General features: G+C 70.9%; 54 protein-coding genes and 1 tRNA gene (2 of these 55 running past the window's edge). 22 read left to right on the top strand and 33 right to left on the bottom strand.

Annotated elements, in window-relative coordinates; all coding sequences use genetic code 11:
* Positions 1 to 107 carry the 3' portion of a site-specific integrase gene (locus JIN95_RS14515; RefSeq protein WP_200531927.1) on the top strand. 1,036 nt of this gene lie to the left of the window's left edge, so the window shows 107 of its 1,143 coding nt (coding positions 1,037-1,143); its start codon lies beyond the left edge, outside the window; its stop codon occupies positions 105 to 107.
* 129 nt (positions 108 to 236) lie between these two features.
* On the opposite strand, the gene JIN95_RS14510 is transcribed toward JIN95_RS14515, so the two are convergent.
* Positions 237 to 872, bottom strand: a complete 636-nt coding sequence (locus JIN95_RS14510) for a DsbA family protein (protein ID WP_200531926.1) — start codon at positions 870 to 872, stop codon at positions 237 to 239.
* Positions 873 to 1,057: 185 nt separating this feature from the next.
* Between JIN95_RS14510 and JIN95_RS14505 the strand changes: the two genes are divergently transcribed.
* Entirely contained in the window at positions 1,058 to 2,575 is a 1,518-nt protein-coding gene (locus JIN95_RS14505; RefSeq protein WP_200531925.1) for a replication factor C large subunit, read from the top strand.
* 60 nt (positions 2,576 to 2,635) lie between these two features.
* On the opposite strand, the gene JIN95_RS14500 is transcribed toward JIN95_RS14505, so the two are convergent.
* Positions 2,636 to 3,841: a HAMP domain-containing sensor histidine kinase gene (locus JIN95_RS14500; RefSeq protein WP_200532164.1), complete on the bottom strand. Its 1,206-nt coding sequence runs from the start codon at positions 3,839 to 3,841 to the stop codon at positions 2,636 to 2,638.
* A 246-nt stretch (positions 3,842 to 4,087) separates the two neighbouring features.
* Between JIN95_RS14500 and JIN95_RS14495 the strand changes: the two genes are divergently transcribed.
* Complete coding sequence (locus JIN95_RS14495) at positions 4,088 to 5,167, top strand: zinc-dependent alcohol dehydrogenase family protein (RefSeq protein WP_200531924.1); 1,080 nt, start codon at positions 4,088 to 4,090, stop codon at positions 5,165 to 5,167.
* A gap of 24 nt (positions 5,168 to 5,191) precedes the next feature.
* Here JIN95_RS14495 and JIN95_RS14490 read toward each other — a convergent pair whose 3' ends face one another.
* The 6 genes from JIN95_RS14490 to JIN95_RS14465 all read right to left on the bottom strand — a co-directional run bounded on the left by JIN95_RS14490 (position 5,192) and on the right by JIN95_RS14465 (position 10,055).
* Positions 5,192 to 6,118 (bottom strand): amino acid ABC transporter permease, encoded by a 927-nt coding sequence (locus JIN95_RS14490; RefSeq protein WP_200531923.1) that lies wholly within the window; start codon positions 6,116 to 6,118, stop codon positions 5,192 to 5,194.
* A complete protein-coding gene (locus JIN95_RS14485; protein WP_095637235.1) occupies positions 6,118 to 6,864 on the bottom strand; it encodes an amino acid ABC transporter ATP-binding protein in 747 nt (248 codons plus the stop codon). The genes JIN95_RS14490 and JIN95_RS14485 overlap by 1 nt, the downstream gene beginning before the upstream one ends.
* Positions 6,861 to 7,697, bottom strand: coding sequence for an amino acid ABC transporter permease (locus JIN95_RS14480; RefSeq protein ID WP_095637236.1), 837 nt, complete (start codon positions 7,695 to 7,697; stop codon positions 6,861 to 6,863). Before JIN95_RS14480 ends, JIN95_RS14485 begins: the two co-directional genes overlap by 4 nt.
* Before the next feature lies 1 nt (position 7,698).
* Positions 7,699 to 8,496: a basic amino acid ABC transporter substrate-binding protein gene (locus tag JIN95_RS14475; protein WP_095637237.1), complete on the bottom strand. Its 798-nt coding sequence runs from the start codon at positions 8,494 to 8,496 to the stop codon at positions 7,699 to 7,701.
* Positions 8,497 to 8,603: 107 nt separating this feature from the next.
* Positions 8,604 to 9,497 (bottom strand): COX15/CtaA family protein, encoded by an 894-nt coding sequence (locus JIN95_RS14470; RefSeq protein WP_255521289.1) that lies wholly within the window; start codon positions 9,495 to 9,497, stop codon positions 8,604 to 8,606.
* Positions 9,498 to 9,599: 102 nt separating this feature from the next.
* A complete protein-coding gene (locus JIN95_RS14465) occupies positions 9,600 to 10,055 on the bottom strand; it encodes a DUF5814 domain-containing protein (protein ID WP_200531922.1) in 456 nt (151 codons plus the stop codon).
* A 159-nt stretch (positions 10,056 to 10,214) separates the two neighbouring features.
* On the opposite strand from JIN95_RS14465, the gene JIN95_RS14460 reads away from it, so the two are divergent.
* Positions 10,215 to 10,287, top strand: a tRNA-His gene (locus JIN95_RS14460).
* Positions 10,288 to 10,435: 148 nt separating this feature from the next.
* Here JIN95_RS14460 and JIN95_RS14455 read toward each other — a convergent pair.
* Entirely contained in the window at positions 10,436 to 11,170 is a 735-nt protein-coding gene (locus JIN95_RS14455; protein ID WP_200531921.1) for an MBL fold metallo-hydrolase, read from the bottom strand.
* A gap of 67 nt (positions 11,171 to 11,237) precedes the next feature.
* Positions 11,238 to 12,218, bottom strand: a complete 981-nt coding sequence (locus JIN95_RS14450) for a calcium/sodium antiporter (RefSeq protein WP_095637241.1) — start codon at positions 12,216 to 12,218, stop codon at positions 11,238 to 11,240.
* Positions 12,219 to 12,361: 143 nt separating this feature from the next.
* On the opposite strand from JIN95_RS14450, the gene JIN95_RS14445 reads away from it, so the two are divergent.
* The gene (locus JIN95_RS14445; RefSeq protein WP_095637242.1) at positions 12,362 to 13,003 is read left to right on the top strand and encodes a hypothetical protein; all 642 of its coding nucleotides are present in this window, start codon (positions 12,362 to 12,364) and stop codon (positions 13,001 to 13,003) included.
* A 335-nt stretch (positions 13,004 to 13,338) separates the two neighbouring features.
* Here JIN95_RS14445 and JIN95_RS14440 read toward each other — a convergent pair whose 3' ends face one another.
* A complete protein-coding gene (locus JIN95_RS14440) occupies positions 13,339 to 15,018 on the bottom strand; it encodes a Na+/H+ antiporter NhaC family protein (RefSeq protein WP_095637243.1) in 1,680 nt (559 codons plus the stop codon).
* 145 nt (positions 15,019 to 15,163) lie between these two features.
* Here JIN95_RS14440 and asd point away from each other — a divergent pair, with 145 nt between their 5' ends.
* Together asd and JIN95_RS14430 are read left to right on the top strand one after the other, a co-directional pair.
* The gene (asd, locus tag JIN95_RS14435) at positions 15,164 to 16,210 is read left to right on the top strand and encodes an aspartate-semialdehyde dehydrogenase (RefSeq protein ID WP_095637244.1); all 1,047 of its coding nucleotides are present in this window, start codon (positions 15,164 to 15,166) and stop codon (positions 16,208 to 16,210) included.
* 68 nt (positions 16,211 to 16,278) lie between these two features.
* Positions 16,279 to 16,905 carry a class I SAM-dependent methyltransferase gene (locus JIN95_RS14430; protein ID WP_200531920.1) on the top strand — a complete coding sequence of 209 codons (627 nt, stop codon included), beginning with the start codon at positions 16,279 to 16,281 and terminating at the stop codon, positions 16,903 to 16,905.
* Between the two features lie 21 nt (positions 16,906 to 16,926).
* On the opposite strand, the gene JIN95_RS14425 is transcribed toward JIN95_RS14430, so the two are convergent.
* Positions 16,927 to 18,915 (bottom strand): 3-hydroxyacyl-CoA dehydrogenase/enoyl-CoA hydratase family protein, encoded by a 1,989-nt coding sequence (locus JIN95_RS14425; RefSeq protein ID WP_200531919.1) that lies wholly within the window; start codon positions 18,913 to 18,915, stop codon positions 16,927 to 16,929.
* 127 nt (positions 18,916 to 19,042) lie between these two features.
* Between JIN95_RS14425 and JIN95_RS14420 the strand changes: the two genes are divergently transcribed.
* Entirely contained in the window at positions 19,043 to 19,639 is a 597-nt protein-coding gene (locus tag JIN95_RS14420) for a DNA-3-methyladenine glycosylase 2 family protein (protein WP_200531918.1), read from the top strand.
* 16 nt (positions 19,640 to 19,655) lie between these two features.
* On the opposite strand, the gene JIN95_RS14415 is transcribed toward JIN95_RS14420, so the two are convergent.
* The 7 genes from JIN95_RS14415 to JIN95_RS14385 form a co-directional block, all read right to left on the bottom strand.
* Positions 19,656 to 20,012: a nuclear transport factor 2 family protein gene (locus tag JIN95_RS14415; RefSeq protein WP_095637248.1), complete on the bottom strand. Its 357-nt coding sequence runs from the start codon at positions 20,010 to 20,012 to the stop codon at positions 19,656 to 19,658.
* Positions 20,009 to 21,214 (bottom strand): potassium channel family protein, encoded by a 1,206-nt coding sequence (locus JIN95_RS14410; protein ID WP_200531917.1) that lies wholly within the window; start codon positions 21,212 to 21,214, stop codon positions 20,009 to 20,011. The genes JIN95_RS14415 and JIN95_RS14410 overlap by 4 nt, the downstream gene beginning before the upstream one ends.
* A gap of 69 nt (positions 21,215 to 21,283) precedes the next feature.
* A complete protein-coding gene (locus JIN95_RS14405; RefSeq protein ID WP_200531916.1) occupies positions 21,284 to 21,826 on the bottom strand; it encodes a hypothetical protein in 543 nt (180 codons plus the stop codon).
* A gap of 13 nt (positions 21,827 to 21,839) precedes the next feature.
* The gene (mch, locus tag JIN95_RS14400) at positions 21,840 to 22,778 is read right to left on the bottom strand and encodes a methenyltetrahydromethanopterin cyclohydrolase (RefSeq protein WP_200531915.1); all 939 of its coding nucleotides are present in this window, start codon (positions 22,776 to 22,778) and stop codon (positions 21,840 to 21,842) included.
* A 68-nt stretch (positions 22,779 to 22,846) separates the two neighbouring features.
* On the bottom strand, positions 22,847 to 23,179 hold the full coding sequence (locus JIN95_RS14395) for a hypothetical protein (RefSeq protein ID WP_200531914.1): 333 nt from the start codon (positions 23,177 to 23,179) through the stop codon (positions 22,847 to 22,849).
* Positions 23,180 to 23,245: 66 nt separating this feature from the next.
* Positions 23,246 to 23,701, bottom strand: coding sequence for a hypothetical protein (locus JIN95_RS14390; RefSeq protein ID WP_200531913.1), 456 nt, complete (start codon positions 23,699 to 23,701; stop codon positions 23,246 to 23,248).
* A 642-nt stretch (positions 23,702 to 24,343) separates the two neighbouring features.
* A complete protein-coding gene (locus tag JIN95_RS14385) occupies positions 24,344 to 24,811 on the bottom strand; it encodes a peroxiredoxin (RefSeq protein WP_200531912.1) in 468 nt (155 codons plus the stop codon).
* A gap of 79 nt (positions 24,812 to 24,890) precedes the next feature.
* Between JIN95_RS14385 and JIN95_RS14380 the strand changes: the two genes are divergently transcribed.
* From JIN95_RS14380 to JIN95_RS14370, 3 genes are all read left to right on the top strand, one after another.
* Positions 24,891 to 27,254 carry a histidine kinase N-terminal 7TM domain-containing protein gene (locus JIN95_RS14380; protein ID WP_200531911.1) on the top strand — a complete coding sequence of 788 codons (2,364 nt, stop codon included), beginning with the start codon at positions 24,891 to 24,893 and terminating at the stop codon, positions 27,252 to 27,254.
* Positions 27,255 to 27,330: 76 nt separating this feature from the next.
* Positions 27,331 to 28,239 carry a type II methionyl aminopeptidase gene (map, locus tag JIN95_RS14375; RefSeq protein WP_095637256.1) on the top strand — a complete coding sequence of 303 codons (909 nt, stop codon included), beginning with the start codon at positions 27,331 to 27,333 and terminating at the stop codon, positions 28,237 to 28,239.
* On the top strand, positions 28,239 to 28,805 hold the full coding sequence (locus JIN95_RS14370; protein ID WP_200531910.1) for an HIT domain-containing protein: 567 nt from the start codon (positions 28,239 to 28,241) through the stop codon (positions 28,803 to 28,805). Before map ends, JIN95_RS14370 begins: the two co-directional genes overlap by 1 nt.
* A 21-nt stretch (positions 28,806 to 28,826) precedes the next feature.
* Here JIN95_RS14370 and JIN95_RS14365 read toward each other — a convergent pair whose 3' ends face one another.
* From JIN95_RS14365 to JIN95_RS14350, 4 genes are read right to left on the bottom strand one after another with little or no spacing between them, the layout of a single operon-like run.
* Positions 28,827 to 29,261, bottom strand: coding sequence for a hypothetical protein (locus tag JIN95_RS14365; protein WP_095637258.1), 435 nt, complete (start codon positions 29,259 to 29,261; stop codon positions 28,827 to 28,829).
* 50 nt (positions 29,262 to 29,311) lie between these two features.
* A complete protein-coding gene (locus tag JIN95_RS14360) occupies positions 29,312 to 30,064 on the bottom strand; it encodes a phosphate ABC transporter ATP-binding protein (protein ID WP_200531909.1) in 753 nt (250 codons plus the stop codon).
* Positions 30,064 to 30,786 carry an ABC transporter permease gene (locus JIN95_RS14355; protein WP_095637260.1) on the bottom strand — a complete coding sequence of 241 codons (723 nt, stop codon included), beginning with the start codon at positions 30,784 to 30,786 and terminating at the stop codon, positions 30,064 to 30,066. Before JIN95_RS14355 ends, JIN95_RS14360 begins: the two co-directional genes overlap by 1 nt.
* On the bottom strand, positions 30,783 to 31,727 hold the full coding sequence (locus JIN95_RS14350; protein WP_095637261.1) for a substrate-binding domain-containing protein: 945 nt from the start codon (positions 31,725 to 31,727) through the stop codon (positions 30,783 to 30,785). Before JIN95_RS14350 ends, JIN95_RS14355 begins: the two co-directional genes overlap by 4 nt.
* 173 nt (positions 31,728 to 31,900) lie before the next feature.
* Between JIN95_RS14350 and JIN95_RS14345 the strand changes: the two genes are divergently transcribed.
* The gene (locus JIN95_RS14345) at positions 31,901 to 32,689 is read left to right on the top strand and encodes a TOBE domain-containing protein (RefSeq protein WP_200531908.1); all 789 of its coding nucleotides are present in this window, start codon (positions 31,901 to 31,903) and stop codon (positions 32,687 to 32,689) included.
* A gap of 73 nt (positions 32,690 to 32,762) precedes the next feature.
* On the opposite strand, the gene infB is transcribed toward JIN95_RS14345, so the two are convergent.
* Positions 32,763 to 34,556 carry a translation initiation factor IF-2 gene (gene infB, locus JIN95_RS14340; protein ID WP_200531907.1) on the bottom strand — a complete coding sequence of 598 codons (1,794 nt, stop codon included), beginning with the start codon at positions 34,554 to 34,556 and terminating at the stop codon, positions 32,763 to 32,765.
* A gap of 207 nt (positions 34,557 to 34,763) precedes the next feature.
* Between infB and JIN95_RS14335 the strand changes: the two genes are divergently transcribed.
* The 3 genes from JIN95_RS14335 (at position 34,764) to JIN95_RS14325 (ending at position 36,354) form a co-directional block, all read left to right on the top strand.
* A complete protein-coding gene (locus tag JIN95_RS14335; protein ID WP_095637264.1) occupies positions 34,764 to 35,009 on the top strand; it encodes a PRC-barrel domain-containing protein in 246 nt (81 codons plus the stop codon).
* Entirely contained in the window at positions 35,009 to 35,467 is a 459-nt protein-coding gene (locus JIN95_RS14330; RefSeq protein WP_095637265.1) for an NOB1 family endonuclease, read from the top strand. The genes JIN95_RS14335 and JIN95_RS14330 overlap by 1 nt, the downstream gene beginning before the upstream one ends.
* A 335-nt stretch (positions 35,468 to 35,802) precedes the next feature.
* Positions 35,803 to 36,354, top strand: coding sequence for a phage tail protein (locus tag JIN95_RS14325; RefSeq protein ID WP_200531906.1), 552 nt, complete (start codon positions 35,803 to 35,805; stop codon positions 36,352 to 36,354).
* A 51-nt stretch (positions 36,355 to 36,405) separates the two neighbouring features.
* Here the strand turns inward: JIN95_RS14325 and uppS are convergent, their stop codons facing one another.
* Positions 36,406 to 37,389, bottom strand: a complete 984-nt coding sequence (gene uppS, locus JIN95_RS14320) for a polyprenyl diphosphate synthase (RefSeq protein WP_095637267.1) — start codon at positions 37,387 to 37,389, stop codon at positions 36,406 to 36,408.
* Positions 37,390 to 37,453: 64 nt separating this feature from the next.
* Between uppS and lwrS the strand changes: the two genes are divergently transcribed.
* From lwrS to JIN95_RS14300, 4 genes are all read left to right on the top strand, one after another.
* Positions 37,454 to 37,837 carry an LWR-salt protein gene (lwrS, locus tag JIN95_RS14315; protein ID WP_095637268.1) on the top strand — a complete coding sequence of 128 codons (384 nt, stop codon included), beginning with the start codon at positions 37,454 to 37,456 and terminating at the stop codon, positions 37,835 to 37,837.
* 62 nt (positions 37,838 to 37,899) lie between these two features.
* Positions 37,900 to 38,550, top strand: a complete 651-nt coding sequence (locus tag JIN95_RS14310; RefSeq protein WP_200531905.1) for an HAD family hydrolase — start codon at positions 37,900 to 37,902, stop codon at positions 38,548 to 38,550.
* A 58-nt stretch (positions 38,551 to 38,608) separates the two neighbouring features.
* Entirely contained in the window at positions 38,609 to 38,995 is a 387-nt protein-coding gene (locus tag JIN95_RS14305; protein ID WP_200531904.1) for a PadR family transcriptional regulator, read from the top strand.
* 25 nt (positions 38,996 to 39,020) lie between these two features.
* Entirely contained in the window at positions 39,021 to 39,488 is a 468-nt protein-coding gene (locus JIN95_RS14300) for a CopG family ribbon-helix-helix protein (RefSeq protein ID WP_200531903.1), read from the top strand.
* Between the two features lie 28 nt (positions 39,489 to 39,516).
* Here the strand turns inward: JIN95_RS14300 and JIN95_RS14295 are convergent, their stop codons facing one another.
* Positions 39,517 to 40,587 (bottom strand): rhomboid family intramembrane serine protease, encoded by a 1,071-nt coding sequence (locus tag JIN95_RS14295; RefSeq protein ID WP_200531902.1) that lies wholly within the window; start codon positions 40,585 to 40,587, stop codon positions 39,517 to 39,519.
* A 9-nt stretch (positions 40,588 to 40,596) separates the two neighbouring features.
* Positions 40,597 to 42,891 carry an AAA family ATPase gene (locus JIN95_RS14290; protein ID WP_200531901.1) on the bottom strand — a complete coding sequence of 765 codons (2,295 nt, stop codon included), beginning with the start codon at positions 42,889 to 42,891 and terminating at the stop codon, positions 40,597 to 40,599.
* 118 nt (positions 42,892 to 43,009) lie between these two features.
* Between JIN95_RS14290 and endA the strand changes: the two genes are divergently transcribed.
* Both endA and JIN95_RS14280 read left to right on the top strand, forming a co-directional pair.
* On the top strand, positions 43,010 to 44,239 hold the full coding sequence (gene endA / locus JIN95_RS14285) for a tRNA-intron lyase (RefSeq protein WP_200531900.1): 1,230 nt from the start codon (positions 43,010 to 43,012) through the stop codon (positions 44,237 to 44,239).
* A 55-nt stretch (positions 44,240 to 44,294) separates the two neighbouring features.
* Positions 44,295 to 44,897 carry a hypothetical protein gene (locus JIN95_RS14280; protein ID WP_200531899.1) on the top strand — a complete coding sequence of 201 codons (603 nt, stop codon included), beginning with the start codon at positions 44,295 to 44,297 and terminating at the stop codon, positions 44,895 to 44,897.
* 36 nt (positions 44,898 to 44,933) lie between these two features.
* Here JIN95_RS14280 and serS read toward each other — a convergent pair whose 3' ends face one another.
* From serS to JIN95_RS14260, 4 genes are all read right to left on the bottom strand, one after another.
* Entirely contained in the window at positions 44,934 to 46,304 is a 1,371-nt protein-coding gene (serS, locus tag JIN95_RS14275; protein ID WP_200531898.1) for a serine--tRNA ligase, read from the bottom strand.
* A gap of 73 nt (positions 46,305 to 46,377) precedes the next feature.
* Entirely contained in the window at positions 46,378 to 46,617 is a 240-nt protein-coding gene (locus JIN95_RS14270; protein ID WP_200531897.1) for a hypothetical protein, read from the bottom strand.
* Positions 46,618 to 46,705: 88 nt separating this feature from the next.
* Positions 46,706 to 47,233, bottom strand: coding sequence for a hypothetical protein (locus tag JIN95_RS14265; RefSeq protein ID WP_200531896.1), 528 nt, complete (start codon positions 47,231 to 47,233; stop codon positions 46,706 to 46,708).
* A 115-nt stretch (positions 47,234 to 47,348) separates the two neighbouring features.
* Positions 47,349 to 48,713, bottom strand: a complete 1,365-nt coding sequence (locus tag JIN95_RS14260; protein WP_234699214.1) for a PQQ-binding-like beta-propeller repeat protein — start codon at positions 48,711 to 48,713, stop codon at positions 47,349 to 47,351.
* 212 nt (positions 48,714 to 48,925) lie between these two features.
* On the opposite strand from JIN95_RS14260, the gene JIN95_RS14255 reads away from it, so the two are divergent.
* The gene (locus tag JIN95_RS14255; RefSeq protein ID WP_200531895.1) at positions 48,926 to 50,272 is read left to right on the top strand and encodes a dihydroorotase; all 1,347 of its coding nucleotides are present in this window, start codon (positions 48,926 to 48,928) and stop codon (positions 50,270 to 50,272) included.
* Positions 50,273 to 50,975: 703 nt separating this feature from the next.
* On the opposite strand, the gene JIN95_RS14250 is transcribed toward JIN95_RS14255, so the two are convergent.
* Positions 50,976 to 53,093 (bottom strand): hypothetical protein, encoded by a 2,118-nt coding sequence (locus tag JIN95_RS14250; RefSeq protein WP_200531894.1) that lies wholly within the window; start codon positions 53,091 to 53,093, stop codon positions 50,976 to 50,978.
* A gap of 245 nt (positions 53,094 to 53,338) precedes the next feature.
* Positions 53,339 to 53,365, bottom strand: partial view of a Vms1/Ankzf1 family peptidyl-tRNA hydrolase gene (locus JIN95_RS14245; protein ID WP_200531893.1) — the 3' end only. Its footprint extends 912 nt past the window's final position; only the last 27 of its 939 coding nucleotides appear in the window; its start codon lies beyond the right edge, outside the window — the gene reads right to left on this strand; it ends in the stop codon at positions 53,339 to 53,341.

Raw genomic sequence — 53,365 nt, 5'->3', positions numbered from 1 at the left:
TGAAGATGGCGACCTCTGTGGAGCTCGTGAACAGCGTCTACGACCAACCTGAGAAGCTGAAGCGGATGGCGATCCGCCGGCAGCACCTCGATACTCTGTACGAATGATGAATCACACCACTACGGCGAGCGTCGGATGCATCGCAACTCAGAACAAGTTTGTGTCCTCAGCGGTCCCACTTCGACTTTTCACACCGTCAGCGGCGCCGATCCTCCTTCGCGAACGACTTCGGAACTTCAGACCCCCTCGACGAGCTGTCGCAGTTGGTCGGGCGACAGCGCGCCGCGCGCCGTCCGGCCCTCGTAGTCGAACGTCGGGACGCCGCCGACCCTCGCGTCCCGCGCTTCGGCGAACGCGCTCCGCAGCCGCGCGCGGCGGTCCTCGTCGCGGATCGCGCTCCGTATCTCGTTGCCCTCGATCCCGACCCCCTCGGCGAGATCGGCGAGCACGTCTGCGTCCCCGATCTCCCGCCCGTCGACCCAGAGCGCCTCGAATATGGCCTCGTCGAAGTCGAGCCACCGGTCCGGACGCGCCTCGCTCACGTACAGCGAGGCGACCTGAGCGTCGAACGAGTCCACGCGCTCGGGGAGGTCGTCGAGGTCGAGCATCGCCTCGGCGCCGTACTCGTCGCGCAGACGATCTACGTCCCGGCGGACCCGCTCGAAGTACTCCTCGTCTTTCCCGTCGTCGATCGAGTGGATGATCTCGCCGTCGGGGCCCCGCTTGTGACCGCGGAGGTCGTAGGGACGCCAGTCGATCGCGAGCTCGCGGTCCCGCGTCTCCTGGTACGCCGCGAGCGACCGGCGACCGAGGTAACAGAACGGGCAGACGTAATCCGAGTAGATCGCGACGGCGTCGTCGGAGTCGTCCATCACCGTCCGATACGGCCGCCGACCTGATAAGCGTCCGAGTGACCTGGGCGGTACCGCGAGCGGTGCGTCGGCCGGGGGAAGCGGCCGAGCCGGTAGCGGACCGGGAGCGGTCGAGAGGGGCGACCGGCTCCGGTCGCTCCTGGCGCTCCGCAACCACTAAACGCGGCTCGCTCCTTGCACCGGTAATGGCCGACTGGACGGAGAAGTACCGCCCGAGCACGCTCTCGGAGGTCCGCGGCAACGACAAGGCCCGCGACGCGTTCGCGGAGTGGGCGCGGTCGTGGGACGACCACCGCGAGGCCGTCGTCCTCCACGGGAGCCCGGGCGTCGGGAAGACGAGCGCGGCCCACGCGCTCGCGAACGACATGGGGTGGGAGACGGTCGAGCTGAACGCCTCCGACCAGCGCACCGCAGACGTCATCGAGCGCTTTGCGGGACGGGCCGCGCGCAACGCCACCCTCGGCGGGAGCGCGGCGGGCGGCGGCGCGGCCGGGGGCGACACGGCCTCCCGCCAGCTCGTCATCCTGGACGAGGCCGACAACATCCACGGCAACTACGACCGCGGCGGGGCCTCGGCGATCACGAAGCTGGTCAAGGAGTCGGGCCAGCCCATCGTCCTCATCGCCAACGACTACTACGACATGGCGCGTGGGCTCCGGAACGCGACACAGGAGATCGAGTTCCGCGACGTCTCCGCGCGCTCCATCGTCCCCGTCCTCCGCGACGTGTGTCGGAAGGAGGGGATCGAGTTCGAGTCCGACGCCTTAGAGCGGATCGCGGAGCGCAACCGCGGCGACCTCCGCGGCGCGATCAACGACCTGCAGGCCGCCACCGAGGGCCGGGACGCGATTGCGGTCGAGGACGTGGTCACCGGCGACCGCGACAAGGCGCTCGGCCTGTTCCCGTTCCTCGACGCGGTCCTCAAAGAGGAGTCGGCGGAGGAGGCGCTCCAGTCGGCGTACGCGGTCGACGAGACGCCCGACGACCTCACGAAGTGGATCGAGAACAACGTCCTCGACGTGTACGAGCCGATGGAGGCGGTCCGCGCGTACGACTTCCTCGCGAACGCCGACGTGTGGCTGGGGCGCGTCCGCGCCACGCAGAACTACTCGTACTGGCGCTACGCCACCGACAACGCTGCCGCGGGCGTCGCCGCCGCGCGCGACGGGGAGAAGGGCGGGTGGACCCGCTACGGCCGCCCGCAGTTCTGGTCGTCCTCGGACGCCACCGCGGACGAGGTGGTCGGGCAGATCGCGGCCGCGAGCGGGTGCAGCGTCGCGACCGCGCGCCGCGAGGTGCTCCCGTTCCTGCAGGCGGTCACCCACCACTGTAAGCCCCGGGAGCTGACGGTCGCGATGGCGGCGGCCTACGACCTCGACGAGGCGGGCGTCGCCTTCGTCACCGGCTCCGGCGAGTCGACGAACAAGGTGGAATCGATCGTCGAGGACGCGCAGGCGCTCCGCGAGGAGCGGATGGAGGACCACGCCGAGGGCGCCTTCGCCGGCGGTCGCCGCGGGCCGGACGAGTCCGGTCCGTCGGACGGCGGGGTCGACGGATCCGGCGGGGCCAGCGAGAACGGCGACGACGGCGCCGCTGCCGACCAGGCGGCGCTCGATGACGACGGGACCGCTGAGGACGGCGCCGCCGGCGAGGACGCCGCCGACGATGACGACGGGCAGGCGGGGCTGAGCGACTTCGTCTGAGCGAACGACGAACGGACGGGATCGGGCGGTGGGGTCGGGCGGTGGCGGTCGATTACGGTGTCACTCGCTCTGCGGCGTCTCCGAGCCGCTCCGAGAGCCGACCTCGGCGGATTCCGAGGCGGGGCTCTCGTTCGGTTCGGGATCGACGGCGCCGGTCCCCTCGGGGTCGGTGAGGTCGACGCCGGTGAACTCGAACCGGGCGCCGCCCGCCCGGCTCTCCGCCACCGACACCTCCCAGCCGTGGGCCTCCGCGATGCGGTCGACGATGGAGAGCCCGAACCCGGTCCCGTCGGTGTCGGTCGAGTGGCCCGGATCGAACACGGCGTCGCGGTCCGACGGGTCGATCCCCGCGCCGTCGTCGGCGACGTAGAAGCCGTCCGGCAGCCGACCCACGAACACCCGGAGCGACGGGTCGGTCTCGGACTCGTCGGTCTCGCCAGCGTCGCCTTCGAACGCGTCAGGCTCGGAGTCGGGTCCTCGCCCGCCGCCGAAGGCGTCCGGATCGATCCCGTCGCTCGCTCGCTCGGCGCTCCCGTCGCCGATATCGATCGAGATGTCGTCACCCGCCCCGTGTTCGATCGCGTTGCGGAAGAGGTTCTCCAGCGCCTGCCGGAGTCGCCCGCGGTCGCACTCGATCCACGGGAGCGGGTCGGCCACGACGAGATCGACGGCCTCCGGCGCGCCGATCGTCCGCCACGCCTGATCCACGACGGTCCGGAGGTCGATCGTCGCGGTCTCCTCGACCGTTCGCCCCTCGCGGGCGAGCGCGAGGAGGTCCCCGATGAGGTCGTCCATGTAGTCGAGGGCGTCCTGAGCGCGGTCCAGCCGCTCGTCGGCCTCCTCGCCGTCGAACTCCCGAGCTAGTTCGATGTTCCCCACCGCGACCGAGAGCGGATTCCGCAGGTCGTGCGACACGACGCTGGCGAACTCCTCTAACCGCTCGCGCTGCTGTTCGAGCTGTTTGCGGCGCTGGACCCGGTCGTCGGCGGGGAAGAGGTAGCCGACGACGTCGCCGTCCTCGTCGCGCGCTCCGCGCTCGTGGATCCACTCGCATTCGTCCCCGACCGACAGTCGATACGTCACGTCGACCGGGCCCTCGTCGAGCGCGTCGCGGAGCCGGCTCCTGTCCTCCGACTCGACGACCCGGAGCCAGTCGGACCGCGGCAGCGCCTCCGGGTTCAGCCGCGACTCGCCGGCGGCCTCGACGACGAGCTGCGTCGGATCGCCGTCCGGTCGCCGATACGCGACCCCCGGCCGACTTCCCATCGGCTGCGTCACACGTGATACACCCAACTGTTGGATAATAAACCTTTCTCGTGTATCAGCTTTGTTACTGGAGACGACGGCATCCAATCAACATTATCTGGCACTCAAACCCGTTAAAAGAGGGTCTTGCGGACAAAAACAAATCTCCTCGATAGTTCGGACACGTCTCTTATCACGGACAAAACACGTGTCTGACAGCCTGATCGCGGAAGTCGGTTTTAATCGCCTCCGGATCGTGGGGCCGGTATGCGCGCCGCGATCCTCCGCGAGTACGGCGAACCGCTGGACGTCCGCGAGGTCCCCGACCCGGAGCCCGGCCCGGACGGCGCCGTGGTTCGCGTCGCGGCCTGCGGCGTCTGTCGGAGCGACTGGCACGCGTGGGCCGGCCACGGCGAGTGGGCCGACGACCGCGTCCCCCGCGGACAGGTGCTCGGCCACGAGCCCGCCGGCGAGGTGGTCGCGGTTGGCGACGCGGTCGAGCGCTTCGCGCCGGGCGACCGCGTCGTCGTCCCCTTCTCGCTCGGCGACGGCACCTGTCCGCGCTGCCGGCGCGGACACGGGAACGTCTGCGACGACGGACGGGCGCTCGGCTTCGAGCCCGACGCCCCCGGCGCGTTCGCCGAGCGCGTCGCCGTCTCGGACGCCGACTACAACCTCGTCGAGCGCCCGCCGTGGCTCGGGGCCACCGCGGCGGCCGCGCTCGGCTGCCGGTACATGACGGCGTACCACGCCCTCGCGGAGCGGGCCGAACTCGGCGGCGGCGAGTGGCTGGCCGTCCACGGCTGCGGCGGCGTCGGGCTCTCCGCGGTCCAACTGGGCGACGCGCTCGGCGCCCGGACCGTCGCGGTCGACGTCGACGACGAGGCCCTCTCGTTCGCCCGCGATCTGGGCGCCGACGAGACCGTGAACCCGACCGATCTCGGCGACGGCGAGACCGCGGTGCCGGACCGGATTCGCGACCTGACCGACGGCGGGGCGACCGTCTCGGTCGACGCGCTCGGGATCGCCGAGACGTGCCGGAACTCGGTCCGGTCCGTGCGCCCCCGGGGGACGCACGTGCAGGTCGGGCTGACCACCGAGGCCGAGCGCGGCGAGGTGTCGCTCCCGACCGACTGGATGACCCGCTGGGAGGTGTCGTTCGTCGGCTCGCGCGGGATGCCCCCGACGAGCTACGACGACCTGTTCGCCCTGATCGAAGCGACCGACGTGGACCCCGCCGCGCTGGTGAGCGACGATCTGGCGCTCTCGGCGGTCTCCGACCGGCTCGCCGCGATGGACGAGTACGACGCGCGCGGCGTTGAGGTCGTCACCGACTTCGCGAACTGACGGTCCGCGGGACGGGGCCGCGTCTCACTCCTCGCTCCCGGAGCCGATCCCGGGGATGGCGACCCGGTCTTCGACGCGCTCCATCAGCTTCGACGCGGTGAGGACCAAGGCGAGGTACGTCACGCCGGTCACGACGAAGATGAGGGTGTACCGGAACGTCTCGGAGGCGATCTGGTCGGCCCGGTAGTAGAGCTCGGGGACCGTGATGAAGCCCGCCAGCGACGAGTACTTGATCAGGTAGACGAACTCGTTGGTCCACGACGGGATCGCGTACCGGAGCCCCTGCGGGAGCACGACGTAGTAGATCGTCTCCAGCTTCGACAGGCCGATCGCGCGGCCCGCGGTGATCTGCCCCTCCTCGACGCTCTCTAAGGCGCCGCGGATGTACTCCGCCTGGTAGGCCGCCCCGTTGAGCGTGAACCCGAGGATCGCCACCCAGACCACGTCCCGCGCGAACACGCCCGAGAGCGCGCCGGGGACGTAGCTCGCGAGGTTGAGCCCGTAGTAGAGCACGAACAGCTGCGCGAGGAGGGGCGTCCCCCGCAACAGCTCCGTGTACCCCAGCGAGAGCCACGCGGAGAACCGGCCGTACACGCGGGCCACCGCCAGCGGGACGGCGAGGACGAAGCCGACCGCGAGGCTCACGGCGGTGATCACGACCGTGAGCCACGTCCCCCGGGCCAGCTCCGGCGTGAGCTCGACGACGAACGCGGCGTCGGACGCGTACGCGGCGAGGCCCGGGATCGCCGCCAGCGTCGCCTCGACGGCGCCCGCCGGAACGAGCGGCTGTCCGACCGGCACGAGGACGCCCCCGAGCCATCGGTTGACCCAGCTCACGACGAGCCAGCCCCAGAACAGCGCCCCGGCGGCGACGAGGAGGAGCCGGCCGACCGAGCGGTCGGAGTCGGCCACGCGTTCCCGGACCGTCGCGGGTCTCGTCGCGCTCGCCATCAGTCGTGACTCGCGATCCGTTCGAGGAACCGGCCGGTCCGTTCCTCCTCGGGGTGATCGAACAGCTGTTCCGGCGGTCCCCGCTCGACCACGCGGCCGTCGTCCAAGAACACGATCTCGTCGGCGACCTCGCGGGCGAAGCTCATCTCGTGGGTGACCACGAGCATCGTCATCCCCTCGTCGACGAGCCCGTGCATCACCTCCAACACCTCGCCGATGAGCTCGGGGTCGAGCGCGCTCGTCGGCTCGTCGAACAGCATGAGCTTCGGCTCCATCGCCAGCGCGCGGGCGATGCCGACCCGCTGCTGTTGGCCCCCGGACAGCTCCGCGGGGTACGAGTCGAACTGCTCGCCGAGCCCGACGCGCTCCAGCTGCGCCTCGGCGCGCTCGCGGGCCGCCGTCTCCGAGAGGCCGAGCACGCGCCGCGGGCCGAGCGCGACGTTGCCCACCGCGGTGAGGTGCGCGAACAGGTTGAACCCCTGGAACACCATCCCGACCTCGCGGCGGAGCTCGTCGACGTCGAGGTCCGGCGAGAGCACCTCCTCGCCGTCCAGCAGGATCGACCCCTCCTGCGCCTCCGCGAGCCGGTTGACGCAGCGCAGCATGGTCGATTTCCCGGAGCCGGAGGGACCGATCAGGACGGTCACGTCGCCCCGGTCCATCTCGAAGGAGACCTCTTCGAGGACCTTCTCCTCGCCGTACCACTTCGAGACGTCCGACACGCGGAGGAACTCGTCGTCACTCACGCCGACTCCCCCTCCGGGATCGCGTAGTAGTCGCCGAGGTAGTCGAGCGCGCGGTTCGTCGTGAACGTGAGGACGAAGTAGATTGCACTGATGAAGAGGACCACTTCGAGCACCGCGGTCGTCTGCTCCGAGAACAGGTCGTACCCCCGTGTGAGCAGCTCAGCGAGCCCGATAGCGAACACGATGCTGGTGTCTTTCAAGACGATCGTGAACTCGTTTTGGAACCCCGGGATCGACCGGCGCAGGGCCTGCGGAACGACGACGTACCGGACCGCCTCGAACCGCGAGAGCCCGATCGAGCGTCCCGCCTCGAGCTGTCCCTCGTCGACGCTCGAAAGGGTCGCCCGGAAGATCTGCGACTGGTACGCGGCGCTGCGCAGGCCGAGCCCTAAGATTCCGGCGGTCATCGCCGAGGAGATCGTGGCGACGCCGAGGTTGATCTGCGGGACGCCGACGACGAAGTACATCACGATGAGGATCACGACGATCGGGGTCCCGCGGAGCACGATCCCGACCGTGCTGACTGCCCGTTTGAGGTAGCCGTCGCCGTACACCTCGACCGCGCCGGCCGGGAACCCGACGACGAACCCGAGCAGGATCGACGCGACCGTGAGCCCGATCGTCAACAGGGCGCCGACGCCGAGGTAGTCGGCGTTCCGGAACACGAACTCCCAGTCCACGGCCTCGCCGACGAACGACCAGTCGGCGGACTGCCCGACGGGCGCGAGCGTCGCGAGCCCGTCGCCGGCCGAGATCGGGAGGCCGCCGCACGCCGGGAGTTCGACCGCGGCGCTGGCGGCCGCGGCGAGCGCGAGCGTCGCCGGATCCGACATCCTACTCCTGACCGAACCAGGTGCTCGTGATCTCGCTGTACGTCCCGTCGTCGCGGACGGTCGCGAGCCCGTCGTTCAGCGCCGACTGGAACTCCGACTCGCCCTGCCGGATGCCGAAGCCGAACTGCTCGCCGGTCTCCTCGATGAACGCGACCTCCACGTCGCGGTTGGCCGCGAACGTCTCCGCGACGGGCAGGTCGATGACGACGGCGTCGACGTTCTCGTTCTCGAGGTCCTCGACGGCGAACACGTAGCTGTCGTACGAGGAGTAGTCGTCCTCGGAGATGATCTCGGGGTCGATGAGGTTCGACGACACCTGGTCCGCGCCGGTGGTCCCGGACTGCGCGCCCACGCGGACGCCTTCGAAGTCCTCCCACGACGACGGCTGGAAGTCGCCGCCCTCGCGCACGAGGATCGCCTGGTCGGACTCCCAGTAGGGGTCGGAGAAGGCGATCGTCTCTTGGCGGTCCTCGGTGATCGTCATCGCGGCGGCGATCACGTCGATCTCCTCGTTCTGGGTGAGCGCGGGGATGAGCGAGTCGAACTCGAAGGTGGCCCACTCGCCCAGCTCGTAGTCGGTCTCCGCGACGACGGCCTCCAGCAGGTCGATGTCGAAGCCGACCAGCTCGCCGTCCTGCTGCATCTCGAACGGCGGGAAGCCGGGCGCGGTGCCCGGGGTGATCGTGGTGCTGTCGTCGCCGAGGCAACCGGCGACGCCGGTCAGTCCGACGGCGCTTGCGCCACCGGTCAGCTTCAGGTACGTCCGACGGCTCACGTCCGTCTCCGTGCGGTATGACATACCGGTGGGTGAACGGGAACTGATTTCAACCTTTCCTCCTCGGGCGGGTCGTCCGCCCGACGGAGCCTCAGACGGGTCGACCGGCCCTCAGACGGATTGGCCGGCACTCAGTCGCCGCGCACCGGGCCCGCCGTCGTCCCCTCCGACCCGACGCCCCTGACCGCCCACGCGGCGCCGAGCGCGAGGGCAGCGGCGACGCCGAGCGCGACGAGGTTGAGCCGCTGCCAGAACGCGGTGTACAACACCAGGTCGCGGCCCAGAAGCAGGGTGGCGACCAGCGCGGCCATCGAGCCGGCCGCGAGCAGGCGGACCGTCGCCGCGGTCGACCGATCGAGCCCCGGGTAGCCGGTGCGGACGGCCTCCGTGGCGTACGCGACGGCGGCGACGAGGCCGAGGTGGCCGGCGAGCCCGGTCACGTAGAACCCCGCCTGCGCGCCCGGCGCGTAGGTGACGAACGGGACCGCCCGCGAGAACACCGCGCTGGCGACGATCCCCACGGCGGCGACGCCGACCGCGGCCCGGAGCAGTCTCGGGGAGCCGCGTCCGCCGCCCCAGATCGTCGCCAGCCCGAGCAGGGTGAAGATCCCCAGCGCGACGATCAGGTGGGCCGCGTGCGTCGACACCGTGTACCCCCCGGGAACGAGCCCGCCGAGGGTGACCGTGAGGGCGCCGACCGTGATCTGCAGCGGGAGGATCGCGACCGCGAGCGTCGCCGCCAGCCGGGTCCGGCGGTCGAGTCCGCCGACCCACGTCCACCCGGCGACGCCGACGATGAGGAAGCCGGTGACCATCGCCCACACGCGGTGGAACCACTCGATGAAGTCCGGGTTGATCGTCAGCGCCGGGATGAGCTGGTCGGAGCAGAGCGGCCACTGGGCCTGACACGCCAGCCCGGACCCGGTCGCCGCGGTGTAGACCCCGAGCGAGAACAACACCAGCGTCATCCCGGTCGTCGCCGCCGCGTATCGCCTGAACGTCAGCCACGCGGGCCGAAGACTCATTGGTCGAGTTCGGACGCGAGCGCACTTAGACCGTTCGGCCGCTCCGGGGGTGTGGGAACGCTGCCGACGGTCCTTAGGAGGACGTGCCACCGTCCGGCCGATTCAGCCGGACAGCTCCCGCTTCGCTCTCCGCGCCCGGTCCGACATCTCTTCGTTCCCCTCGACGTCGGCGAGGGTCTCGACCGCCTCCAGCTGCCGCACCGAGTCGTCGAGGAACGAGAGCACGTCGCCGGTGTAGGCGTACACCATGTAGTCGTCGCTCATCACGTCGACGATCGCCTGCGGGCCGAGCCCCTCGGCGCGCAGTTCGAGGACGTACCGCATGAACTTCTCCTCCGGGCAGCCGCAGTAGGGGTTCGCCTGACAGTCGCAGTCGAGGAAGTCCTCCGCGAAGTCCAAGATCCGGTCCCGCGTCGTCTCGTCCAGCTTCGAGAGCCCGTCGCCGGTGAACAGCATGTCGAGCGTCGCGCCGGCGAAGGCCCCCTTCGGGATGTTCGTCTCCAGCTGGGAGGCGAGCTGCCGGTGGTTCTTCACGTAGATCTTGTCGGTGAACGCCACGGTTGCCCGCCGATACGCCGGCTGGGAGTAAAAACGGCGTGGTCGTCACGGCGGTCGCCGGGCCGACCAGCTGTGACGATCACCGGACGACACCGCGTCACACGCCCGTCCGGGAGTCGTAACGGTTATTTATCAAAGCGGGATAGATATCGACGCGTGTCCGGGTTAGGGTAGTGGACTATCCTTCAGCCTTGTGGAGGCTGAGACGCGGGTTCAATTCTCGCACCCGGACCTTCTACGGCGAGCAACACCGCGAGCCGCGGGGATCCGCGGCGAATTGAACCGGGGAGGTCGCGCGCAGCGAAGCGAGCACGTCCGACCGTGGTTCAATTCTCGCACCCGGACCTTTTGCGGACCGCCGCCTTCGAACAGCGACGGAGCTACAGCTCGATCTCCGCTCCGTCCTCCGGCACCAGTACGTCCTCTGTCTCCGACCGCAGCTCCTCGCGCGAGAGCAGACAGTGGTTGATCGCCTCCATGTGGACCGCGGCGACCGCGGCGTCGGTGGCCTCGCGGACGGCGGCGACGTCTTCGACCCCCATGGTGATCGGTTCTCCCTCGTTGAACCGCGCCGCGCCGCCGTTCAGGACGACCGCGTCGGGCTCGTACCGGGTCAGCGTCTCCGCGACCGGCTCGTACCAGACCGTGTCGCCGGCGAGGTACAGCGTCTCGTCGCCCTCGAGGACGAACCCGGAGACCGGCCCCATCCGCTCGGCCAGGTCCCCGTGCCCGTGACGGCCGGGGGTTCGGTGGAGCGTGACGCCGGCGAACGACGCCGCGTCCTCGACGGGGCGCACGTCGGTGAACCCCTCCTCGACGAACGCGTCCGCCTCGGCGGGCTGACAGAACAGCGGGACGTCCAGGTCCAGTTCGTCCCTCGCCGCGTCGTCGAAGTGGTCGGGGTGGCGGTGGGTGACGATCACCGCGTCGTGGGAGCGGTCGACGTCGGGCATCGGAACGAGGGGGTTCGCGCGGTCGTTCGGCGTGTTGTCGATCGGCGGTAACGCGCCCTGCGACGCGAACAGCGGATCGACGAGGAAGGTCGTCTCACCGACGGTCGCGAGGACCGTGGCGTTCCGGACGAGGGTGACGCTGACAGTGGAGTTCGTCGGCATGTAACGACGGCTTCGCCGAGCGGCGGGTTGTCACTTGCGACGGGGGTGATTTGGCTCCGCCGCCGCATCACCCGAAGATCCGCAGGAGACCGAGCGCCCACCGGGTCAGCTCGGAGCAGACGAAGAGGGCGCCCTCGGTGCGGGAGAGCCGCCGCCCCGACCACAGCGCACCGACCATGACGACCGTGAGAACCGTCAGCCAGAGGAGCGTCTCGATCGCCGCGCCGCCGACCGCGAGCGGACGGACGAGCGACGCGATCCCCAGGATCCCGAGCAGGTTGAACACGTTGCTCCCGACGACGTTGCCCACGGACATCCCGACGTGACCCTGTCGCATCGCGACGAGCGACACCGCGAGTTCCGGCGTCGAGGTCCCCGCGGCGACGATCGTCCCGCCGATCGCCCAGTCGGAGACGCCGGCGCCCCGCGCGAGCGCCGACGCCGACTCGACCATGAAGTGGCCGCTGACCAAGACGAGCGCCAGTCCGCCGACGAGCAGGAGCCCGTCGCGGGCCCGGTGTGAGAACCCTGTCGGGAGCGCGCCGGTGACCCGAGAGTCGGTGTACTCGGTCTCGATCGAGTGCGTCGTGCGCTCGTCCCGGACGACGTAGGCCGTGTACGCGGCGAACAGTCCCGCCAGCAGCGCGCCCTCGACGCCGGTCACGGTCCGGTCGAAGAGGACCGCGAATCCCGCCACCGTCGAGAGGACCAGCGCGACGCCGTCGCGGTGGACCAGCGAGCGCTCGACCGGGATGACCCGAAGCAGCGACACCGCGCCGAGGATGAACGCGAGGTTGTAGGCGTTCGAGCCGACGACGTTGCCGACGCCGATCTCGCCGAGCCCCGCCAGCGCGGCGTCGACCGTCACGACGAGCTCGGGCGTCGAGGTCCCCATCGCGACGATCGTCAGCCCGATCGTCAGCTCGCTGACGCCGAACCGGCGGGCGATCCGGACCGTCGAGTCGACGAGGGCGCGGGCGCCGATCCACAGACCGATGACGGTGACCGCGATGATCGCGAACTGGACGGCTGACCCTCCGAGCGCCATGTGGGTAGTCGTTCTTGCATGCGGTGTTAAAACCGATCCCCGGGGACGGGGCGGGGTCCACTCCACGCCGGACCCGTAACGCACCGTGTACTTTTGTGTCGGTCTGGCGTCGTATCGCCCGTTATGGACGAACGTGGGACGCCGTGAGACGACGCGAACTGCTCCGGACGGGCGCCGGAATCGGCGCCGTCGGTCTCGCCGGGGTCGCGGGGTGTGCGGGCGGGAGCGACGCCCCGGCCTTCGAGGAGGGGTTCGAAGGGGACATCGGCGAGTGGCTGTTCGACGCCGCGATCGGTCCCGAGGTGGACATCGACGAGTTCGACTGGGAGGTGTCGTTTTCCGAGGCGGAGGCGTCCTCCGGAGACCGCTCGCTCCGGATCTGGAACCAGGGCGACTACGACGACGGGGTCACGTGGGCGACCCATCCGATACCCGTCGAGTCGGGAAGCTCGTACGAAATCGAGGTGAGCGGGCGGTTCTGGAGCGAGTCGGAATCGTTCAACACGATCCGGCACGCGCTGATGCGCCTCGGCCCGGAGCCGCCGGAGGCGGAGGAGGACTTCCCGCAGCCCGGCCTCAACACGACGGAGCTCGGCGAGACGCCGTACGGCGGGCTCCGCGACGCGCTGTGGCTCGCCGACGGCTGGCGGGAGTACGCCTTCGAGTGGACCACTCCCGAGCTGTCGACCGACACGCTCCACCTCGCCGTCGGCACGGCGGTGATCTGGGAGGCCGACGCGACCCACTACGTCGACGACCTCGCGGTGACCGTCGAGACGCGGTGACCGTCGAGACGCGGTGACCGCGTCGTACGCGTCCGCGTCGCGCCGAGCTGATCGGTCCGACGAGCGCCGCCGCTCCCGAGCGTCGGAATGTCGCCCGCAACACTAACGACCGGTCTCATCTCCGGCGGCGTGCCGCGTCGACCGGGAAACCCTCGTGGCGGGCGGTCGCCTGCGCGGCGACGGGCGGGTCGCGTCAGCGACCGGATGTCACGCGCCTGGGTTCTCCGCGCGGTCATCGCTCCCATCGGGGAGTACTCGGGCGGGGACTGAGGGCGCGCATCCGACGGTAGCCGGCGGTCGTATATAAGGTGCCGGCCTGTCGGCCTGCCGGCCGCTCAGTCGTCCTGTTCCGTTCCGGCGACCACCACGCGCTCGCCGTCGTCCGTCTGCGGCTCCGAGACCGACACCGGATCGATCCCGCGGCGGGCGGCGTCGAACTCGGAGAGGGCGTAGACGAGCCCGGCGAGCAGGGCGGCGCCGAGCGGGAGCAGGGCGAGCGGCGTCACCCGGGTGAACCCCCAGAGGACCAACAGGAGGACGACCACGGCGGCGACGGTGACCGCGTAGTAGATCTGGGTGCGGACGTGGTCGATCAGGTCGGCCCCCGTGAACGTCGCCGAGAGGACGGTGGTGTCGGAGATCGGCGAGCTGTGGTCGCCGAAGATGGCGCCGGAGAAGATGACGCCGACCATCGCCGCCACGAGGGTGTGCCCCGCCGCGCCGCCGCCGCTGATCTCCCACGCGATCGGGATCGCGATGGGGGTGACGATCCCCATCGTGCCCCACGAGGTGCCGGTCGAGAAGGCGATGACGCCGGCGACGACGAACACGAGCGCGGGCAGCAGGGCCCCCGAGACGGAGCCCACGGCCGCGGTCGCGACGTAGTCGCCCGTGCCGAGCGCGTCGATCGCCTCGCCGATCCCCCACGCGAGCACGAGGATGGAGGCCGCGGTGAGCATGATGCCGAACCCGTCGATCGTGTACTCGCTCGCGTCGCCGACCCCGAAGATCCCGTACGCCTTCCCGAGGACGAAGCCGCTGGCGACCATCGCGAACGACCCGATCATCAGCGCCACCTCGTAGGAGGCGTTGAGCGCGGCGTCCCACAGCCGCCCGCCGGCCGCCCCGAACTCCCCGGCGAGGAGGTCGCCGCCGAACCCGACGGGCGAGAACTCGCCGGACCACAGCGCGGTCGCGACCGTCACCGCGATCAGGACCGCCACGGGGACGAAGAAGTTGACGAGCCGGGGGGTCGACGCCGGCGGCTCGCCGAGTTCGCCGGCCACGTCCTGCATGGGGACCGCCTCGTCCCGAGTCACCTTTCCGGAGGTCCACGACCGGTTCTCGGCGGTCAGCATCTCGCCGTAGTCGCGGCCGGATCCCACGATCAGAAGCACCATCACGATCGCGAGGATCGCGTACATGTTGAACGGGATGGAGGAGACGAACACCTCGAAGGTTCCGGGGCGGTTCGCCTCGGCGACGCCGGCGGCCTCGTACCCGTCCGAGATGAGCGACAGCTGGAACGCGACCCACGAGGAGATCCCCAGCGTCGCCACGGGCGCGGCGGTGGAGTCGACGATGTACGAGAGCTTCTCGCGGGAGATCCGGAGGCGGTCGGAGACGTCCTTCATCGCCGAGCCGGCGATCGCGGTGTTGGCGTAGTCGTCGAAGAAGAGGACGATCCCGAGCCCCCACGCGACGAGCCCGGCCTGCCGCTGGGAGTCGAGCCGTTCGAGCGCCCAGTCGCGGACCGCGGCGGTGCCGCCGAGGTTCCACACCATGGCGACGCCGGACCCGAGCAGCAGGGTGAACACGAGGATCGTCGCCTGAAACTCGTTCGAGACCGCCGCGACGATCCACTCGAACGTCTGGACGATCCCCAGCCCGCCCGTGACGATCACCGCCCCGGACCAGATCCCGAGGAACAGCGACAGCACGGCCTTTCGGGTGATCACTGCTAACACGATCGCGAGCACCGGCGGCGCGACGGACAGCGCTCCGAAATCGGTCATTGTCACGTACTGCCACGGGGGAGTATATAAATGTCGCGTGCCGCGACGCCGGTCCGGGACGCGAGGTCGTCCGACCGCCGGCGGTGGCCGGCGGAATCGGCACGTATCCGAACGCACTTACGTCCCTGTCACGGACCCACGCGCAATGTCTGTACGAGTCGGCATCCTCGGCGCCACCGGCGCCGTGGGCCAGCGGTTCATCCAGCTCCTCGACGACCACCCGACGTTCGACCTCGCCGCGGTCACCGCCAGCGCGGACAGCGCCGGCGAGACCTACCGCGAGGCCGCCAAGTGGCGCGTGAACACCCCGATCCCGGACGACGTCGCCGAGATGGAGGTCGCCGAGACGACCCCAGCGGGAATCGCGGACGACGACGTGGACCTGCTCTTCTCGTCGCTCCCCTCGGGCGTCGCGGCCGAGGTCGAGCCCGCGTTCTTAGAGGAGGGGTACGTCGTCTCCTCGAACTCCTCGAACGACCGCATGGCGACGGACGTTCCCCTCACCATCCCCGAGATCAACCCCGGGCACCTCGACCTGATCGAGGTCCAGCGCGACGAGCGCGGCTGGGACGGCGCCCTCGTGAAGAACCCGAACTGCTCGACGATCACGATGGTCCCGACGCTCGCCGCGATCGACGAGTTCGGCCTAGAGAGCGTCCGCGTCTCCACCCTGCAGGCCGTCTCCGGCGCCGGCTACTCCGGCGTCACCTCAATGGAGATCATCGACAACGCGATCCCGCACATCGGCGGCGAGGAGGAGAAGATGGAGACGGAGTCGCGCAAGCTCCTCGGCGAGTTTGACGGCGCGGAGGTCCACCTCCACGGCGCCGACGTGGCCGCCTCCTGTAACCGGATCCCCACGCTCGACGGCCACTTGGAGAACGTCTTCGCCGAGTTCGCCGAGGACCCCTCGCCAGCGGACCTCCGCGAGGCGATGCGCTCGTTCGAGGGCGCCGGCGACCTCCCCAGCTCGCCCGACCAGCTTATCAAGGTGTTCGGCGACGACGAGCCCGAGCGCCCGCAGCCCCGCCTCGACCGCACGTACGCGGACGGGATGGGCATCGTCGCCGGCGGCGTGCAGGCGACGGACGCCGGCGCGAAGTACAACTGCCTCGCGCACAACACGATCCGCGGCGCCGCGGGCGCCTCGCTGCTCAACGGCGAGCTGCTCGTCGAGGAAGGGTACGTCTAACGGGGCGACTACGGCGACCCCGCCGTTTTCCCGCAGTTTAAATAGCGGTGCTCCGGTACCCGGTTCGCATGGTCGATAAGGACGCCGTCCGTCGCGGGTACGACGCTCTCGCCGAGGCGTACGCCGCGGATCGGACCGAAGACGGCCGCGGACGCGAGGTCCTCTCCCGGTTCGTCCGCGAACTACCCGAGTCGGCGCGCGTCTTGGACGCCGGCTGCGGACAGGGGTCGCCGGTCCTCCGGGACCTGGCCGCGACGGCGACCGCGGTCGGGACGGACATCTCGCGCACGCAGCTGCGGCTGGCCGCCGAGAACGCCCCCGCGGCGGCGCTCGCGCAGGGGGACATCGCCGCGCTCCCGTTCCGCGACGGCGCGTTCGACGCGGTGACGGCCTACCACTCGCTGATCCACGTCCCGCGCGAGCAACACCGAGAAGTCGTCGACGAGTTCGCCCGCGTCCTCGACGAGGGCGGTCGCTTGCTCTGTTCGGAGGGCCCCGAGGAGTGGACCGGGACGAACCCGGACTGGCTCGACACCGGCGTCGAGATGCAGTGGCACATCGCGGGGGCGGAGGCGACGCGGGAGCACCTCCGGAACGCGGGGTTCGCCGTCGAGCGGGAGTGGGGAGTCGACGACTCGCTGGAGGAGGGCGACGACGCGGACTGGACGTTCTTCGCGGCGCGGCTGGCGGAATGAGCCGCTAGGGGCCGCCGGCCCCTACTTCCCCTCGAACTCGGGCTCGCCGTCGCCCATGAACGCCGTGACGCCCTCCATGAGGTCGTCGGTGTTCATCACGTGGCCGAAGCCCATCGCCTCCACTTCGAGGCCGGCCTCGCCGTCCGTGCGGCCGGCGTGCATCGCGCGCTTCGTGTACTTCTGGGCGATCGGCGGGCCGGCGGCGAGCTGCTCGGCCAGCTCCCACGCGCGCTCGTCGAGCTCGTCGCCCGGGACCACGTCGTTGAGGAACCCGTACCCCTCTAGCGTCTCGGCGTCGTAGCGCTCGGCGGTGAAGATGATCTCCTTGGCGCGCCCCTCGCCGACGATCCGGGCGAGCCGCTGGGTGCCGCCCCACCCCGGGAGGAGCCCGAGGTTGTGCTCCGGCTGGCCCAGCTCCGAGCGCTCGGAGGCGACGCGCATGTCGGCCGCGGTCGCGAGCTCCATCCCGCCGCCGAGGCAGTAGCCGTCGATGGCGGCGACCACGGGCTTGTCCGACTCTTCGAGCTTCCCGAACGTCTGCTGTCCCTGCCGCGAGAGCTCGACCGCGTTGATCGGGTCCGCGCCGCCGGCGGCCATGCTCTGTACGTCGGCGCCCGCGGAGAACGCGCGGTCGCCCGCGCCGGACAGCAGGATCGCCCGCACCTCGTCGTCCGCGTCGAGGCGGTCGATCGCGTCCGCGAGCTCGTCGAGCAGCTCCCCGCTGATCGTGTTCATCCGGTGCGGGCGGTCGATCTCGACGTGGCCGACCCGGCCCTCGACGGCGACGTTGAGGGTGTCGTAGCCGGCGAGCGCGTCGTCGCCCTCGCCGTCAGCGTCCCCGCCGCTTTCGCCGTGGAACCCGCCCGCCTCGGCGGCCTCGCGGAGGTGGTCAGTCGCCTCGTAGCGCGCCTCGCCGGTCTCCTCGTGGAGGTCGTCGAGCACGTCCACGAGGCCGGCGAGCCCCTCGGCGTCGGCGAGCTTCGCGGGGCCGTCCGGGAAGCCGGCGCCGAGCATCACCGCGCGGTCGATCGCGGGCGGGTCGGCCACGTCGTTCCCGACGAGGCCGGCGACCTCGTTGGCCATCACGGCGAGCAGGCGCCTCCGCACGTCGGCGTCGATCGCGTCCGAGGGGATCTGCGCGCCGCCGTCCTCGTAGTCGTAGAAGCCGGAGCCGGTCTTCTTCCCCAGCTCCTCGGCCTCGACCTTCTCGACGAGCAGCGGGCAGGGTCGGTAGGCGTCACCGAGCACCTCGTGCATGTACTCGAGGACGTGATACCCCACGTCGATGCCGACCTGGTCCGCGAGCTCGAACGAGCCCATCGGCAGGCCCATGTCGAACTTCGTCGTGGAGTCGACCGCCTCCATCGTCGCGTCGCCGGACTCGACGATCCACGCCGCCTCGTTCATCAGGGGGACCAGAATCCGGTTGACGATGAAGCCGGGGCTGTCCTTCCGGACGCGGACGGGGGTCTTCCCCATCGACTCCGCGAGCCCCTCGATCAGTTCGAGGGTCTCCTCGGAAGTGTGTTTCCCGGAGATGACCTCGACGAGGTCCATCCGCACCGGCGGGTTGAAGAAGTGCATCCCGCAGAAGCGCTCGGGGCGGTCGGTGACCTCGGAGAGCTCGGTGATAGAGAGGCTGGAGGTGTTGGTGACGAAGACGGCCTCGTCGGGGGCGTACTCGACGACCTCGTCGTACACGTCCTTCTTGATCGCCATCTTCTCCGGGACGACCTCGATCACCACGTCGGCGTCGGCCAGGGAGTCCCCGAGGTCGACGAAGGTCTCCACGCGGTCGAGCGCGGCCTCCGCCTCCTCGTCGCCGATCCGGTCCTTCTCGGCGAGCTTGCCGAGTGACCACTCGATCTGGTCGTAGCCGTCCTGAACGAACTCCTCTTCGATGTCCCGGAGGGCAACGTCGTAGCCGGCGAGCGCGGCCACCTCCGCGATGCCGTGTCCCATGTTTCCGGCGCCGAGAACCGTTACGCGCTGGACGTCTTCGAGCTGCATACCGGAACGGTCGGAACCGTCATGGTTGAACGTTTCCATCTTCCAAACGAAAAACGCACTGTAAGTTTATCGCTCCTCGGGATCGCGAGAGAAACGCACTCCCGTCTCCGGCCCCAACCGCCTCCCGATGAACGAGCGAGTCGCGGCGACCCTGCGCGAGGACCCGACGATGGCGCGGCTGATCGACCGGCACGGCCCGCTGAGGGTCGAGCCCGCCGGCGACGAGTTCGCGCGCCTCTGTACCTCGATCGTGAACCAGCAGCTCTCGACCGCGTCCGCGGCGGCCATCCACGAGCGGTTCCTCGACGCCCTCGGCGGCGACCCGACGCCCGACCGCGTCCTCGCGGCCGACGAGGACCGGCTCCGCGAGACCGGGCTCAGCGGCACGAAGGTCGAGTACCTGCGCGAGGTCGCCGGGGCCTTCAGCGACGGCGACCGCGACCTCACGCGAGAGGGGCTCGCCGACGCGAGCGACGAGGAGGTCGTCGCCGCGCTCACCGAGATCCGGGGCGTCGGGGAGTGGACCGCCCGGATGTACCTGATCTTCGCGCTGGGCCGCGAGGACGTGCTCCCGCTCGGCGACCTCGCGGTGCGGAAGGGGATAGAGCAGGTGTACAACGACGGCGAGGAGCTGACCCGCGCGGAGATGCGCGAGATCGGCGACGCGTGGCGGCCCTACCGGAGCTACGGGACGCGGTACGTCTGGGCGGAGTACGAGTCGTAGCCGCCCTCGGCCGGCGTCACTCCTCGCCCGACGCCGCGTACGTCTCTAGTTCGGTAAGCCGCTCGTCGCTGATCGAGAACACGTCCACGAACGCGAACACCTCGTCGCCCTCGGCGTCGAGCAGCCGCCCGCGGACGGCGACGCCGGGTCCTTTTGGGAACACCGCGTCGACGGCGTGGGTCGTGTCGGTCATCGGGCGCTCGTCGCGCATGAACGCGACGAAGCGGTCGCGCCCCTCGAAGGTGCGGTCGGGGCGTCGCTGGACGAAGCCGGGGTCGAGCAGGGCCGCGAGGCGGTCGTACTCGCCGGCGTCGAGCGCGTCGTAGTACGCCCGGACGAGCCGAGCCGGATCGTCCGTTTCGGACACCGTCACGCCGCGAGCGCCTCGAACTCCGCGGCCGAGGTGCGGGTCCCCTTCGAGATGACGGCGTCCCCGGCGCGGAGGGTGGTGTCGATGTCGTGGCCGACGAGCCACCCCTCGTCGGGGCGCCGGATCGCGATGACGCTCGTCGAGATGTCGGTCGCGGGGATCCCCTCTTCGACCCGGGTCCCGTCGAGGTCGCTCCCCTCGCCGACCACGGTCCGGGTGATGATCTCGTCGGACTCCTGGACCGCCATCTCCACGACCGGGTGGACGCCGATGTCGCGCATGACCCCCTCGGTGATCTCTAAGGCGGCGTCGGAGATCTCCTCGGTGGCGACGCCGAGGTGGATCAGCCCGCGCAGCGAGACGGGGTCGTCGGCCTCGCGGGCGGCCCGGAGCGTCCACGCCTCGAACCGCGACTGGAGCGCGTCGACCTCGATCTCCAGGTTGGACACCTCCTCGGCGAGCGCCTCGTTGTCGAAGAGGACGGAGCCGTACGCCAGGTCGACCGCCAGCTCCGAGAGGTTCTTCATCAGCACGATGGAGTCGACCGCGCGCTCCAAGTCGTCGATGGCCGGCTCCGGGGGGTCGCTCGGGTCGAACGGGTCGCCGGTCAGCGTCGGGTGGACGTCGGCGACGCCCGTCTCGGGCCCGCGGAGGAGCGTCACGTCGCCGGCCTCGATCCGGGTCTTCGGCCCGGGATTGAACACCCAGTCGTCGTCGCGCCGGATCGCGATGACGCGCACGCCCGTCTTTGACTCCAGGTCGATGTCCTTCAGCGTCCGCCCCGCGTACGCCGAGTCGGGCGAGACGGTGGCGCGGACGAGGGTCTCGACACCCTCGGTGAGCGCGCCCCGCATCGCGTCGGGGAGGCCGATCTCCTCGGTGACGATCTTGGCGATGTCGCCGGCGGCGTCGGAGATCTTGTCGGCCGCGCCGACCACGCCGAGCACCGGCGCGAGCGTCTCGGCCTCGTCGGGGCTCCGCGCCGCGAGCATGAGGCTCATCCGCGCGCGCATCTGGAGCACGTCCATCCGGTGTTCGAGTTCGACGACCTCGTGGGCGATCGTCGGGCTCCCGTGGAGGACCGCGGAGTACGACAGGTCGATCAACAGCTCGGCGGTGTCTTTCATCTCCACGAGCAGGTCCTTCACGCTCGCCGGCTCGTACCGGACCGACAGCGGCCCGTCCCGCCCGTCGAATCGTCCCATGCCTCTCCCTCTCCGGCTCCGAGTAAAAGGCTTGTCACGGATCGCCGACAGCGCCTCGAAACCGAGGGCTCAGGCGGCGTCGCCGGCGACGTAGGCGACCGAACGCGGCTCCGGATCGCCGCCCTCGGTCGGCTCGGTCGCCGGGACCGGCTCGGCGAGGTCGACGAGCGCGAGCCACCGCAGGAGCCGGTCGGCGCGCCCGCGCCACGTCGCCTCCCAGTTCGGGTCGCGGGCGCGGTCGTGTCGGGGCACCGACTCCCGCGTCGCCGCGAACAGGTCGTCGGGCGTGAGCGGGTCCGCGGCGGAGGCCGCTCGCAGGGCCGAGAGGGCCTCGGGAACGAGGAGCACGCCCTCCTGGAGCCCCTCGCGGACCAGCTCCGGGGTCGGCTCCGCGTCGGTCCTGACGAACCCGCGCGGCGTCTCCCGGGCCAGCCCGAGCGCGCGCAGGAACGCCAGCCAGTCGTTGGCGGTCTGTCGGTCCGAGAGCCCCCGGCGCTCGCGGAGCCGGGCGCAGCAGTCGTCGGTGCTCCCGGGGACGAGCGGGACCGCCCGCTGGAACGCGCGGAGGTCGTCGAGCTCGTCGGGGGGCTCGGGGACGGGCTTCAGACGCATTTGCTCGACCGCCTCAGCGGTAGCCGAACGACTCCGCGAGCAGCTCCTCGTCGGTCTCGCCGACCGTGTAGACGGGACCGTCGATCACGTCGACGGTGACCTTCGCGGGGGCGAAGACGCGCTCGTCGACCTCGTAGAAGTCCCAGTCGGCGTCCTCGAACACCTCGACGAAGGGGGTCCCGTACTCCTCGCGGGCGGTCGAGACGATCTGGTCGAAGCGGTCGTCGTCGCGCGCGACCTGCAGGTGGACCTCGCCGCCGTACGCGAGGGCGTCGTTCGTCCGCCCCATCGCTACGTCCTCGTCGCGGGTGGCCGGGGCCATCGGCGCCGAGCCGGAGGCGTGGAGCACGTCGGTCGGCTCGTAGCCGAGCTCCAGCAGGCGGAACACGGCGAGCTCCGCGGCGCGGGCCGCGGTCGCGACCGAGCCCGCGGTGGAGCCGGTGGCGTACGCCGGCAGGAACACGCCCTCGGCGTCGACCTCGGCGAGGTCGGCGACGTGCTCGGCGACCTCCTCGGTCGGGAGCGTCGTCGACTCGACCGCGAGCGTCGCGAACTCGGAGGAGTCGTAGTAGCCGACGCGCTCGAACTCGGCCTCCTGACCGACGAGCGCGCGGGCCGGCCCCGAGCCGAGCCCCTCGAAGCCGGAGTCGAACGCGAGCTCCCAGCCCGCCTTCTGCGAGCAGAGCAGCGCGACGGCGGGGTGGTCGGTCGACAGTTCGACGTACTGGCGCGGCGCGCCCGCGACCTCGCCCATGCGGGTTCGGAGGTTCGCGAGGCCGGCGGTCTGGATCTCGGCGAGCAGCAGTCCCGCCTCGACGCCGCCCGCGGCGTCGACGCCGAAGTCGACGACGGTGGCGCCGTTGTCCAGATCGTAGCCGACGACGTCGAGCTCGCCGGCGAAGTCGAGCGCCTCGTCGACGAGCTCGATCGCGGTCCGGTTGATGCTTTCCATGGCGGACCCTTCTCGCTCCCGCAGTAAGTGGTTTGTCAGTCGTCGGCGTCGCCAGCGGTGGCGGCGTTTCAGTTACCGCCGGCCCCGGCGGCGACCGGCTCGACGCGGAACACGTACCCCTCGTACGCGTCGTCCAGGTTCACCGGCGACTCGTCGCCGGCGTGGTCCGCACAGAGGAACGCGGTCGCCTCCACGGCGCCCGCCCCGGTCTCCTCTTGGTACCGCTCGGTGACCGAAAACGCCACGGGCTCGGCGCAGCCGCGGCGGTGGCACTCGGCCGGCGGTTCGGCGGTCGGGTCCGCCTCGTCGCCGCGCTCTCGGGCCTCCGAGATGTCCCGCCGTATCTGTCTGCGCTCCTCGTCACGCGCCTGCTTGTCGCGCCCCGACTTGGTGTCTGCCATGCGTCACCATCTCGCTTCAGCGGGATAACGCTACGGGCGACGCTGACGGCGGAGTCGCCAGCGGCCCTACCAGAACCCGCCGTCCGAGCCATCGCCGCCCCCGTCCGGTCCCTCGGGACCGCCCGGCCCCCGCGGCCCGCTCGGACGGGGATCGGGATCGATCTCCACCAGCTCGCTCTCGGCCCGCGGGTCGATCTCGCGCCCCTCGTCGTATCGGACGAACGAGAGGTAGAACGGCTCGCCGCAGCCGGTCCCCTCGGGGTCCGGCTCGCGGTACGGCTCCTCGCCGCCCGCGTCCGACCCGCGAACGCCGTCGTGCGGGTCCCAGTCGACGCCCTCGCTCTCGCCGCAGACGAACCGAACGCCGTCGGCGTCGTCGCCCTCGAACGGCGCCGTCGGAGCGACGTACTCCCACCCCTCGAGGGGGTACGGCGTCACCGCCTTGTCCGCGAGGTAGCCGTCGCGCTCCAGCTCGACGAGGGTCCCGCAGTGCGGACAGTAGTAGGTGACCGGATAGCCCATGCGGATCGTACGGCCGTCGTTTATAAAGGCGCGTCGGCGGGAGAGAGACAGCGGGAGTACGTGAATCATTGCGGTGAGTCGGTTGTTTATAAATCGGATTGTGGTGGTGGCGGGTGCTTATACGTGATCGTCGGCTCTGGAGTGACGGCCTGCAAAGCCCCAGTCGCTGCGGGCGGCGCACGCTCGCTGCGCTCCTCGGTCGCTCGTTTCACTCGCTCCCTGCGGTGCTTACGTCGTCATCAGAACGCGAAGCGTTCTGATTGGCTCACGAGAGCTCTGCTCTCGTGAACGCCTGCGCCGCCCGCAGCGACTGCCCCTTTGAGTCCCGCCCCGCACAGCACAGCACCGCACCTCACACCTCCCCAGCCTCGTCGCCGGCGCCTTATAAGGCGCCAGCGACTCCCTCGCGCGTGCTGTCTAGCGGTCGCCGGGGGCGACCGCTCGCAGGCACGCGCCACCGCAACGGTTGTTTATAACCGACTGTCGCCGCCGCTCGTGCTTTTTAAATACTGTACCGCCGATACCGATCTGCAATATCCACTCCCGCCGTCGATCGTCGGTGGGTCCGTACCGAGTGGAGCCACATCCGAGCGCGCCTCCCGCGAGGAGGCTCGTGGGTGTTGAAACCCGATCGCGCCCCTCTCAGTCCTGCAGCGCCTCGATATCCTCGAGGATCTCGACCGCGTGGTCCTCGGGGGAAACGCCCTCGTAGGCGAGGACGACGGTCCCCTCGTCGTCGAGCACGTACGTGTTCCGGAACACGCCGTCGAAGGTGTTGCCGAACATCTGCTTCTCGCCGTAGGAGTCGTACGCGCTCGCGACCGCGCCGTCGGGGTCGGAGAGCAGCGTGAACGGGAGGTCGTACTCCTCGGCGAACGGCTCGAGGTCGTCGACGGGGTCGTCGCTGATCCCGACGACCGCGATGTCGGCGCCCTCGAAGGCGTCCCACTCGTCGCGGAAGCTACACGCCTCGGCGGTACAGCCCGGCGTGTCTGCCCGCGGGTAGAAGTAGACGACCGTGTAGCGCGCCGCGGACGGGTCGACGGTGACGGTGGCGCCGTGCTGGTCGGACAGCGTGATCTCGGGTGCGGAATCGCCCGGTTCGAGCATACGTCTCGTGGTTTCGCCCCGGTATTAGGATGTTCGGTCCGATTCCTTTTTATCTGTCACAGTCGTTCGCCCGGTATCGATGGAGTGGCAACCGACGCCGTACACGGCGCCGTTACTGGTGGCGTCGCTCGCGTCGTTTGCCTTCGCCGCCTACGCGGTCTGGAACCGGTCAAAGGGAGAGGCCCCGCTCCTGCGGAGCTTCGTCGGAGTCACGGTCGCCAGCGGCGTCTGGTCGCTGGCGTACGCGGGGCAGCTGTCGGCGACGACGCTGTCGGCGACCCTGTCGTGGAACCGCCTCGTCTGGGTCGGGATCGCGATGCTCGCCGTCGCCTGGCCCGCGTTCGTGTTCGCGTACGTCGGCTGGGTGTCGTGGCTCCGCCCCCGCCGGCTCCTCCTCCTCTGTCTCGTCCCCGCGACCGTCGTCGGCGGCGTCTTCCTCGTCGGCGCCGACCCCCTCTTCTACACGTCCCCCGCGCTCGACGGCGCGAACGGATACCTCGTCATGGAGTACGCGCCGACCTCCGCGCTCATCGGGTTCATGACGTACAGCTACGCGGTGAACCTGTTCACGTTCGGCGTGCTCGGCTACGCCGCGCTCGCGCGGGACGGCGTGTTCCGGTGGCAGGCCGTGCTGTTGCTCGTCGCGGGGGTCGCGCCGATGTCCGTCGGCGTCGTCGGGATCAGCGGGGCACTCGGTCCCCGGTTCGTCGACCTCACCCCGGTCACGTTCGCGGCCACGTCCGGGCTGCTCGGGTGGGTCGTGTTCCGCTACCGGCTCCTCGACCTCTCGCCGATCGCCCGCGACGCGGTGTTCACAAATCTCTCTGACGGCGTCGTGGTGGTCGACGGCGACGACCGCGTCGTCGACATGAACCGGCCGGCCCGAGGGCTGTTCCCCGGCGCGACGATCGGCTGTGACGTCGAAGAGGCGTTCGCCCGGGCGCCGGCGGTGGTCGACCTCGCGTCGTCCGGGAGCGGCGACGGTGACCGGGAGGGGGGCGACCCCGCGTCCGGGACGGGCCCGGACGAAGATCTCAGGGTGACGATCGACGGGGGGTCGGAGCCGCGCTTCCTGACCGTCGCCGCCCACTCGATCGCCCCGACTGGATCCGGGTTCGGTCCGGTGCTTCGGAGCGGCCCGGAATCCGAAGCCGCCCCGAGCGCCCCGGGCGGTTCGGGGGACGGGACCGTGCTCCTGTTCCGCGACATCACCGAGCGCGAGACCCTCCAGCGGCGCTATCGGGCGCTCATCGAGAAGTCGCCGAACGTCATCGCGGTCTGCGGGACCGACGGGCTGCTCCGGTACGTGAGCCCGTCGATAGAGCGCCTGCTCGGCCACGCCCCCGAGGAGATCGAGGGGCGACCGGTGATCGATCTGGTCCATCCCGACGACCGGCGGGAGGCCCAGGCCGCGTTCGAGCGCGCCTTCGAGACCGACGACCAGCAGCTGCTCGACCACCGGATCGCCCACGCGAACGGGAACTGGCGGCAGTTCGAAACGACGGTCGAGCGGCTGTTCGAGGACACCCAAGAGGTGGTCATCACCGCCACCGACGTGACCGAGAGCCGGCGGTACGAACAGCGCCTCCAGGTCCTCAACCGAGTGCTCAGACACGACCTCAAAAACGACACGAACGTCATCGGCGGCTACGCGGACCTCCTGCGGGACCACGTCGACGCCGACGGCGACGAGTACCTCGACGTTATCGACCGGAAGGTGGAGACGCTGACGCACCTCAGCGACCAGGCCCGCGAGATCGACGTGGCGCTCCACAGCGACGGGGCGCGGACGGAGATCGACCTGTCGCCGCTGGTCACGCGGCTCTGCGGCTCGCTGGAGTCGTCGTTCCCGGAGACGACGGTGACCGTGTCGACGCCGGATTCCGCGGTGGTGTGCGCCGACGAGCTGTTGGAGTCCGCGGTCCGGAACGTGTTGGAGAACGCGGTCGTCCACAACGACGGAAACCAACCCATCGTCGAGGTGAGCGTCGACCGCGACGGCGAGGGGTTCCGGGTCGCCGTCGCGGACAACGGTCCCGGGATCCCGCCGGTCGAGCGGAGCGTGTTCTCGGAGGCGCGCGAGACGGCGCTCGAACACGCGAGCGGGCTCGGGCTCTGGCTCGTCCACTGGATCGTCACGGAGTCCGGCGGGGAGCTGGAGATCCACACCCGCGAGCCGACGGGGACGCTGGTCACGATGTGGTTCCCGACGCCGGACGGCGCTTCGGCGGCGGGCGACGAGGAGCCTGCGGGCGACGGGGGGTTTGCGGGCGACGGGGAGTTCGCGGACAACGGAGAGTCCGCGGACGGCGTGGCGTCGACCAATGACGGCGCGAAGTCGACTGCGAACCGCGAGCCCGCGGAGACTCGCCCGCGGGGGGTCGACGGCGACGCTGGCAGAGAACCGGGCTCGGATCCCCGGCGGCGACGCGACGGCGGGTAACGACCCCGCACCGTGGCGGAACGGGCGGCGTTCGCCCTCCGCAACCTCTTTGCGGTCGGTCGACGAACCCGGTGACATGAGTCACGGATCCCTAGACGACGACGCGGTCGAGAGCTACCGGGAGGCCGGTGCGGTGTTGGTCGAGGCGATGAACGAGGCCCGCGAGATGGTCGAGCCGGGGCGGACCCACCTCGAGGTTGCCGAGTGGACGGAGGACTTCATCCGGGAACAGGGGGCCGGCCTCGCGTTCCCCGTCAACATCAGCGTCGACCCCGAGGCCTCCCACGCCACGCCGGGCCGAGACGACGACACCGAGTTCGGCGAGGAGATGGTGTGTCTGGACGTGGGAGTCCACGTCGACGGCTACATCGCCGACGCCGCGGTCACGGTCGACCACACGGGCACCCCCGAGCTGGTCGAGGCCGCGGAGATGGCGCTGGAGGCCGCCGTCGACGAGGCCGGGCCGGGCGTCGAGGTCGGCGTGGTCGGCGGCGCGATCGAGGACGTGATCCGCGGCTACGGCTACACGCCCGTGTTGAACCTCTCCGGGCACGGCGTCGAGCGCTACGACGCGCACACCGGCCCCACCGTTCCGAACCGGGGCGTCGACCGCTCGGTCGAGCTGGAGCCCGGACAGGCGGTCGCCATCGAGCCGTTCGCCACCGACGGCCGCGGGAAGGTCGGCGAGGGGACCGAAGAGGAGATCTTCGAGCGCCAGGGCTCCGCGAGCGTCCGCGACCGCCGCGCGCGACAGGCCTTAGAGGAGATCGAGGCGTTCGACGACCTCCCGTTCGCGGCGCGGTGGCTTGAGGGCGACCGCGCGGAGATGGCCCTGCGCCGGCTGAAGCAGGCGAACGCGGTGAAGGGGTACCCCGTCCTGAAGGAGGCCGACGACGCCCTCGTGAGTCAGGCGGAACACACCCTCCTGATCACCGAGGATGGCGTCGAGGTGACGACGGCGGGCATCCACGGCTTCGACGACTGATGGACCGGATCTACGCTCCCTGGCGGATCGAGTGGGTCGAGCGCGATTCCGACCCGATCGACGGCTGCCCGTTCTGTGTCCTGCCCGAGCGCGAGGACGCCCGCGAGGCCCGGGTCGTCGCCCGCAGCGAGCGCAACTACGTCCTGTTGAACAACGCGCCGTACAACCCGGGCCACGCCATGGTGATCCCGGACGAACACCGCGAGGACCCCACCGACCTCGACGACGCGACCCTCCTCGATCACGCGAAGCTGAAGGCGGCGACGCTCGCGGCGCTGCGCCGCGACGTTGACCCCGACGGGGTAAACACCGGACAGAACCTCGGCGCCTCGGCGGCCGGCGGCTCGATCGACCACCTCCACACCCACGTCGTCCCGCGGTGGAACGGCGACACGAACTTCATGCCCGTCACGGGCGACACGAAGGTGATCGTGGAGGCGATCGACCGCACCTACGAGCACCTCCACGCCGGGTTCGCCGCCGGCGACGACGTGGTCGACGCGGGCGACGCAGACGCCGGCGAAGCGGTCGAGCTGTCGTTCGATCTCGGCGCCGGCGACCGCTGAGCTCGTCGCTCGACCCGTTTCTCAACACTCGCTCCCGCCGAACTCCATCCCGGTCGGGTTCGACGCGGGCGCCTCCGGGTGGCGGATCCGGAAGAACAGCGCGCTCTCAGCGGCGTCGCTCTCGGCACAGGTCACCTCGTAGGTCTCCTCGTACGTCCGGCCGTCGACCCGGACCCGCGCGTCGATCTCGTCGCCGTTCCGCACTCGCGCGAGGTCCTCGACGGTCAGCTCGGCGTACTCGTCGTCGCCCGGCGGTCTGGGAGCCACGTCGGCGGCGCCGTCGACGAGGGCGTCGCCGTGGGAGGTGCGAAGAGTGAAGTCGACGTGATACGCGCGCTCGCGGCGGTTGACGACGGCGAACCGGAACGGGACTCCCGGTCCGCGGAGGGCGCTACAGCCGGCCGTGAGGAGGGCGCCTCCGGCGGCGAACCTCCGGAGGAATCGACGGCGGTGCATCTCGTCGCAGTTCGCCGCCGTCGTTCAAAAGGCTCCGGGTCGGCAGGGGCTCAATACACCAACTCCCCGGAGATGAACTTCCGAGTGCGCTCGTCGTCGGGATCCTCGAAGATCGCCTCGGTCGGGCCGACCTCCGTGATCCCGTCGTCGAGCAGCACCGCGACCCGATCGGCGACGCGCTCGGCCTGGTGCATGTCGTGGGTCGCGACGACGACGCCGATGCCCCGGCTCCGAGCCTCGCCGATCGCCTCCTCGATGACCGCGGTGTTCCGCGGGTCCAGGTCGGAGGTCGGCTCGTCGAGCAGCAGCACGTCGGGATCGTACGCCAGCGCGCGGGCGAACGACACGCGCTGGGCCTCCCCGCCCGACAGCGAGTCGGCGTGTTGGTCCGCCTTGTCCGTCAGTCCGACGACGTCGAGCGACTCGCGAACCGCGTCCGGGGTCTCGGCGAGGCCCAGCGCCGCGGCGATCCGGTCGCTCCACGGGCTCCGGACCCGGAGCCCGTACTCGACGTTGCGGCCCACCGAGGCGTCGAAGAGGCTCGCCTCCTGAAAGACCATCCCGACCCGCCGCCGCAGAGCGAGGCGTTCCGACTCCTCGGCGGTCCACGCCTCCGTGCCGCCGAGGGCGACGGTCCCCGCGTCGGGTTCGAGCGAGAGCGCGAGCGTCCGGAGCAGCGTCGTCTTGCCCACTCCGGAGGGGCCGATGACCCCGAGCACCTCGCCGGCGTCGACCTCCACGGAGAGGTCGTCGAACACGCGCTCGCCGCCGAACGACTGCGAGACGCCCGTCGCGCGGAGCATCACCGCGTCACCCCGCTGTCGCCGAAGTGCACGACCACGGCGTTGACGGTCAACACGAGCGCGACGAGGACCGCGCCGAGGATCATCGCCGTCTCGTACTGCCCCTGCCGCGCCTCGAGCTGGATGGCGGTGGTCAGCGTCCGGGTCTTCGAGATCCCGTCCGCGCTCGTGATGTTGCCGCCCACGATGAGCACCGAGCCGACCTCGCTGACGGCGCGGCCGAACCCGGCCAAGATCGCGGTGGCGATCCCGTAGCGCGCCTCCTTCAAGACGACCAGGGCCGCGTCGAGGCGCGTGCCGCCGAGCGCGCGCGCGGCGTCTCGGACGCCCTCGTCGACCCCGGAGACGGCCGCCAACGTGATGGCCGTGATCGGCGGCGTCGCGAGCACGAACTGCGACATGATCATCGCCTCCCGGGTGAAGACGAGATCGAGCGATCCGAGGGGGCCCTGATTGGACACGGCGAAGAGCACGATCAGTCCGACGACCACGCTCGGGAACCCCATCCCCGTGTTGACGACGGACTTCACGAACCCCTTTCCGGGGAAGTCGGCGAAGCCGATCGCGACGGCGACCGGCACGCTGAACAGCGTGCTCAGCGCCACCGCGGTGACGCTCACGTACAGCGAGACGAAGACGATGCTTCGGACGTACCCCTCCCTGAACGGGAGGTCGAGGAGCGCGGGCGCCAGCTCCGGGATCGCCGCGAGAGACACGCTCACTCGTCGGCGGAGTCGCTACTCCAACCTTCCGGAACGTACTGCCCGAAGTTCGGGTCCTCCGAGACGGCCTCGGGGAAGAACAGCTGCTCGCCGTTCACCTCGTAGCCCGAGATGGACTCCTGCACGCCGGGGCTCGTGATCCACCCGATGTACGCCATCGCGAGGTCGTAGTTGACCCCGTCGTGGACGCCAGGGTTGGCCGCCATGACCCCGTACGGGTTCGCGAGGATCTCCGGTCCGCCCTCGATCGGCCCCTGCACGAGGATCGCGAGATCGATCTCGGAGCGCTGCGAGATGAAGGTGCCCCGGTCGGAGAGCGTGTACGCGCCCTGCTGGGTGGCGGCGTTGAGCGCCTCCCCCATCCCGGTGCCGGTCTCCTGGTACCAGTCGCCGCCCGGCTCGGTGCCGGCCGCCTCCCAGAGGGTCAGCTCCTTGGCGTGGGTGCCGGAGTTGTCGCCGCGAGAGACGAACGTCTCGCCGGCCTCCGCGATCGCCGCGAGCGCGTCGGTCGCGGAGCCCGTCCCCCGAATCCCCGCCGGGTCGCTCTCGGGCCCGACGATCACGAAGTCGTTGAACATCAGGTCGCGGCGGTTCACGCCGTACCCGTTTCGCAGGAACTCGTCTTCGAGCCCGCGGGCGTGGACCATCACGGCGTCGGCGTCGCCGTTCCGGGCCGACTCCAGGGCCGCGCCGGTCCCCTGCGCCACGGCGTCGACGGTCACGCCGTACAGATCCTCGAAGTCGGTGTGGATCTCGTCGAGCAGACCGGTGTCGTAGGTGCTCGTCGTCGTCGTGAGCGTGAGCTCCTCGCCGGCCACGGCGGGCCGGTCGTCGCTGCCGGCGCCGGACTCGCCGCCGAGTCCTAGTCGGGCGCACCCCGCGGTGCTCGCGACCGCGCCCGCACCGAGCGCGGCGACGAACCGCCTCCGATGTATCGTCATAGACACATCGACGGACCGATGCCGGATATACCTTCTGCCGCGGCCGTAATCGGGACCGGTTACGAGACGCCGGTGGTCGACGGTACTCCCCGAAGACGGGGTCGGAGACGGTTACGTCGAGGCGGCCGCGGTCGGAGGGAAAGCGCCAACACCGCGGGGGACGACCACGGGGTATGGACGAGTCGGCGGACGGGGACGGGAGAGCAACCGGGCGCACGGAAACGGACGGCGGGGCCGGCCGCGGTCGGGCCGCGCTCATCGGGGACGGCGTCGAGTTCGACGGGCGCGACGCCGCGCTCCTGCGCGCGGTCCACGAGGCGGGCTCGGTGGCGGGCGCGGCCGCCGACCTCGGCCGGTCCCGCGCCCGCGCCCTCTCGCGGATCGAGGCGTTGGAGGACGCGTTCGGGACCCTCGTCGAACGCCGGCGCGGCGGCACCGGCGGCGGCGGAAGCCGGCTCTCGGCGGGCGGCCGCGACCTCCTCGACCGGTACGATCGCCTGCAGGCCGTGCTCGCCGCGACCGCGAGCGTGCCCGAGACGGTGCTCGACGGGACCGTCGCGAGCGTCGACGGCGAACTGGCCGACGTGGACACTGCGGTCGGACGGGTACGCGGGCTCCACGGGGACGGAGACGGCGCGGGCGACGCCCGCGACGGCGCGGCGGTCGGCGACGCGGTACAGGTCAGGATCGGCGCGGACGCGGTGACGATTTATAAGGGAGACGTGGGCGTGGACCCGGATGCGACGAGCGCCCGGAACCGCCTGCGCGGCGCGGTCGTCGGCGTCGAGGCGGGCGAGACGGTGTCGACGGTGCGGGTGGCGGTGGGCGAGGTCGAGTTTCGGGTGTTGATCACGGCCGAGAGCGCGGCGCGGTTGGACCTAGTCGACGGAGAGGAGGTGGCGATCCGGTGGAAGGCGACCGCGACGCGGATCGTGGCGCACGCGGCGGAGTCCAGTTCATAAACGAACACCTCAGTGAAGAGACGACGTGGAGAGGTCGAGCAAACTCCGCGTTCCGGCAAGATCGCCGCTCTGCCTACTTCCCCCAGAAGGGGTCCCGCTTCCGCTTGGTCTCTAAGTACGCCGCGAGCGCCTCGCGCTCGTCGGCCGTGATCTCCTCTTTCAGCTCCTGTTCGAGGATCTTCGCGTGCTTCTCGGGGATCTCGGTCCAGAGGGTGTCGCCCTCCTCGATGTCGCGCCCGACCGTCGGCCCGTCGATGGCGATACTCACGCGCTCGCCGGCGCGCGCCTCGTCCACGTCGTCGCCCTGCTTTTGAATGCCGGAGAGCTGGCCGGCGCGGTCGAACTCGTTGCCCTCGAAGGCGCCGACGTTGCGGTTGTTCTGGAGCGTCCCCGAGATGATCTCGACGCCGACGACCGCGGGGTCGTTCTGGCGGAACGTGTGGTCGGGGAGGATCCGGAACCGCGAGGGTCGGACGACCTTGTCCAGCACCGTCTCCTGCTGGGCGCGCTGCTTCTCCTCGACGTACGTCTCGTAGTCCTCGATCAGCTGGTAGATGACCTCGTCGGTGAACAGCTTCACGTCGGCGTTCTCCAGCTCCGTCTCGGCGTTCGCGAGGAGGTCGACGTTGAACCCGAGGATGGCCTTGTGCTCGTCCTGGTTCGCGGTCTCGGCCACGGCGATGTCGCGGGGTGCGATGTCGCCGACCTCCGCACGCAGGATGGGGACCTCCGCCTCGCGGAGCGCGTTCGCCATCGCTTCGAGGGAGCCGAGCGTGTCCGCCTTGACGACGACGCCGTCCTCGGCGGTGTCCACCTCGATCTCCGCGAGCTCGGCTTTCACCTCCTCGACGACCTCCTCGACCGGACGATCGCGGACGACCCGGACCGGCGCGCCGGCCATCGCCCGATCGAGGTCGGGCGCGGCGATCTTCACGCCGGCGGCGGCGCCGACCTCCGCCACCTTCTCGAACTTCTTCTCCGTGCGGATCTCCTCCAGCGGTCGCGGCTGGAGCAGCGCCCGGATCTCCGTGACGATCGGCTCCTCCTGCCCGCCGACGACGATCTGATCGCCGTTCCGAACCACGCCGTCGTACACGACGGTGTCGATGGTGGCGCCGAACCCGCGCTCGTCTTTTACCTCGAGGACCGTCCCCTCGCCGGCCCCGAAGACGTCGATCGCCATCTCCTCTTTCATGAACCGCTGGGAGAGGCCCATCAGGACGGTGAGCAGGTCGGGGACGCCCTCGCCCGTGATCGCCGAGAGGGGGACGACGCCGATGTTCTTCTGGAAGTCCTGCACGCGCCAGTAGAGGTCGGCCGAGAAGCCGGCGTCGGAGAGCTGGCCGATGATCTCGTAGAGGTTCTCGTTGAGCATCGACTCGGCGCGCTCCGACTGCGCCTCCAGGCTCTTCTGGATCGGCTCGCCGTCCTGCGGGTTCCACCCGGGCGTCGTGTCCACCTTGTTGGCGGCGACGACGAAGGGGGTCCCCGTCCGGCGGAGGATATCGATCGCCTCCTCCGTCTGCGGCTGGAAGCCGTCGTTCACGTCGACGACGAGCACCGCGATGTCGGCGAGCGCGCCGCCGCGGGCGCGCAGCGTCGAGAACGAGTGGTGGCCCGGCGTGTCGATGAACAGGAGCCCGGGTAAATCGAAGTCGGTCGGGTCGATGAGCTCGCCCGCCATCCCGGAGATGGTGTCGAGCGGGATGTCGGTCGCCCCGATGTGTTGGGTGATCGCGCCGGCCTCGCCCTCGCTGACGGCGGAGCCGCGGATCTTGTCGAGCAGGCTGGTCTTGCCGTGATCGACGTGGCCCAGCACGGCGACGATCGGCGTCCGAAGGGTGTCCGCGTTTGTGTGGTCGGTCATCAGTGATCGCCCCGAGAAAGTCGGTTACCTATCGTTCCGCCCGGCCGTCAGTTAAGCCTTTCAAAACGCGCCCGGCCGAAGCGCGGGGGAGGAGCACCGCGATCGCCGCGGCTCGCCCCGCTGACCGGCGTCGCGGCGTCTCGAACCCGTCTGTCGCCCGTCCGACGCCCCGTGGAGTTTAAGACCGTTGCCCGGGACCGTGCGAACATGGTCGACATCCTCGCGGAGAACCTCTCCGGGAAGGCGGTGATGAGCGCGGACGGAACCGAACTCGGGGACCTGTACAACATCACGATGGACCTCAAGTCGGGCGAGCTCGCCGACCTGCTCGTGAGTCCCCACGAGCACCTCAGCCCGGAGCGCTCGGGCTTCGACGTCGACGAGATGGGCCGCCTGAAAGTGCCGGTTGCGAACGTGCAGGCGGTGAAAGACTACATCGTCGTCGCCCGCTAATGGAAGTCCTCGACACCTCGGCGTTCATCCACGAGTACACCACCGACGACGACGTGGTCTCGGTGCCCGAAGTGCACGACGAGCTCACCGGCGAGGGGGCGCTCCGGTTCGACGCGATGGAGGGCTCCGGGATGACGATCCACGTCCCGGCCCCGGAGGTCCTCGACAACGTCCGGCGCGCCGCGCGGGGCTCCGGCGACGCCGCGGAGCTGTCGGACACGGACACCCGGCTGATCGCGACCGCGCTCGAACTGAGCGCGACGCTCGTCACCGACGACTACGCGATGCAGAACGTCGCCGAACGCCTCGACATCGCCGTCGAGGCGATCGCGCGCGACGGCATCTCCGAGGAGCGCGAGTGGCGGTTCCAGTGCGTCGGCTGTAACCGCACCTTCGACGAGAACAAGGAGCGATGTCCGATCTGCGGGAGCGACCTGACGCGGAAGAACCCGGCGTGAGCGAGTGAACGGGCGGCCCGCCACCGTCTGACAGCGATCGGAATCATCGGACCGAGAGCACCCGAGCCGTTCGTTCAGTGGAATTTCTCTCTGACACATTTAAAATATCGATACTGTTTAATTGTGACATACTCAACTATAACGAGGCGTTCGGCGTGGTCGGGACGGGAGGACGGCGCGCGCCGGCGCCCGCGACGCGTGTTGACGCCGGCGACGCGTGTTGACGCCGGCATCGACACGCACCGCCCGAGGTGAACCGTCCGAACGAACGACGTCGTAGTCGCCGCACACACAGAGGGGACAAGACCATGCTACCGACCATCGGACGGCGGACAGTGCTGCAAACGATCGGCGTCGCCGGCGCGCTGGGACTCGCGTCCGGCGCGGCGGAGGTGGAGACGGAGACGGAGGCGACCGCCGAGGCCGCCGCGCTGAACCGACACGACGCGCTGCGGACCGGCCGGTTCGAAGTCGAACTCGACGGCGAGGCGGTGTCCGGCTGGCAGACCGTCACCATCCCGAGTCGCTCCACGGAACAGGACGAGTACCGCGAGGGCAACGACGCCGACTACGAGAAGAAGGTCTGGGGACAGACGACGTTCGACGACCTCGAGATGGAGCGGGGGCTCCAGCGCGAGGACGTCAACCGCCTCTACGACTGGCACGAAGCCGTCAGAGCGGGGAAGGCCGACGAGGGGCGGAAGGAGATCGCGGTGAAACTGCTCGACGGGCGAGGCGGAAATCCGGAGCCGCTCCTCGAGTGGCGGTTCGAAGGGGCCTGGATCAAGGAGTACAGCCCGCCCGAGCTCGACGCGAGCGCCGACGGGGACGTGGCGACCGAATCGATCACGGTCGCGTTCGACCGAATGGTCCGAGAGGAGATCTGAGGCCCTCCGGGAGGGCGGCGTACCGGCCCCTCCGCGTCGCTACCCGCCGGATCAGTCGGTCGACGCCTCGTTCGCGTCGCCCCTTCGCGACTCGGCCTCGATCTCGACCGCGCTCGGCCCGCCCTCCTCGCCGGGGACGGCCTCCCGGAGCGCCCCGGCGTCGACGGCGGGCAGCCGGTCGCGGAGCCGCCCCGCGACGGTCCGGGCCTCCGCGATCTCGACCTCGGCGACCGCCCGGACGAGCGCGGCCGCGCGCTCCGCCCGGTCCCGGCGCCACGACTCCTCGCGCGACTGGTACGTGCGGATGGCGCGGAGGAACTCCCCCTCCGAAAACTCCGGCCAGTACGGTGCACAGAAGTAGACGGCCGCCTCGTTGCCGTTGGCGTGCCAGGGGAGGAAGTTCGAGGTGCGCTCGTCGCCGCCGGTCCGCACGATGAGGTCGACGTCGCGGACCGGGCGGTCGTACAGCCGGTCCTCGACCGTCTCGACGTCGACGTCGTCGGGGTCGAGGTCGCCCGCGTCGACGTCGCGCGCGATCGTCCGGGCGGCGTCGAGCAGCTCGGTCCGGCCGCCGTACGCCAGTGCGACGTTCAGCGTGAACCGGTCGTTGTCGGCGGTGCGGCGCTCCGCGTAGTCGACCGCGTCGCGCACGCGCTCGGGGAGGCGGTCGACGTCGCCGATCGCGCGAACGCGGACCCCCTGCTCGTGGACGCGGTCGGCGTCGGCGAACTCCCGGAGCTTGGCCTCAAGCAGGTCGAAGAGGGGCGCTAACTCCTCGTCCGGTCGCTCGAAGTTCTCGGTCGAGAAGGCGTACAGCGTCAGTTCCGCGACGCCGAGGTCCGCGCACCAGTCGAGCACCCGCTCGGTGGTGGCGGCGCCGGCGCGGTGGCCGTCGGGGGCGTCGCCGCCGCGTTCGCGGGCGTACCGCCGGTTCCCGTCCTGGATGATCGCGACGTGCGTCGGCACGTCCCCGATCTGTCGGCGGAGGTGGCGGCGGTACGCGCGCTCGACGAGCTCGCGGAGGCGGTCCAACATACGGGTCGACCGAGTCGACCGAGCGGTATGTACTTTTACCCTCCGGCCGGTCAGATCACGGCCGATGAACGCCGCCTACGTCTTCGCTGTCGCGTTCCGGCTCGATCCGGACGCGGCGGCGGTCGACCCCGACCGGTTCGAGACGACGCTGGAGATCCCCGCGAGCGAGCCCGGGGCGGCGGGCTGGCTGTTCTTCCGCGATCGCCTCTGGCGCGGCGAGATCGGCGACGAGCCGTCGTTTCGGCGGCTGGCGGCGGAGCGGCTCGGCCTCGCGGACGCCGCGAGCGCCGAGGTCGTCGCCGCCGACTTCCGCGAGCTCCGGACCGACCGCGACCACCTCGACGCGCTGAAACGCGAGGTCGCCGCGGACCTCGACCGGTTCAACGCCGACTCCGTCGACGAGGTCCTGCACAAGTACCTCGGGTCGTCGATCCACGTGCGGGAGTGAGTCGAGAGCGGACCACAGGCCCCCACAACGCACTTATCACCCGGCCGCTTACGGACGGCCCCATGGTCGCCGACTACGACTTCCACCTGTTCGACCTCGACGGGACGCTCGTCGACGCGGAGTGGTCGTACACCCGCGGCGTCTTCGACCGCGTCGGCGACCGGCTCGGTCGTCCCTTCTCGGACCGGGAGGCGTACGTCCTCTGGCACGGGCTCGGCGGCCCCCGCGGCGACACCCTCCGCGAGCTCGGGGTCGACCCCGAGGCGTTCTGGCCGGCGTTCCACGCCGAGGAGGACCCGATCGCCCGCGCGGAGGCGACGTACCTCCACGACGACGCCGCCCGCCTGCTCGACAGCGTCGACGACGCCGGCGGGCCGACGGGGCTCGTCACCCACTGCCAGCAGTTCCTCGCGGAGCCGGTGCTCGACCGGCTCGACCTCGACGGCCGGTTCGACGCGGTCGTCTGCTGTACCGACGAGACGGGCTGGAAGCCGGACCCGGACCCCATCGAGCTGGCGATGGCGGACCTCGGCGTCGACCCCCGGACCGACCGCGGCTACTACGCCGGCGACGGCGAGAGCGACGTGGGCGCCGCGTGGAACGCGGGGCTCGACGCGGTCCACGTCGAGCGCGTGGGCCACGAGGACCGCGGCCGGTGCGTGCTGGGCGACCGGCGCGTCAGCCGGCTCGACGAACTGGTCGGACCGACGTGAGGGCGCCGCGGTCGCCCGCGACCGAAACGGTCGTGAGGCGGCGGGTGGAACCGAGCCCATGACGAAGTGGCTCCACAGCGGCCGCCGCCGCGACCTGTGCGCGCTGCTGTACGAGGCCGGCGAGCTGCGGGCGCAGTCGCTGAAGAGCCGGCTCGAATCGCACTACGACGAGCGGATCGATCCGGGCTCCTTCTACGCGACGCTGACCTCCCTCGTGGAGTCGGGGTTCCTCGACCGGCGGACCGAGGGGATCGCCGACGTGTACGCCCTCACCGACGCGGGCGAGCGCGCGCTCCTCGACCACTACGACTGGCTCTCGGCGAAGGTCGGAGACGGAGACGGCGAGGGAGACGGGGATACTCTCGGCAACGGCATCAGCGACGACGACAGTGACGACGACAGCGACGACGGCGCCGGCGATGACGGCCCCGATCTCAAGGATTAACAAGATCGGTGCGTTCAGTTAATATATGACGGTCGTCAGCGTCTCGATGCCGGAGGAGTTGCTGGATCGAATCGACGGGTTCGCGGACGAACACGGCTACACCGGGCGCAGCGAGGTCGTCCGCGAGGCCTCGCGAAACCTCCTCGGAGAGTTCGAGGACGCGACGTTGGAGGACCGCGACCTGATGGCGGTGGTGACCGTGCTCTTCGACTACGAGACCACGAGCGTCGAGGAGCGGATGATGCGGCTCCGCCACGAGAACGAGGGGCTCGTCGCCTCCAACGTCCACAGCCACGTCGGCTCGCGGTACTGCATGGAGCTGTTCGTGCTCGAGGGGCGGTTGGAAGACATCTCGACGTTCGTCGGGAAGATCCGCGCGACGAAGGACACGCTCACGGTCGACTACAGCGTGACGCCGGTCGACGAGTTCGGCGCCGACGCCGACCCCGCGGCGGCGGACGGTCACGACCACGGTCACGGTCACGACTACTGATCAGGGGGACCGAAGTGGCCGTCCGTTTTCAACCTCCTCCGCCATCCGTCTCCGCGTCCGCGAGCACGCCGACGAACGGCACCGCGAACCCGACGGCGTAGCCGGCGAGGTGCGCGAACACGTTGCTTCCGAACGGGACGAGCACCAGCGATCCGATCACGCCGGCGGCCGCGACGCTCGCGCCCGTGACGTACAGGAGCTCTCGCTCCGGAGACAGGCCGAGCCCCGTCACCCGCGGGCGGCCGGTCGCGAGGGACAGCCCGGCCGCGGCGACGACCGCGCCGACCGCGAACAGCGATCCCACGGCCGGCAGCGGCGGGAAGTAGCCGACGCCGCTCGGCGCGAGGTGCGCGAGCGCGAGCGACGCGAAGACGGCGACGACCGACCACCGCGGGTCGATGTCGGCGGGCGACCCGCGTCGAGTTTGGTTCCGGTTGCCGCCCCGGTCCTGGTCCCCGCCCCGGTCTCGGTCGCCGTTCCGCTCCCGGTCGCCGTCTCGCTCCCACTCCGCCGCGAGCGCCGCGAACCAGACGACCACGAGGTAGCCGAGGAGCGCGCTGTTCACGTCGGAGAAGCCGGCGGTCGGCGCGTCGGTCATCCCGCCGAGCGCGACGACGGTCGCCCACGCGGAGACGAGCGGGACGACCGCGAGGTAGACCGCGACCGAGCCGAGGAGCCGCCGGCGCCAGCCGGCGACGACCGAGAGGGGATACGCGACCGCGACGAGCAGCCAGTAGTTGACGACGTTGTCGGCGAGGTGGACCGGGTCGGCGTGGACAAAGCTCGACGCGAACGCGGTCCACAGCGACCACCGGTTCTCGAGCACCCCCTCGGTCGCCAGCGAGAACCGCCACGCCTCGACGCCGGGGAGGAGGCTCACGCCGACGAGCAGCGCCGGCAGCGGGAGCGTCACGAGCGCCAGATCCGCGGCTGGCCGCGACCGAACCGCGGCGAGGACCGACGCGAGCAGCCCGCGAAGGGTGGGGGGCTTGGCGGAGCCGCCGTGGCGACTCGCCGGATCCCGGTCGCGGTTTGTCGGATCCCGGTCGCGGCTCGCCGATTCTCGAACGCGTTCGCCCGGACCGCCGTCTCCCGACATGTCGCCCACCTACGGCGTCGCCGGGCGGACGCTCTCCAGCGCCGCCGCGAAGTCGTCGGCGGTGACGCCGACCTCGTCGGCGTGGTCGTTGGCCGCCGCGCCGTGTTCCTCGGCGACGCGCTCGATGGCGATCAGGGCGGCCTCCCGGCACAGCGACGCGATCTCCGCGCCGGAGTACCCCTCGGTCTCGTCGGCGAGGTGCTCGAGGTCGACGCCCTCGAGGAGGGGCTTCTCGCGGGTGTGAACGTCCAGGATCTTCCGGCGCGCGTCGCGGTCCGGCTCGGGGACCTCGATGTGCGTCTCTAACCGTCCGGGCCGGAGCAGCGCGGGGTCGAGCGACTTCCGGCGGTTCGTCGCCGCGAGCACGACGAGGTTCGGGTTGTCGCTCGCGCGGTCCAGCTCCGTCAGGAGCTGGGAGACCACGCGCTCGCCGACCCCGGAGCCGTCGCCGCCCGCGCCGTCGCGGTCGGCCGCGATCGCGTCGATCTCGTCGAAGAAGACGATCGCTGGCGCCGCCTGCCGGGCGCGGTCGAAGAGGTCGCGGACCGCCTTCTCCGACTCGCCGACGTAGCGGTCGAGCAGCTCCGGACCGGCCACCTGGATGAAGTTCACGCCGCTCTCGCCCGCGATCGCGCGGGCGAGCAGGGTCTTCCCGGTGCCGGGCGGGCCGTGGAGCAGGACCCCCGTCGGCGGGTCGGCGTCGGCGGCCTCGAAGAGGGGGCCGTACGTCAGCGGCCACGTCACCGCGCGCTCCAGCTTCTCCTTCGCCTCGGGGAGCCCGCCCACGTCCGCGAAGTCGGTGGTCGGCTGTTCAGCGACGTACTCGCGCATCGCGCTCGGCTCGACGCTCGCGTGGGCCGCCTCGAAGTCGGCCTTCCCGACGGTCACGTCGTCGAGGGCCTCGGCATCCGACTCGCGGGCGCGCCGCAGCGCGGTCATCGCCGCCTCCTGCGTGAGCCCCTCGATGTCGGCGCCGACGAAGCCGTGGGTCCGCGCCGCGATCCGGTCGAGGTCCACGTCGTCCGCGAGCGGCATCCGCCGCGTGTGCACGTCGAGGATCTGCCGGCGGCCGGCCTCGCCGGGGACGCCGATCTCGATCTCGCGGTCGAACCGGCCGCCCCGCCGGAGCGCGGGATCGAGGGTGTCGACGCGGTTTGTCGCGCCGATGACGATCACGTCGCCGCGGGCGTCGAGCCCGTCCATCAGCGAGAGCAGCTGGCCGACGACGCGGTTCTCCACGTCGCCGCCGTCGTCCCGTTTCCCCGCGATCGAGTCAATCTCGTCGAAGAAGATGATCGCCGGGGCGTCCTCGCTCGCGCGCTCGAACACCTCCCGCAGGCGCTCCTCCGACTCGCCCTTGTACTTCGACATGATCTCCGGGCCGTCGACGGTGATGAACGTCGCGTCGACCTCGTTGGCGACGGCGCGGGCGATCAGCGTCTTCCCGGTGCCCGGCGGGCCGTGGAGCAGGACGCCCTTCGGCGGATCGATCCCGAGCCGGGTGAACACGCCGGGCTCCGAGAGAGGGAGCTCGATCGTCTCGCGCACCAGCTCCAGCTCCTCGTCGAGCCCGCCGATGTCCTCGTACGTCGCGCCCGCGGTGTGCTCGGCCGGGGGCTCGGCGGCGTCGCCGGCGGGTCGGGCGTCGGTTCCGGGGGCGTCGGTTCCGGGGGTGTCAGGGGTGTCGGCGCTCCCGGTTCCGGGAGATCGGTCCGCGGGGGAGCCGGTTCCGGCCCGGGCTCCGGACGTGGATTGGCGATCCTGTCCGCCGCTCACGCTCCCCCGAGATCCGCCCTCGTCCCCGTACCGCACCGACACGTCGGTCCGGTTCGTGACGCGCACCGTGCCCGCCGGGTCGGTCTCGGCGACGACGAACCGGATCCCGCCGAGCCGCTCGACGTGGACCGCCTCGCCCTCGGTGACGGGTCGGTCGCGGAGGTCGCGGGCGAGCGCGCGCTCGACCACCTCGCGGCTCACGTCGACGTCGGCGAGCTCCGCGGGCGCGGCGAGGATGACCCGGTCGGCGTCCCCGACGTCGACGGCGGCGACGGTGACGGTGTCGCCGACCTTCACGCCGGCGTTCGCGCGGGTGTCGGCGTCGATGAGGACGGAGCCCTCTTGGGCGTCCGCGCCGCCGGGCCACACCTTCGCGACGGCGGTGCGCTCGCCGCGGATCTCGACGGTGTCGCCGCTGAGGAGGCCGAGTCGCTTCCGGGAGGGTTCGGGGAGCCGAGCGATGCCCCGGCCCGCGTCCCGCTTCTCGGCGGCACGCACCGTGAGCCGGAGGCCGTCGGTGTCGTTCATACGCTCCGTTCCGGCGGCTGACCCTTTATCCTTGCCCGGCGGGCCTCCGCTGACGCCGAACGTGCCCGCCCCGCCGCCGACCGCAACCCCCTTACCCCGCCCGGACCCGTCGTTCGGTATGCAACCGACAGGGCACCTGCGCGGCGACGCGGTCCGCGTCGGCGGCGACGCCCGCCAGCGGTTCCACGACTCCGGCGGCTACGGCCGCCCGCTCGAGGGGAACGAGATCGCCCTCTCGCGGGTCGAGGCCGCCCACCTGCTGTTCCGCGGCGACCTCTCGGGGATCGCGCTCGACGACGGCGGGAGCCGCGGCGGCGACGGGAACGGCGACGGGGGAGGCGAAGTCGGCTTCGAGCGCTTCTTCGTCGAGTGCGCGGCCGCGGCCGACCGCTTCGCGGTGCGCTACCTCGTGTACGCCGACCTGCGCGACCGCGGCTTCTACCTCTCGCCGGCCCGCGAGCCGTGGCCCGGCGGCGACGTCGACGCCCCGGACGCGGTGGATTTCATCGCCTACGAGCGCGGCTCGACCCCCGACACGGGGAACGTGAAGTACCCCGTGCAGGTCGTCGGCGAGCGCGAGTCGCTGTCGGCGGCGGGGCTCGCCGGGCGCACCCTCGCGGTCGTCGACGAGGAGTCCGACATCACGTATTTCGCGGCGACCGAGGGGGCGATCGCGGGCGCGACAGACTACGAGCCCCCGGACCGCCTGACGGGCGTCCTCCTCGCCGACCGCGTCGTCGTCTGGGACGCCCCCGAGGGACTGTACGACTCCGGCTTCTACGGCCAGCCCCTCACCGGCCGCGCCGCGGCGATCGAGGGCGCGGTCCAGCTCTCCTTAGTCGAGGCGGCGTCGCTCGCGGCAGACGGCGTGCTGTCGCTGTCGGCGTCGGTGGACGCGGCGGACGGGAAGAGCGGCGAAGCGGCCGGCACGGGAACCCCGGAGGCGGACGGCCCCGCGGCCGCGATCGTCGCCCGCGGCCGCGACGTGGAGGGCGAGCGCTTCGACCGCCGGCTCGCCGTGTACAGGCGCCTCCGCGGGGCCAACGCGGTTCCGAAGACCGGCTTCAAGTTCGGCGCCGACTTCCGGACGTACCTCGACGTGGAGACGGTCGAGGACCTCCCCCACTCCGAACACCTCGTGCGCGTCGTCGAGGGCGACCACCGCTTCTCGCCGCGCGAGCTCTCGCTCGACGTGCGGCTCGCGGGCGGCGTGCGCAAGGAGATGGTGTTCGCGCTGACGACCGTGGACGGAGACGGCCGAAGCGACGAGGTCGCGGAGCCCGCCGAGGACGACCCGGTCCCCGACGCCGACGTGGAGTGGCTCTCGATCGGGCGGCTGACGCCGTGACTTCCGCGTCGGAATGAGCGGAACCCTTTTTTGACGCCTCGCCGTCCCCGCGTCTATGCCATTGCCCTCCGCGTCCGAGCCCGAGCCGAGCGCCTACGACATCTCCACGGTCGACCTCAGCGACGACCGCTACGAGGTGAAGCAGTCGGCGATCCGGAACAAGTACACCGTCCGCGACGGCGCCGGGAACGTCGTCCTGCGCGGGAAACAGAAGATGTTCAAGCTGAAAGAGGAGTTCCCGTTCGTCGACGGCGACGGCGAGGACGCGTTCTCAGTGAAGGCCGGCGGCATCATGGACGTCGCGGGCAACTACGCCATCACCGACGCGGGCACCGGCGAGGAGGTCGTCGTGTTAGACGAGGACTACTCGCTGTTCGTCGAGAACTGGACGGTCCGCGACCCCGAGACGGGGGAGGCGCTGGCGACCATCCGGTCGAAGAACAAGCTCCTCTCGGCGCTCCGGCACCTCGTCGGCGCCGCGAATCTCTTCCCGAACAAGTACGAGATTTTCGACGCCGACGGCGGGCACGTCGGCGACATCGAGGGGCAGTTCTCGCTGCGAGACACCTACACCGTCACCGTCGACGACGCGAGCGACGTGCCGAAGGAGGCGGTGATCGCCGCCGCGTGCGTCCTCGACGCGCTGGAGAACAAGTAGCGAATTTTGCGGCACTCCGCTGGAGAGGGGCGCCGCCTACTCGCCGCCGAGCTTCGTCTCGCCGACCGCGTCGTGGCCCTCGATCAGTTCGGTCCCGCCCATGTACGGGCGCAGCGCCTCCGGCACGGTGACGGTGCCGTCGTCGTTCTGGTAATACTCCAGGATCGCGACGACGATCCGCGGGACCGCGAGCCCCGACCCGTTCAGGGTGTGGAGGAACTCGGCGGACTCGTGGTGCTCCTCGCGGAAGCGGATGCCGGCTCTGCGCGCCTGGAAGTCTTCGAAGTTCGAGACCGAGGAGACCTCCAGCCAGCGGCCGCCCTGCTCGGGGCCCTCGTCCATGTCGTCGGCGGGGGCCCACACCTCGATGTCGTACTTCTTCGCCTGCGTGAACCCGAGGTCGCCGGTGCACATCTCGAGGATGCGGTAGGGTAACTCGAGGCGACGCAGCACCTCCTCGGCCTCGTCGACGAGCCCCTCGAAGCGCTCGTCGCTCTCCTCGGGCCGGACGAAGTTCACCATCTCCACCTTGTTGAACTGGTGGACGCGGACGATCCCGCGGGTCTCGGTGCCGTGCTCGCCCGCCTCCTGCCGGAAGTTCGGCGTGTACGCCTGGTACTTGAGCGGGAGGTCCTCGCCCAGCAGGATCTCGTCGCGGTGGAGGTTCGTGACGGGCACCTCCGCGGTCGGGAGCAGCCAGAGGTCGTCGTCGTCGTACTCGTCCTCATTGGTCCCCTCGACGCGGTAGGCGTCCTCGGTGAACTTCGGGAGCTGGCCGGTGCCGCGCATCGACGCGGAGTTGACCGGGATCGGCGGGAACACGTCCTCGTATCCCTGCTCTCGGTGCACGTCGAGCATGAACTGGATCAGCGCGTGCTCCAGCCGGGCGCCGTCGCCCTTCGCGACGTAGAAGCCGCCGCCGGCGACCTTCGCGCCACGCTCGAAGTCGAGGATCTCAAGGTCCTCGCCCAGGTCGTAGTGCGGCTCCACGTCGGTCGGGAGATCGCGGAGGTCGTCGAACCCCTCGCGGCGCCGCTCGACGTTCTCCGACTCGTCTTCGCCGATCGGCACCGACTCCTGCGGGATCTGGGGGAGCTCGAGCAGCGACGCCTCCAGTTCGGCCTCCAGCTCGTCGGCGCGCTCCTCGATATCCTGGAGCTCCGCTTTGAGCTCCTGCGAGCGCTCGATCGCCTCCTGGGCCGCCTCCTCGTCGCCGGCCTGTTTGAGGTCGCCGATCTTCGAGGAGACCTCGTTGCGCTCGTGGCGCAGGTCGTCGCCGCGGCTCTTCAGATCCCGCCACTCCTCGTCGACGTCGAGTATCCGGTCTAAGTCCACGTCGACGCCCTTGTTGGCGAGCGCCTCGCGGACGACCTCGGGGTTCTCCCGGACGAACTGTCGAGACAGCATTTACCGGAGGTTCCGCCGGCCGCCCCAAAACCGTATCGGAGCGTCGGTAGCGGTTCGCACGGGGAACGCAATCTCAGGGGAGGATCGCGGAGCTCGCGAACAGCGCGAGCAGCGCGAGGCCGGCGACGACGACGCCCATCACGCGCATCATGAGGATCCGCGTCCCGCTCGGCTCGATCGTCTGCGTCGATCCGTCGGGCGAGCGGGTCTGCCAGCTCGTCATCCGTCGGGGGAACGCGGCCATCGCCAGCGCGCCCGCGGCGACGAGGAGGGGGACGGCGACGAAGAACAGCCGGAAGGGTGCGGGGAACATGTGGGGTCGTGCATCGCACGGCTCAACAAATGTTACGGTGGCGAGCGGCGCGGCCGAGCCCGCGGCGGTCGAGTCGGTCGTCTTCCCGTCAGTACCCGCCCGGCAGCGCCATGCCGATCGCGAGCGCGACCAGCGGCACCGCGGCGACGACCGCGTACCACAGCCCGGCGGCCACGAAGAGGAGCCACGTCCCCGGGCCGTACCCGGTCGGGTCCCAGTCGACGCCGAGCCGAGGGAGCCCGAGCACGGCGAGCGCCGGAGCGACGAGCCCGACGAGGACCCCGCCGAACAGCGCGGTGTCGAGGAACCCCTCGCTCCACCCCGGCCCCGCCGAGTCGACGAGCCAGACCGTGGCGACCAGGCCGACGAGGTACGGGACGGAGAGCGCGAGCGAGACGCCGACGTACGAGGACACGAGCCGACCCGCGGGCGGGAGCGCGCGGAACAGCGCCCGGAACCGCGCCGCGATCAGGAAGGGGGTCCAGAGGATCGCGGCGACGACGCCGGGGAGCGCGAACAGGACGACCGTCCAGAGCCACGCGGCGATCGTGCCGACGAACGCCGGGACCGCGAGGGGAGAGGGAGTCGACGAGAGGGCGAGAGGGACCCATGACATGAGCGACCGACTCGCCGGAACCGGCAAACGTCTTGTGGTGGCGCGGGCGCTCGGCGCGGAACGGAGCCGCTCAAAGGCGGTCGCCGGTCCGAGGCCGGGCTCCGTGGTGAGCTCGTCACCCCGTACGCGTTTCCTCGGCGCCGGCGTCGAGCCGACGCTTGAGGAGGTACGCCGCCCCGCCGAGTCCGGTCGCCGCCCCGCCGATCCCGAATCCGGGGACGCTCTCGCTTGTGGCCTCCGGGCTCCCGTCCGCGTCCGAGGCGGCGGCCTCGCCACCCTCGGCGTCGCTGCTCTCCGCGACGTTCCCCTCGTCGCTGCCGTCGCCGAGCGACGCTCGCGAGTTCCCGTGGTGCCCGAGGGTCTCCGACTCGCCCCGCGAACCCGCGCTCGACCCGTCGACGCCGGCGGCGACCGCGTAGAGGTTGAAGTCGTATCCGCCGACGAAGACGGTGCCGTCGACGACCGTCGGCGACGACTGAATCGGGTCCGCGGTCTCGAAGGCCCATCCTCGCTCGCCCGTCTCCGCGTCCACCGCGTGGAGGCTACCGTCGTTGCTCCCGACGAAGACGGTCCCGCCGGCCACCGTCGGCGAGGACGCGACCTCGTCGTCGGTCGCATAGGCCCACCGCCGCTCTCCGGACTCCGCGTCCACCGCGTAGAGGGCGCCGTCGTCGCTCCCGACGAAGACGACGCCGTCGGCGACCGTCGGCGACGAGTCGACCCGTCCGCCGGTTTCGAAGGTCCACTCCGGTTCGCCCGTCTCTGCCCCCACCGCGTGGAGGCTGCCGTCGTGGCTCCCGACGAAGACGGTGTCTCCGGCCACCGTCGGCGAGGACGGGACCTCGTCGCCGGTCTCATAGGTCCACGCCGGTTCGCCCTCCTCCGCGTCCACCGCGTAGATGTTTCCGTCGTTGCTTCCGACGAAGACGGTCCCGTCGGCGACCGCCGGAGAGGAGAACACGAGGTCGCCGGTCTCGTGGGCCCACCGTCGCTCGCCCGTCTCGCTGTCGATCGCGTAGAGGTTTCCGTCGTTGTTCCCGACGAAGACGGTCCCGTCGGCGACCGTCGGCGACGACTGAACCGGCTCGTCGGTCTCGTGGGCCCACCGTCGCTCGCCCGTCTCGGCGTCGATCGCGTAGAGGCTGCCGTCGGCGCTTCCGGCGAAGACGGTGCCGTCGGCGACCGCCGGCGACGACCACACCTGATTCCCCGTTTCGAAGCGCCACTCCTGCTCGCCCGTGTCTGCGCTTATCGCGTAGAGAACGCCGTCCCAAGCCCCCACGAAGACGGACCCGCCAGTCACCGTCGGCGACGAGAACACCACGCCGCCGGTCTCGAAGGTCCACCGTCGTTCGCCGGGATCGGCGGCGACCGTGGCGGGGGTACCTGCACCGAGCACGCCGACTGCGGCGACCGTACTGACCGCGTGGAGGACTCGGCGACGACTCGCCTGGGGGCTACCCTGCGGGGTATTTCCCATACGCAGACGTGGCGCTCGATTGATAAATACCTGCGGAGCGAGTCGTCGACGCTCGTCGCTCGGGTGGTACGATCGTCCGCGTCCGCCGACCGCACGATGTTCGACCGCTCCGGTGCGTCGAGACTGATCCGGTGCGTCGAGACTGATCCGGCTCGAGGGCGATCCCCGGCCGGAACCACACGGTTTAAGCGGCGCGCCGCGAGCGCGTACCCATGCTCATCACGGGTGCGGAGCTGGCCGACGGGCGGGTCCGCGACGTTCGGGTCCGGGGCGGGACGGTCGACGCGGTGGAACCGACGAACGCGGGACTCGACGCCGACGCGGGGGAGCGCGTCGTCGACGCGCGGGGGCGCCACCTCCTCCCCGGCGCCGTCGACGTCCACGTCCACTTCCGCGAGCCGGGCGCGAGCCACAAGGAGACGTGGACCTCCGGATCGCGGGGCGCGGCCGCGGGCGGGGTCACCACCGTCGTCGACCAGCCGAACACCTCGCCGCCGACCGTCGACGGCGACGCCTTCGACGAGAAGGCCGCCCTCGCCGCGCCGTCGTTCGTCGACTACGGGATCAACGGCGGCGTCACCGGCGACTGGGACCCGGAGAGCCTCTTCGAGCGCCCCCTGTTCGCGCTCGGCGAGGTGTTCCTCGCGGACTCGACCGGCGACATGGGGATCGCACTGGACCTGTTCGAGGACGCGCTCGCCGAGGCGGCCGCCCGCGACGTGCCGGTCACGGTCCACGCCGAGGACGAGACCCTGTTCGACGAGGGCGCGCTCGACGGCGACCTCGGCGGGGTCGGCACCGCCGCGACCGCCGACGCCTGGTCCGCCTACCGGACCGCCGAGGCGGAGGCCGCGGCGGTCGAGCGCGCGCTCGACGCCGGCGCTGAGAGCGACGCGCAGGTGCACATCGCCCACACGTCGACGCCCGAGGGGATCGACGTGGTCGCGGAGGCGCGGGCGGACGCGACCGGGGACGCGCCACCCACCTGCGAGGTGACGCCGCACCACCTCTTCCTCTCGCGCGAGGACGCGGGGCGGCTCGGGACCTTCGGGCGCATGAACCCGCCCCTGAGGTCCGAAAAGCGCCGTGCGGCCGTCTTCGAGCGGCTCCGCGACGGCGACGTCGACGTGGTTGCCACTGACCACGCGCCCCACACGGTCGCGGAGAAGCGACAGGGACTCACCGACGCGCCGAGCGGCGTGCCCGGTGTGGAGACCCTCTACCCGCTCCTCTTGGAGTCAGTCCGGAAGGGGAACCTCTCCTTGGAGCGCGTCCGCGACGTGGTCGCCGCCAACCCCGCGTCGATCTTCGGGATCGAGGGGAAGGGCCGGATCGAGCCCGGCGCCGACGCGGACCTCGTGGTCGTCGACCTGACGAACCCCCGCGAGATCGAGGCCGGCGCGCTCCACGGCGCGGCCGGCTGGACCCCCTTCGAGGGGCTGCTCGGCGTGTTCCCGGAGCTGACGACCGTCCGCGGCGAGGTCGTCTACGAGCGCGACCCGGTCACCGGCGCGGAGTCGTTCGGCGAGCCGGTCGGCCGGAACGTGCGGGAGGCGTAGCGGAGGCGGGCGTGGGATCGGCGGATCGGCGCCGTCGGAACCCTATTACACGCACTATTCGGTTCTGAACGGGCGGTCGCCTGGGAGTGCTTCTCGATCGATAGCGGGAGTGAGTCTCGCACGATGGTGGGGGTGGTCGTTTATAAGTCGGATTGGGATGTTGCTGGCGGGTGTTTATAAGTAATCGACGGATCTAGGGTGAGGGTCTGAAAACCCCAGTTGCTCGTTTATAAACGGCCTCCTAGAGATCGACGGTGAAGACCCGCAAAGCCCAGCCGTGAGGACTCGATGGGCTCGCTGCGGTCCTCAGTCGCTCACTCCGTTCGCTCTTGTGGTCCTTGCGTCGCCCGTCTTCGTCCTCACGGCTGCCCCTTTGAGTCCCACCCCGCAACCGCAGACCGCAGCCTCACGCCTCCCCAACCTCGTCGGCCGGCGCTTATAAGCGCCGGCCGACTCCCTCGCGCGTGCTGCTCGGCCGCAGGGCGGCCTCGCAGGCACGCGCCAACCGCATCGTTCTTTATAAACGATTTTCGCCGTCGCTCACAATCGTTTATATATCGTATTTCGCCACTATCTTGCGAGACTCACTCCCGTCGTCGATCGAGGCGCAGGCTTCGGTCTGTTAGCCGGTTCGGGCGGATTCCGCCAAACCCGATAAAGCCGATAGAAACGACGCCTCTCGACGTGCTCTCACCTCGCCCCGCTACGCTCCCCGTCGGCCGCGGCGCGCCAGCGCTCCGCTGGCGAGAACCACCGAGAGGAGCGCGACCGCCGGCCCGAACCCGGGCGCCCCGTCCACCGGGACCGGCCCGTCGCCCTCGACCGCCACCGTCGTCGACGCCTCGTCGGTCGGGCCGACGGCGCTCACCGTCACCTCTCCGGCTCCGCTAACTGTGATTTCTTGCTCGATCGTCGCCTCTTCCCCGGCGTCCAGCCGCACCGGGACGGTGGCGACCGTCTCGCCGCCGACCCGGAACTCGATCTCGCCGCCGGCGGGGACGGTCGCGTCGTTGCCGACGGTCGCGGTCGCGACGACGGACTCGCCGGCGTCGACCCGGCTGCTGTCGACCGAGACCCCGCGGACGCTCGGGCGGGCGGGCTCGGAGACGGCCACGGTCAGGCGCTCGCTCCCGATCCGGACCTCGTGCTCGCCCGGCTCGTCGAAGCGGTGTTCGAAGCGCTCGACCGTCTCCTCCCCGCCGTCGAGCGACCCCGACCGGTTCGCGACCGGCTCGCCGTCAACCGACAGCGTCAGGTCGTAGCTCCCGGCCGCGCCGCCCGTGTTGGACGCGACGACGGAGAGCGCCAGCGACTCGCCGCCGACCAGCTCGACGGGGTCGCGGGCGACGGTCCGGTTCCGGTACTCGCCGGTCGCCCGCACGCCGTCGTCCGCGAGCGCGTAGCCGACCTGCGCGGGCGTCTCGCCGAACGCCGCCGCGTGGGCGTCCCGGTCCCACGTCTCCGCTGTCGTCTCCGTGGTCGTCAGGCGCTCCGCGTCGGCGCGGACCTCGGTCGCGGTCGCGTCGTCCGCGCCCTCGGCGGCCGCCGCCTCGACTGCGTCGAGGATATCCTCGTTGGTGATCGGTCCGTCGGCCTCGTTCAGCTCGCGGAGGACCGTCGCCAGCGACGCGGCGCCGTCGGTCTCGGCGCGGAGCCGGCGGTCGATCTCGCCGGCGACGAGCGCACCCTTCGTGTAGTCGGCGTTCCCCTCCCACGTGTTCGGGTCGGCGAGGACTGACGAGGCGTCGGGCTCGCGCTCGCCGCGCGCCAACGTGGCCTCGAACTCGTCGAAGTCGGCGGCGCCGCGCTGGAGCGCGAACAGCGCGGCGTAGTGGGTCGCGCTCGCCTCCGTGATCCACCGCCCGCTCGACTCCGTGCGATACGCCTGTCGGGTGTGGACGTACTCGTGGGTCCAGACGTCCGCGGCCGTGCCCGCGGGCTCCTCGTCGCGGACCCACAGGTCCGCCTCGCCGGTCTGGAGCCCGCGGACCGCCCACGATACCTCGCCCGTGGGCGCGGCGATCGCGACCACCTCCGCGTCGCGGGCGCCGACCTGCAGCGCGGTCGACGCGTCCGCGAAGACGCCGAACACCTCGTCGGGCGTCGCGACCAGCTCCGCCGCGTCGGGGACGATCAGCCGGTACCGCTGGCCCGCGGCCTCGCGGACGTGCTCCTCGTGCGGCCCCAGGAACGCCATCGACCGGGAGGCGACGCCCTCGCCCGCGACGACCGTCTCCCGGTCGAGCCGGACCTGTCCCTCGTACTCGCCGGTGTACGACCACGCCGCGCCGACGCGGGGCGTCCGGACGAGCGCCCACTCGCCGGCGTCGACGAAGCGGTAGGTGCCGTCGACCGCGAGGGGCCCCTCCCCCTCGACCGTGTCGTTCGCTTCGGTCGCGTAGGTGAGCGAGGGGTCCGCGGTCTCGCCGTCCCACTCCCAGACGGAGCCCTCGCTCCCGTCGTCGTCGGCCGGCTCGAACCCGTCGGCCTCGACCGCGCCGCCGTCGGCGACGCTGAGCAGGGTCACTTCGAGCTCGGTGACGCGGTCGGGGATCTCCGCCCGCGTCGTGACGCCGACCGTCCCGCGCTCGTCGGTCTGGGCGAGCTCGCTTCGCAGCCGGATCACGTCGCCGTCGTCGGTCTGTGCCACCGCCTCCGAACCGCCCGGAGACCGGTCCGAGAACGACTCGACCGCGGGGTTCGCGGCTTCCGTCGCGCCGGGAGCGCCCCCGACCACTGCCAGCGAGGCGATCAGGAGCGCGGCGACGGCACACGCGACGGCGGCGGTTCGAACGCCGGCGGACGACGCGGACCGACTCATGGGTACCGTACCGCACCCGCCGACCATAGGGCTGTTCGTGGGCGCGTTGACACGACGCGGTCGTCGGGCGGACCGGATCCGACCGGTCCGGTCGGGCGGGAGAGTAAGGGGGAGGGAGCGTGTGACAGGTCCCTCCGTGGGAGCCGTGTGGGGGCGGGGGTTTAGTTATGCGGTGCTTGAGGGGTCATTGCCACCCGTGTGTAACCGCCTCCCGTGCGGAACCGCCTCCCGAGCGATCCCGGACCTCAGATCGCGCGGATCCGCGTCGTCCA

The organism is Halorubrum sp. LN27 (assembly GCF_016635065.1).
GTDB lineage: Archaea > Halobacteriota > Halobacteria > Halobacteriales > Haloferacaceae > Halorubrum > Halorubrum salipaludis.
This window is presented reverse-complemented; position numbering and strand designations above follow the sequence as displayed.

What these genes read in the sequence shown, in the direction of transcription:
- uppS (WP_095637267.1), bottom strand. Translation starts at nt 37,389, where the DNA reads ATGTTGGACCGCCTCCGCGAGCTCGTCGAGCGCGCGTACCGCCGCCAC.
- JIN95_RS14470 (WP_255521289.1), bottom strand. Translation starts at nt 9,497, where the DNA reads ATGAGTCTTCGGCCCGCGTGGCTGACGTTCAGGCGATACGCGGCGGCG.
- JIN95_RS14370 (WP_200531910.1), top strand. Translation starts at nt 28,239, where the DNA reads ATGGACCGGATCTACGCTCCCTGGCGGATCGAGTGGGTCGAGCGCGAT.
- JIN95_RS14295 (WP_200531902.1), bottom strand. Translation starts at nt 40,587, where the DNA reads ATGTCGGGAGACGGCGGTCCGGGCGAACGCGTTCGAGAATCGGCGAGC.
- JIN95_RS14440 (WP_095637243.1), bottom strand. Translation starts at nt 15,018, where the DNA reads ATGACCGATTTCGGAGCGCTGTCCGTCGCGCCGCCGGTGCTCGCGATC.
- JIN95_RS14300 (WP_200531903.1), top strand. Translation starts at nt 39,021, where the DNA reads ATGACGGTCGTCAGCGTCTCGATGCCGGAGGAGTTGCTGGATCGAATC.
- JIN95_RS14265 (WP_200531896.1), bottom strand. Translation starts at nt 47,233, where the DNA reads ATGTCATGGGTCCCTCTCGCCCTCTCGTCGACTCCCTCTCCCCTCGCG.
- JIN95_RS14345 (WP_200531908.1), top strand. Translation starts at nt 31,901, where the DNA reads ATGGACGAGTCGGCGGACGGGGACGGGAGAGCAACCGGGCGCACGGAA.
- JIN95_RS14500 (WP_200532164.1), bottom strand. Translation starts at nt 3,841, where the DNA reads ATGGGAAGTCGGCCGGGGGTCGCGTATCGGCGACCGGACGGCGATCCG.
- JIN95_RS14490 (WP_200531923.1), bottom strand. Translation starts at nt 6,118, where the DNA reads ATGGCGAGCGCGACGAGACCCGCGACGGTCCGGGAACGCGTGGCCGAC.
- JIN95_RS14380 (WP_200531911.1), top strand. Translation starts at nt 24,891, where the DNA reads ATGGAGTGGCAACCGACGCCGTACACGGCGCCGTTACTGGTGGCGTCG.
- JIN95_RS14495 (WP_200531924.1), top strand. Translation starts at nt 4,088, where the DNA reads ATGCGCGCCGCGATCCTCCGCGAGTACGGCGAACCGCTGGACGTCCGC.
- JIN95_RS14420 (WP_200531918.1), top strand. Translation starts at nt 19,043, where the DNA reads ATGAACGAGCGAGTCGCGGCGACCCTGCGCGAGGACCCGACGATGGCG.
- JIN95_RS14385 (WP_200531912.1), bottom strand. Translation starts at nt 24,811, where the DNA reads ATGCTCGAACCGGGCGATTCCGCACCCGAGATCACGCTGTCCGACCAG.
- endA (WP_200531900.1), top strand. Translation starts at nt 43,010, where the DNA reads ATGCAACCGACAGGGCACCTGCGCGGCGACGCGGTCCGCGTCGGCGGC.
- JIN95_RS14250 (WP_200531894.1), bottom strand. Translation starts at nt 53,093, where the DNA reads ATGAGTCGGTCCGCGTCGTCCGCCGGCGTTCGAACCGCCGCCGTCGCG.
- mch (WP_200531915.1), bottom strand. Translation starts at nt 22,778, where the DNA reads ATGGAAAGCATCAACCGGACCGCGATCGAGCTCGTCGACGAGGCGCTC.
- JIN95_RS14425 (WP_200531919.1), bottom strand. Translation starts at nt 18,915, where the DNA reads ATGCAGCTCGAAGACGTCCAGCGCGTAACGGTTCTCGGCGCCGGAAAC.
- JIN95_RS14365 (WP_095637258.1), bottom strand. Translation starts at nt 29,261, where the DNA reads ATGCACCGCCGTCGATTCCTCCGGAGGTTCGCCGCCGGAGGCGCCCTC.
- infB (WP_200531907.1), bottom strand. Translation starts at nt 34,556, where the DNA reads ATGACCGACCACACAAACGCGGACACCCTTCGGACGCCGATCGTCGCC.
- JIN95_RS14430 (WP_200531920.1), top strand. Translation starts at nt 16,279, where the DNA reads ATGGTCGATAAGGACGCCGTCCGTCGCGGGTACGACGCTCTCGCCGAG.
- JIN95_RS14410 (WP_200531917.1), bottom strand. Translation starts at nt 21,214, where the DNA reads ATGGGACGATTCGACGGGCGGGACGGGCCGCTGTCGGTCCGGTACGAG.
- JIN95_RS14280 (WP_200531899.1), top strand. Translation starts at nt 44,295, where the DNA reads ATGCCATTGCCCTCCGCGTCCGAGCCCGAGCCGAGCGCCTACGACATC.
- JIN95_RS14480 (WP_095637236.1), bottom strand. Translation starts at nt 7,697, where the DNA reads ATGTCGGATCCGGCGACGCTCGCGCTCGCCGCGGCCGCCAGCGCCGCG.
- JIN95_RS14360 (WP_200531909.1), bottom strand. Translation starts at nt 30,064, where the DNA reads ATGCTCCGCGCGACGGGCGTCTCGCAGTCGTTCGGCGGCGAGCGCGTG.
- JIN95_RS14510 (WP_200531926.1), bottom strand. Translation starts at nt 872, where the DNA reads ATGGACGACTCCGACGACGCCGTCGCGATCTACTCGGATTACGTCTGC.
- JIN95_RS14505 (WP_200531925.1), top strand. Translation starts at nt 1,058, where the DNA reads ATGGCCGACTGGACGGAGAAGTACCGCCCGAGCACGCTCTCGGAGGTC.
- JIN95_RS14475 (WP_095637237.1), bottom strand. Translation starts at nt 8,496, where the DNA reads ATGTCATACCGCACGGAGACGGACGTGAGCCGTCGGACGTACCTGAAG.
- JIN95_RS14335 (WP_095637264.1), top strand. Translation starts at nt 34,764, where the DNA reads ATGGTCGACATCCTCGCGGAGAACCTCTCCGGGAAGGCGGTGATGAGC.
- JIN95_RS14395 (WP_200531914.1), bottom strand. Translation starts at nt 23,179, where the DNA reads ATGGCAGACACCAAGTCGGGGCGCGACAAGCAGGCGCGTGACGAGGAG.
- JIN95_RS14270 (WP_200531897.1), bottom strand. Translation starts at nt 46,617, where the DNA reads ATGTTCCCCGCACCCTTCCGGCTGTTCTTCGTCGCCGTCCCCCTCCTC.
- map (WP_095637256.1), top strand. Translation starts at nt 27,331, where the DNA reads ATGAGTCACGGATCCCTAGACGACGACGCGGTCGAGAGCTACCGGGAG.
- JIN95_RS14255 (WP_200531895.1), top strand. Translation starts at nt 48,926, where the DNA reads ATGCTCATCACGGGTGCGGAGCTGGCCGACGGGCGGGTCCGCGACGTT.
- JIN95_RS14405 (WP_200531916.1), bottom strand. Translation starts at nt 21,826, where the DNA reads ATGCGTCTGAAGCCCGTCCCCGAGCCCCCCGACGAGCTCGACGACCTC.
- JIN95_RS14390 (WP_200531913.1), bottom strand. Translation starts at nt 23,701, where the DNA reads ATGGGCTATCCGGTCACCTACTACTGTCCGCACTGCGGGACCCTCGTC.
- JIN95_RS14330 (WP_095637265.1), top strand. Translation starts at nt 35,009, where the DNA reads ATGGAAGTCCTCGACACCTCGGCGTTCATCCACGAGTACACCACCGAC.
- JIN95_RS14260 (WP_234699214.1), bottom strand. Translation starts at nt 48,713, where the DNA reads ATGGGAAATACCCCGCAGGGTAGCCCCCAGGCGAGTCGTCGCCGAGTC.
- JIN95_RS14450 (WP_095637241.1), bottom strand. Translation starts at nt 12,218, where the DNA reads ATGGCGCTCGGAGGGTCAGCCGTCCAGTTCGCGATCATCGCGGTCACC.
- JIN95_RS14310 (WP_200531905.1), top strand. Translation starts at nt 37,900, where the DNA reads ATGGTCGCCGACTACGACTTCCACCTGTTCGACCTCGACGGGACGCTC.
- asd (WP_095637244.1), top strand. Translation starts at nt 15,164, where the DNA reads ATGTCTGTACGAGTCGGCATCCTCGGCGCCACCGGCGCCGTGGGCCAG.
- JIN95_RS14350 (WP_095637261.1), bottom strand. Translation starts at nt 31,727, where the DNA reads ATGACGATACATCGGAGGCGGTTCGTCGCCGCGCTCGGTGCGGGCGCG.
- serS (WP_200531898.1), bottom strand. Translation starts at nt 46,304, where the DNA reads ATGCTGTCTCGACAGTTCGTCCGGGAGAACCCCGAGGTCGTCCGCGAG.
- JIN95_RS14305 (WP_200531904.1), top strand. Translation starts at nt 38,609, where the DNA reads ATGACGAAGTGGCTCCACAGCGGCCGCCGCCGCGACCTGTGCGCGCTG.
- JIN95_RS14455 (WP_200531921.1), bottom strand. Translation starts at nt 11,170, where the DNA reads ATGCCGACGAACTCCACTGTCAGCGTCACCCTCGTCCGGAACGCCACG.
- lwrS (WP_095637268.1), top strand. Translation starts at nt 37,454, where the DNA reads ATGAACGCCGCCTACGTCTTCGCTGTCGCGTTCCGGCTCGATCCGGAC.
- JIN95_RS14290 (WP_200531901.1), bottom strand. Translation starts at nt 42,891, where the DNA reads ATGAACGACACCGACGGCCTCCGGCTCACGGTGCGTGCCGCCGAGAAG.